This is a genomic window from Allobosea sp. (genome assembly GCF_051860145.1).
Classification (GTDB): domain Bacteria; phylum Pseudomonadota; class Alphaproteobacteria; order Rhizobiales; family Beijerinckiaceae; genus Allobosea.
The window spans coordinates 362,175-415,415 of the sequence record NZ_JBHYEM010000003.1 but is presented as its reverse complement, the minus strand read 5'-3'; the positions used below and the strand labels follow the sequence as shown (position 1 = coordinate 415,415).

60 protein-coding genes, 1 tRNA gene and 1 pseudogene are annotated in these 53,241 nt (G+C 65.6%); 26 read left to right on the top strand and 36 right to left on the bottom strand.

All coding sequences use genetic code 11. From position 1 onward, the window contains the following. The first annotated feature begins 391 nt into the window (after positions 1 to 391). Positions 392 to 1,114, top strand: a complete 723-nt coding sequence (locus ACTIF2_RS07715) for a hypothetical protein (RefSeq protein ID WP_439496457.1) — start codon at positions 392 to 394, stop codon at positions 1,112 to 1,114. 174 nt (positions 1,115 to 1,288) lie between these two features. On the opposite strand, the gene ybaL is transcribed toward ACTIF2_RS07715, so the two are convergent. The 3 genes from ybaL to ACTIF2_RS07700 all read right to left on the bottom strand — a co-directional run bounded on the left by ybaL (position 1,289) and on the right by ACTIF2_RS07700 (position 3,909). Continuing rightward, positions 1,289 to 3,025 carry a YbaL family putative K(+) efflux transporter gene (ybaL, locus tag ACTIF2_RS07710; protein WP_439496456.1) on the bottom strand — a complete coding sequence of 579 codons (1,737 nt, stop codon included), beginning with the start codon at positions 3,023 to 3,025 and terminating at the stop codon, positions 1,289 to 1,291. 178 nt (positions 3,026 to 3,203) lie between these two features. Further along, the gene (locus tag ACTIF2_RS07705) at positions 3,204 to 3,524 is read right to left on the bottom strand and encodes a polyhydroxyalkanoic acid system family protein (protein ID WP_439496455.1); all 321 of its coding nucleotides are present in this window, start codon (positions 3,522 to 3,524) and stop codon (positions 3,204 to 3,206) included. A 169-nt stretch (positions 3,525 to 3,693) separates the two neighbouring features. Further along, positions 3,694 to 3,909 carry a hypothetical protein gene (locus tag ACTIF2_RS07700; protein ID WP_439496454.1) on the bottom strand — a complete coding sequence of 72 codons (216 nt, stop codon included), beginning with the start codon at positions 3,907 to 3,909 and terminating at the stop codon, positions 3,694 to 3,696. 195 nt (positions 3,910 to 4,104) lie between these two features. Between ACTIF2_RS07700 and ACTIF2_RS07695 the strand changes: the two genes are divergently transcribed. Further along, positions 4,105 to 4,719 (top strand): hypothetical protein, encoded by a 615-nt coding sequence (locus tag ACTIF2_RS07695; RefSeq protein WP_439496453.1) that lies wholly within the window; start codon positions 4,105 to 4,107, stop codon positions 4,717 to 4,719. A gap of 59 nt (positions 4,720 to 4,778) precedes the next feature. On the opposite strand, the gene ACTIF2_RS07690 is transcribed toward ACTIF2_RS07695, so the two are convergent. Further along, on the bottom strand, positions 4,779 to 5,078 hold the full coding sequence (locus ACTIF2_RS07690) for a hypothetical protein (protein ID WP_439496452.1): 300 nt from the start codon (positions 5,076 to 5,078) through the stop codon (positions 4,779 to 4,781). Between the two features lie 112 nt (positions 5,079 to 5,190). Then, the gene (locus ACTIF2_RS07685) at positions 5,191 to 5,463 is read right to left on the bottom strand and encodes a hypothetical protein (RefSeq protein WP_439496451.1); all 273 of its coding nucleotides are present in this window, start codon (positions 5,461 to 5,463) and stop codon (positions 5,191 to 5,193) included. A 229-nt stretch (positions 5,464 to 5,692) separates the two neighbouring features. Here ACTIF2_RS07685 and ACTIF2_RS07680 point away from each other — a divergent pair, with 229 nt between their 5' ends. The 3 genes from ACTIF2_RS07680 to ACTIF2_RS07670 all read left to right on the top strand — a co-directional run bounded on the left by ACTIF2_RS07680 (position 5,693) and on the right by ACTIF2_RS07670 (position 7,228). Beyond that, complete coding sequence (locus ACTIF2_RS07680; protein WP_439496450.1) at positions 5,693 to 5,998, top strand: hypothetical protein; 306 nt, start codon at positions 5,693 to 5,695, stop codon at positions 5,996 to 5,998. A 97-nt stretch (positions 5,999 to 6,095) separates the two neighbouring features. Continuing rightward, positions 6,096 to 6,998, top strand: a complete 903-nt coding sequence (locus ACTIF2_RS07675) for a calcium-binding protein (protein WP_439496449.1) — start codon at positions 6,096 to 6,098, stop codon at positions 6,996 to 6,998. A 56-nt stretch (positions 6,999 to 7,054) separates the two neighbouring features. Continuing rightward, positions 7,055 to 7,228 carry a hypothetical protein gene (locus tag ACTIF2_RS07670; RefSeq protein WP_439496448.1) on the top strand — a complete coding sequence of 58 codons (174 nt, stop codon included), beginning with the start codon at positions 7,055 to 7,057 and terminating at the stop codon, positions 7,226 to 7,228. Between the two features lie 74 nt (positions 7,229 to 7,302). Here the strand turns inward: ACTIF2_RS07670 and ACTIF2_RS07665 are convergent, their stop codons facing one another. From ACTIF2_RS07665 to ACTIF2_RS07650, 4 genes are all read right to left on the bottom strand, one after another. Beyond that, positions 7,303 to 7,590, bottom strand: coding sequence for a hypothetical protein (locus ACTIF2_RS07665; protein WP_439496447.1), 288 nt, complete (start codon positions 7,588 to 7,590; stop codon positions 7,303 to 7,305). Between the two features lie 95 nt (positions 7,591 to 7,685). Further along, positions 7,686 to 9,128, bottom strand: coding sequence for a radical SAM/SPASM domain-containing protein (locus ACTIF2_RS07660; RefSeq protein ID WP_439496446.1), 1,443 nt, complete (start codon positions 9,126 to 9,128; stop codon positions 7,686 to 7,688). A gap of 38 nt (positions 9,129 to 9,166) precedes the next feature. Then, a complete protein-coding gene (locus ACTIF2_RS07655; protein ID WP_439496445.1) occupies positions 9,167 to 10,372 on the bottom strand; it encodes an aminotransferase class III-fold pyridoxal phosphate-dependent enzyme in 1,206 nt (401 codons plus the stop codon). A 3-nt stretch (positions 10,373 to 10,375) separates the two neighbouring features. Next, entirely contained in the window at positions 10,376 to 11,164 is a 789-nt protein-coding gene (locus tag ACTIF2_RS07650) for a Stf0 family sulfotransferase (RefSeq protein ID WP_439496444.1), read from the bottom strand. Between the two features lie 261 nt (positions 11,165 to 11,425). On the opposite strand from ACTIF2_RS07650, the gene ACTIF2_RS07645 reads away from it, so the two are divergent. Further along, the gene (locus ACTIF2_RS07645; protein ID WP_439496443.1) at positions 11,426 to 12,556 is read left to right on the top strand and encodes a calcium-binding protein; all 1,131 of its coding nucleotides are present in this window, start codon (positions 11,426 to 11,428) and stop codon (positions 12,554 to 12,556) included. A 45-nt stretch (positions 12,557 to 12,601) separates the two neighbouring features. Here the strand turns inward: ACTIF2_RS07645 and ACTIF2_RS07640 are convergent, their stop codons facing one another. Further along, positions 12,602 to 13,000, bottom strand: coding sequence for a hypothetical protein (locus tag ACTIF2_RS07640; protein ID WP_439496442.1), 399 nt, complete (start codon positions 12,998 to 13,000; stop codon positions 12,602 to 12,604). A 214-nt stretch (positions 13,001 to 13,214) separates the two neighbouring features. Between ACTIF2_RS07640 and ACTIF2_RS07635 the strand changes: the two genes are divergently transcribed. The 6 genes from ACTIF2_RS07635 to ACTIF2_RS07610 all read left to right on the top strand — a co-directional run bounded on the left by ACTIF2_RS07635 (position 13,215) and on the right by ACTIF2_RS07610 (position 17,731). Then, positions 13,215 to 14,306 (top strand): alpha/beta hydrolase, encoded by a 1,092-nt coding sequence (locus ACTIF2_RS07635; protein ID WP_439496441.1) that lies wholly within the window; start codon positions 13,215 to 13,217, stop codon positions 14,304 to 14,306. Positions 14,307 to 14,464: 158 nt separating this feature from the next. Further along, the gene (locus ACTIF2_RS07630) at positions 14,465 to 15,487 is read left to right on the top strand and encodes an alpha/beta hydrolase (protein WP_439496505.1); all 1,023 of its coding nucleotides are present in this window, start codon (positions 14,465 to 14,467) and stop codon (positions 15,485 to 15,487) included. A gap of 177 nt (positions 15,488 to 15,664) precedes the next feature. Then, positions 15,665 to 16,030 (top strand): carboxymuconolactone decarboxylase family protein, encoded by a 366-nt coding sequence (locus ACTIF2_RS07625; RefSeq protein ID WP_439496440.1) that lies wholly within the window; start codon positions 15,665 to 15,667, stop codon positions 16,028 to 16,030. 8 nt (positions 16,031 to 16,038) lie between these two features. Next, entirely contained in the window at positions 16,039 to 16,509 is a 471-nt protein-coding gene (locus tag ACTIF2_RS07620) for a (R)-mandelonitrile lyase (protein ID WP_439496439.1), read from the top strand. Between the two features lie 13 nt (positions 16,510 to 16,522). After that, positions 16,523 to 17,005, top strand: coding sequence for a cytochrome P460 family protein (locus ACTIF2_RS07615; RefSeq protein WP_439496438.1), 483 nt, complete (start codon positions 16,523 to 16,525; stop codon positions 17,003 to 17,005). A gap of 15 nt (positions 17,006 to 17,020) precedes the next feature. Continuing rightward, positions 17,021 to 17,731: a DUF4405 domain-containing protein gene (locus tag ACTIF2_RS07610; RefSeq protein WP_439496437.1), complete on the top strand. Its 711-nt coding sequence runs from the start codon at positions 17,021 to 17,023 to the stop codon at positions 17,729 to 17,731. Here ACTIF2_RS07610 and ACTIF2_RS07605 read toward each other — a convergent pair. The 3 genes from ACTIF2_RS07605 to ACTIF2_RS07595 form a co-directional block, all read right to left on the bottom strand. Then, a complete protein-coding gene (locus ACTIF2_RS07605; protein WP_439496436.1) occupies positions 17,719 to 18,612 on the bottom strand; it encodes a LysR family transcriptional regulator in 894 nt (297 codons plus the stop codon). The two genes, ACTIF2_RS07610 and ACTIF2_RS07605, sit on opposite strands and share 13 nt — an antisense overlap. Positions 18,613 to 18,967: 355 nt before the next feature. After that, on the bottom strand, positions 18,968 to 20,050 hold the full coding sequence (locus ACTIF2_RS07600) for a M10 family metallopeptidase C-terminal domain-containing protein (protein ID WP_439496435.1): 1,083 nt from the start codon (positions 20,048 to 20,050) through the stop codon (positions 18,968 to 18,970). Positions 20,051 to 20,436: 386 nt separating this feature from the next. Continuing rightward, a tRNA-Ser gene (locus ACTIF2_RS07595) sits at positions 20,437 to 20,526 on the bottom strand. A 304-nt stretch (positions 20,527 to 20,830) separates the two neighbouring features. Here ACTIF2_RS07595 and ACTIF2_RS07590 point away from each other — a divergent pair. The 3 genes from ACTIF2_RS07590 (at position 20,831) to ACTIF2_RS07580 (ending at position 22,700) form a co-directional block, all read left to right on the top strand. Then, positions 20,831 to 21,547, top strand: coding sequence for a 50S ribosomal protein L21 (locus ACTIF2_RS07590; RefSeq protein WP_439496434.1), 717 nt, complete (start codon positions 20,831 to 20,833; stop codon positions 21,545 to 21,547). A gap of 99 nt (positions 21,548 to 21,646) precedes the next feature. Then, a complete protein-coding gene (gene rpmA / locus ACTIF2_RS07585; protein WP_439496433.1) occupies positions 21,647 to 21,913 on the top strand; it encodes a 50S ribosomal protein L27 in 267 nt (88 codons plus the stop codon). A 151-nt stretch (positions 21,914 to 22,064) separates the two neighbouring features. Beyond that, positions 22,065 to 22,700 carry a GNAT family N-acetyltransferase gene (locus ACTIF2_RS07580; protein WP_439496432.1) on the top strand — a complete coding sequence of 212 codons (636 nt, stop codon included), beginning with the start codon at positions 22,065 to 22,067 and terminating at the stop codon, positions 22,698 to 22,700. A gap of 167 nt (positions 22,701 to 22,867) precedes the next feature. On the opposite strand, the gene denD (ACTIF2_RS07575) is transcribed toward ACTIF2_RS07580, so the two are convergent. From denD (ACTIF2_RS07575) to ACTIF2_RS07530, 10 genes are all read right to left on the bottom strand, one after another. Continuing rightward, positions 22,868 to 23,851: a D-erythronate dehydrogenase gene (denD, locus tag ACTIF2_RS07575; protein WP_439496431.1), complete on the bottom strand. Its 984-nt coding sequence runs from the start codon at positions 23,849 to 23,851 to the stop codon at positions 22,868 to 22,870. A 28-nt stretch (positions 23,852 to 23,879) separates the two neighbouring features. Next, positions 23,880 to 24,884, bottom strand: a complete 1,005-nt coding sequence (gene denD, locus ACTIF2_RS07570; RefSeq protein ID WP_439496430.1) for a D-erythronate dehydrogenase — start codon at positions 24,882 to 24,884, stop codon at positions 23,880 to 23,882. Positions 24,885 to 24,903: 19 nt separating this feature from the next. Then, a complete protein-coding gene (locus ACTIF2_RS07565; RefSeq protein ID WP_439496429.1) occupies positions 24,904 to 25,650 on the bottom strand; it encodes an SDR family oxidoreductase in 747 nt (248 codons plus the stop codon). A gap of 25 nt (positions 25,651 to 25,675) precedes the next feature. Then, complete coding sequence (locus ACTIF2_RS07560; protein ID WP_439496428.1) at positions 25,676 to 26,122, bottom strand: GNAT family N-acetyltransferase; 447 nt, start codon at positions 26,120 to 26,122, stop codon at positions 25,676 to 25,678. Position 26,123: 1 nt separating this feature from the next. Further along, on the bottom strand, positions 26,124 to 26,801 hold the full coding sequence (locus ACTIF2_RS07555) for a GNAT family N-acetyltransferase (protein ID WP_439496427.1): 678 nt from the start codon (positions 26,799 to 26,801) through the stop codon (positions 26,124 to 26,126). Further along, the gene (locus ACTIF2_RS07550) at positions 26,798 to 27,124 is read right to left on the bottom strand and encodes a hypothetical protein (protein WP_439496426.1); all 327 of its coding nucleotides are present in this window, start codon (positions 27,122 to 27,124) and stop codon (positions 26,798 to 26,800) included. Before ACTIF2_RS07550 ends, ACTIF2_RS07555 begins: the two co-directional genes overlap by 4 nt. Next, the gene (locus ACTIF2_RS07545) at positions 27,121 to 27,960 is read right to left on the bottom strand and encodes an isocitrate lyase/PEP mutase family protein (RefSeq protein ID WP_439496425.1); all 840 of its coding nucleotides are present in this window, start codon (positions 27,958 to 27,960) and stop codon (positions 27,121 to 27,123) included. The genes ACTIF2_RS07550 and ACTIF2_RS07545 overlap by 4 nt, the downstream gene beginning before the upstream one ends. A 185-nt stretch (positions 27,961 to 28,145) precedes the next feature. Next, the gene (locus ACTIF2_RS07540) at positions 28,146 to 28,403 is read right to left on the bottom strand and encodes a hypothetical protein (protein ID WP_439496424.1); all 258 of its coding nucleotides are present in this window, start codon (positions 28,401 to 28,403) and stop codon (positions 28,146 to 28,148) included. Positions 28,404 to 28,437: 34 nt separating this feature from the next. After that, on the bottom strand, positions 28,438 to 28,656 hold the full coding sequence (locus tag ACTIF2_RS07535; protein ID WP_439496423.1) for a hypothetical protein: 219 nt from the start codon (positions 28,654 to 28,656) through the stop codon (positions 28,438 to 28,440). A 28-nt stretch (positions 28,657 to 28,684) separates the two neighbouring features. Next, on the bottom strand, positions 28,685 to 30,520 hold the full coding sequence (locus ACTIF2_RS07530; RefSeq protein ID WP_439496422.1) for an IlvD/Edd family dehydratase: 1,836 nt from the start codon (positions 30,518 to 30,520) through the stop codon (positions 28,685 to 28,687). Positions 30,521 to 30,879: 359 nt separating this feature from the next. Between ACTIF2_RS07530 and ACTIF2_RS07525 the strand changes: the two genes are divergently transcribed. From ACTIF2_RS07525 to ACTIF2_RS07515, 3 genes are read left to right on the top strand one after another with little or no spacing between them, the layout of a single operon-like run. After that, a complete protein-coding gene (locus ACTIF2_RS07525) occupies positions 30,880 to 32,064 on the top strand; it encodes a pyridoxal phosphate-dependent aminotransferase (protein ID WP_439496421.1) in 1,185 nt (394 codons plus the stop codon). Between the two features lie 2 nt (positions 32,065 to 32,066). Further along, positions 32,067 to 32,399 carry an NIPSNAP family protein gene (locus tag ACTIF2_RS07520; protein WP_439496420.1) on the top strand — a complete coding sequence of 111 codons (333 nt, stop codon included), beginning with the start codon at positions 32,067 to 32,069 and terminating at the stop codon, positions 32,397 to 32,399. A 57-nt stretch (positions 32,400 to 32,456) separates the two neighbouring features. Then, positions 32,457 to 32,786: an SMR family transporter gene (locus ACTIF2_RS07515; protein ID WP_439496419.1), complete on the top strand. Its 330-nt coding sequence runs from the start codon at positions 32,457 to 32,459 to the stop codon at positions 32,784 to 32,786. A gap of 30 nt (positions 32,787 to 32,816) precedes the next feature. Here ACTIF2_RS07515 and ACTIF2_RS07510 read toward each other — a convergent pair whose 3' ends face one another. From ACTIF2_RS07510 to ACTIF2_RS07500, 3 genes are all read right to left on the bottom strand, one after another. Beyond that, a complete protein-coding gene (locus tag ACTIF2_RS07510) occupies positions 32,817 to 34,148 on the bottom strand; it encodes an MFS transporter (protein WP_439496418.1) in 1,332 nt (443 codons plus the stop codon). A 119-nt stretch (positions 34,149 to 34,267) separates the two neighbouring features. Continuing rightward, the gene (locus ACTIF2_RS07505; protein WP_439496417.1) at positions 34,268 to 35,161 is read right to left on the bottom strand and encodes a tellurite resistance TerB family protein; all 894 of its coding nucleotides are present in this window, start codon (positions 35,159 to 35,161) and stop codon (positions 34,268 to 34,270) included. A 217-nt stretch (positions 35,162 to 35,378) separates the two neighbouring features. Continuing rightward, positions 35,379 to 35,849 carry an Lrp/AsnC family transcriptional regulator gene (locus ACTIF2_RS07500; RefSeq protein ID WP_439496416.1) on the bottom strand — a complete coding sequence of 157 codons (471 nt, stop codon included), beginning with the start codon at positions 35,847 to 35,849 and terminating at the stop codon, positions 35,379 to 35,381. Positions 35,850 to 35,977: 128 nt separating this feature from the next. On the opposite strand from ACTIF2_RS07500, the gene hppD reads away from it, so the two are divergent. Next, positions 35,978 to 37,111 carry a 4-hydroxyphenylpyruvate dioxygenase gene (gene hppD / locus ACTIF2_RS07495; protein ID WP_439496415.1) on the top strand — a complete coding sequence of 378 codons (1,134 nt, stop codon included), beginning with the start codon at positions 35,978 to 35,980 and terminating at the stop codon, positions 37,109 to 37,111. Between the two features lie 16 nt (positions 37,112 to 37,127). On the opposite strand, the gene ACTIF2_RS07490 is transcribed toward hppD, so the two are convergent. The 4 genes from ACTIF2_RS07490 to ACTIF2_RS07475 all read right to left on the bottom strand — a co-directional run bounded on the left by ACTIF2_RS07490 (position 37,128) and on the right by ACTIF2_RS07475 (position 40,200). Continuing rightward, positions 37,128 to 37,376: a hypothetical protein gene (locus ACTIF2_RS07490; RefSeq protein WP_439496414.1), complete on the bottom strand. Its 249-nt coding sequence runs from the start codon at positions 37,374 to 37,376 to the stop codon at positions 37,128 to 37,130. A 111-nt stretch (positions 37,377 to 37,487) separates the two neighbouring features. Further along, entirely contained in the window at positions 37,488 to 38,282 is a 795-nt protein-coding gene (locus ACTIF2_RS07485; RefSeq protein ID WP_439496413.1) for an AprI/Inh family metalloprotease inhibitor, read from the bottom strand. Positions 38,283 to 38,302: 20 nt separating this feature from the next. After that, positions 38,303 to 39,271 (bottom strand): 2-hydroxyacid dehydrogenase, encoded by a 969-nt coding sequence (locus ACTIF2_RS07480; RefSeq protein WP_439496412.1) that lies wholly within the window; start codon positions 39,269 to 39,271, stop codon positions 38,303 to 38,305. Positions 39,272 to 39,438: 167 nt separating this feature from the next. Next, positions 39,439 to 40,200 carry a FadR/GntR family transcriptional regulator gene (locus tag ACTIF2_RS07475; protein ID WP_439496411.1) on the bottom strand — a complete coding sequence of 254 codons (762 nt, stop codon included), beginning with the start codon at positions 40,198 to 40,200 and terminating at the stop codon, positions 39,439 to 39,441. 256 nt (positions 40,201 to 40,456) lie between these two features. Here ACTIF2_RS07475 and ACTIF2_RS07470 point away from each other — a divergent pair, with 256 nt between their 5' ends. From ACTIF2_RS07470 to ACTIF2_RS07450, 5 genes are all read left to right on the top strand, one after another. Further along, positions 40,457 to 41,509 carry an ABC transporter ATP-binding protein gene (locus ACTIF2_RS07470; protein WP_439496410.1) on the top strand — a complete coding sequence of 351 codons (1,053 nt, stop codon included), beginning with the start codon at positions 40,457 to 40,459 and terminating at the stop codon, positions 41,507 to 41,509. A 112-nt stretch (positions 41,510 to 41,621) separates the two neighbouring features. Next, the gene (locus tag ACTIF2_RS07465) at positions 41,622 to 42,926 is read left to right on the top strand and encodes an ABC transporter substrate-binding protein (RefSeq protein ID WP_439496409.1); all 1,305 of its coding nucleotides are present in this window, start codon (positions 41,622 to 41,624) and stop codon (positions 42,924 to 42,926) included. A 58-nt stretch (positions 42,927 to 42,984) separates the two neighbouring features. After that, a complete protein-coding gene (locus ACTIF2_RS07460; RefSeq protein WP_439496408.1) occupies positions 42,985 to 43,938 on the top strand; it encodes a carbohydrate ABC transporter permease in 954 nt (317 codons plus the stop codon). Further along, entirely contained in the window at positions 43,931 to 44,833 is a 903-nt protein-coding gene (locus ACTIF2_RS07455; protein ID WP_439496407.1) for a carbohydrate ABC transporter permease, read from the top strand. Before ACTIF2_RS07460 ends, ACTIF2_RS07455 begins: the two co-directional genes overlap by 8 nt. Positions 44,834 to 44,882: 49 nt before the next feature. After that, positions 44,883 to 45,776, top strand: coding sequence for an NAD(P)-dependent oxidoreductase (locus ACTIF2_RS07450; protein WP_439496504.1), 894 nt, complete (start codon positions 44,883 to 44,885; stop codon positions 45,774 to 45,776). A gap of 7 nt (positions 45,777 to 45,783) precedes the next feature. On the opposite strand, the gene ACTIF2_RS07445 is transcribed toward ACTIF2_RS07450, so the two are convergent. After that, entirely contained in the window at positions 45,784 to 46,863 is a 1,080-nt protein-coding gene (locus ACTIF2_RS07445) for a LacI family DNA-binding transcriptional regulator (protein WP_439496406.1), read from the bottom strand. 104 nt (positions 46,864 to 46,967) lie between these two features. Here ACTIF2_RS07445 and ACTIF2_RS07440 point away from each other — a divergent pair. Then, positions 46,968 to 47,878, top strand: a pseudogene (locus ACTIF2_RS07440) (NAD(P)-dependent oxidoreductase). Positions 47,879 to 47,977: 99 nt separating this feature from the next. Here ACTIF2_RS07440 and ACTIF2_RS07435 read toward each other — a convergent pair. The 5 genes from ACTIF2_RS07435 to ACTIF2_RS07415 all read right to left on the bottom strand — a co-directional run bounded on the left by ACTIF2_RS07435 (position 47,978) and on the right by ACTIF2_RS07415 (position 52,920). Next, positions 47,978 to 48,892, bottom strand: a complete 915-nt coding sequence (locus tag ACTIF2_RS07435; RefSeq protein WP_439496405.1) for a DMT family transporter — start codon at positions 48,890 to 48,892, stop codon at positions 47,978 to 47,980. Between the two features lie 97 nt (positions 48,893 to 48,989). Beyond that, positions 48,990 to 49,472, bottom strand: a complete 483-nt coding sequence (locus ACTIF2_RS07430; protein WP_439496404.1) for a MarR family winged helix-turn-helix transcriptional regulator — start codon at positions 49,470 to 49,472, stop codon at positions 48,990 to 48,992. Positions 49,473 to 49,565: 93 nt separating this feature from the next. Beyond that, positions 49,566 to 50,147 carry an NAD(P)H-dependent oxidoreductase gene (locus ACTIF2_RS07425; RefSeq protein ID WP_439496403.1) on the bottom strand — a complete coding sequence of 194 codons (582 nt, stop codon included), beginning with the start codon at positions 50,145 to 50,147 and terminating at the stop codon, positions 49,566 to 49,568. Between the two features lie 2 nt (positions 50,148 to 50,149). Then, positions 50,150 to 51,577 carry an FAD-binding oxidoreductase gene (locus tag ACTIF2_RS07420; RefSeq protein WP_439496402.1) on the bottom strand — a complete coding sequence of 476 codons (1,428 nt, stop codon included), beginning with the start codon at positions 51,575 to 51,577 and terminating at the stop codon, positions 50,150 to 50,152. After that, a complete protein-coding gene (locus tag ACTIF2_RS07415; RefSeq protein ID WP_439496401.1) occupies positions 51,574 to 52,920 on the bottom strand; it encodes a cytosine deaminase in 1,347 nt (448 codons plus the stop codon). The genes ACTIF2_RS07420 and ACTIF2_RS07415 overlap by 4 nt, the downstream gene beginning before the upstream one ends. Positions 52,921 to 52,946: 26 nt before the next feature. Between ACTIF2_RS07415 and ACTIF2_RS07410 the strand changes: the two genes are divergently transcribed. Then, positions 52,947 to 53,241 (top strand): tetrahydrofolate dehydrogenase/cyclohydrolase catalytic domain-containing protein (locus ACTIF2_RS07410; protein WP_439496400.1); only part of this gene is annotated, 295 nt, incomplete at its 3' end.

The following is a 53,241-nucleotide window of genomic DNA, read 5'->3' as shown; positions in this document are numbered from 1 at the left end:
CGAAAACACGGATGCTGCCCGTCGCAGCAACCATCTCGCGAGCTGGCCGCAACCCACACGCAACCTTGCCTGGCAGGCATCGTCACCAAGCGTCCGATGCGCCTGAGGAGCGAAACGAACGCGCCCGCTACACAGTCAATTTGGCAAGAACACGGTGTCAATGAGGCCAAACCTCAACGAGGTCAAAAGCGCCTCACCCCGTCAATACAACCACTGGTAGGTAAAAAGATCCTAAAACTAGCGAATTTCGCGCAATTGAAAATATGCGAGCTTTTCCGTCTCTGACTCGACTCTCCAGCTTCTGAAGTGCTTCTAATAGATTTCCAGTGGTTAACGTGCTGGATTTTCATCGTAATCGAGTCTTCCTCTTAAGCCCCTAGGAGAGTTGACCATGTTTAAGTCCTTCAAGAAAATTGCCGCTATTATCGCCTTATCCGGCGCCGTCTTGGCGGTGACGCTGCCGATGTCGGCCGAAGCTCGCTGCGCCGGCAAAGAATGCAAGCGACCCATTGCCAGCACCAAGGTCAATACGACCTATAACTACCGAACCGTGCAACAGCAGCGCAACGTCACGCGTTATCGCGATGTCAATCGCACCCGCCGCGTCAACCAGGTCACGAGGGTTGTGAATGTCACCCGCGTGCAACCGGTGACACGTGTCAACCTCGTCACGCGCGTTCATAACCGGACCGCGGTCGTGAACGAGAACCGACACGCATCCCGGACGGAACGGCTCGGCGCCCGCCATGTCAGCACCGGCAAGACGGTCCATATCTCGCACGCCGCGGCCCGCCCGACGACGAGGACGGTCTATCGCTACAATACCGTGCAGCGCGTCAACAACGTGACCCGCTACAACGATGTCAACCGCACCCGCTATGTGCGGAACATCAACCGCCATGTCACCGTCACGCGCGTGCAGCCGGTGATCCGGACCAATGTGATCACACGCGTGCATGATCGCACGGTGATCGTGCCCCAGACCCGTTACGTCTCCCAGACGCAGGTTCTGCCGGCGCGTGTCGTGCGAACCGGCAAGACGATCCAGATCAATCACAAGCCCGCTCATGCGACCTATCGCGGGCATAAGTCCACGCATACCGCATCCAACTAGGCGGTAGCCGCCGATCTCGCTGGCAGAGATCAAACCTTGACCGCGACCCCTCGCGGTCAAGGATTTGCCGCACCGTCAGTCAGCCCGAGGCGACCACGCGAAGCTCTGTCCTCGACTCGCTGACTTGTCCGCTATCGGTCGCAATACCCTCGAGAGATGAGGGGGCGGACAACGTCACGCCGCGGAGGCGGCCGGCGGCGGCTCCGTCGGTTCCGCACCGGACCGGGTGCAGAGCGCCAGCATCGCACGGGCGATCTCGGCCTCGCCCATGATCGTCAGCGTCGCGCCGCATTTGGTCAGGTGCTCGACCTCGGCGTCCGAATGCGCCCGGGCGACGATCGGTAGCGACGGGCTGTCGCGCCTCGCCTGCTCGCAGACCTGTCCCGCCTCGAAGCTGCCCGGAATCGCGACGAAGAGCCGCTTCGCGCGCCAGAGGCCGGCGGCTGCGAGCACCTCGGGATCGGCGGCGTTGCCGATGATGACCTCGGCGCCGTCGCGCCTGGCCGCCTCGATGGCGTCCGACTGATCCTCGATCACCAGGAGCTTTTCGCCGTGCCGGATCAGCCCGGCCCCGAGCAGCGAGCCGACCCGGCCATAGCCGACGACGACCATGTGCTCGACCAGCGCGGTCGGCACGATGTCGCGCTCCGGCTCCGGTTCCGGTGCGGGCGCCGCGGCGCTCGGCTTGGGCTTCGCCACCGGCACGGCATCCATGCTCAGGCGGTCGACGATCGCGAAGAGGACGGGGTTGAGCAGGATCGACAGGATCGCGCCGGCAAGCACCAGATCGCGGCCCTGCTCGGGCAGGATCGCCAGCGAGACGCCGAGCCCGGCGAGGATGAAGGAGAACTCGCCGATCTGCGCCAGGCTCGCCGAGATGGTCAGCGCCACCGCGTTCGAGCGTCCGAAGGCCCGTACGATCAGCCAGGCGGCGAGCGACTTGCCGATCAGGATGATCGCCAGCGTGGCGATCAGCGGCCCCGGCGCGCGCAGCAGGATGCCCGGATCGAACAGCATGCCGACCGAGACGAAGAAGAGCACCGCAAAGGCGTCGCGCAGCGGCAGCGATTCCTCGGCGGCGCGCTGGCTCAGCGGCGACTCGTTCAGGATCATGCCGGCGAAGAAGGCGCCGAGCGCGAAGGAGACGCCGAACAGGCTGGCCGCGATATAGGCGACGCCGAGCGCGACTGCGAGCACGGCCAGGCGGAACAGCTCGCGCGAGCCGGTATGGGCCACCCAGTGCAGCACCCAGGGGATGATCCGGCGCCCGACGATGAGCATGAAGGCGACGAAGGCGACGACCTTGGCGAGCGTCAGGCCGAGCACGCCCCAGAGGCCGAAATCGAACTGCGTCGCGAGCGGGCCCGGTGCGCCTGGCCGCGCGCCGTTCAGCGCATCGGCGATGGCAGGCAGCAGCACCAGCGCCAGCACCATGGCGAGGTCCTCGACGATCAGCCAGCCGACCGCGATCTTGCCCTTCTCGGTCTGGACCAGGCGCCGTTCCTGCAGGGCGCGCAGCAGCACGACCGTACTCGCGACCGACAGCGCCAGGCCGAAGACCAGTCCCGCGATCCAGGTCCAGCCCAGCAGCAGGCCGAGCCCGAGCCCGAGCAGGGTCGCGACGCCGATCTGGACGATGGCGCCGGGCACGGCGATGGCTTTGACCGACAGCAGGTCCTTCAGCGAGAAATGCAGGCCGACGCCGAACATCAGCAGGATGACGCCGATCTCGGCCAGCTCGTTGGCGAGGCCCTGATCGGCGACGAAGCCCGGCGTGAAGGGGCCGACGGCGACGCCGGCGAGGAGATAGCCGACCAGCGGGGAGATACGGAGTTTCTGGGCAAGCGCCCCGAAGATGAAAGCAAGGCCGAGGCCCGCGACGAGAATGGCGATCAGCGGGCCGTGATGCATCGGTCTCCCGGAATGGTGAAGGGGTGAAAAGGGGGCGCTCGAATCATGGCGGGCGAGCCGGTGAATTTCAACCGCCGAGCGTGGCTCGCGGAGTTGTCCGGGGGCAAAATCGGTGCCGATCGAACCAGACCAATTGTCGCACTGCGCTCAGCCCCGCCGGGAGAGGGACTATCCGGCCTCAGGCACGCGGCTTCTCGAGCAGGATCTGGCCCTGCTTCTCGACCCCGAGCTTGAGCTTCTCGGCGAAGACCGCGAGCACCCAGGGCAGCATCACCTCGATGCGCACGAGCGTGTCCTCGACATCGAGCCGGCCGCGAACGGTATAGCCCAGCGCCGCGACCGCGAATTGCAGCGTGTTCCCGCTCCAGCTTTCCTCGACCAGCTGCATCTTCACCAGGCCGAGCTTGTCGCGAATGCGGTCGATGCCGCCCTGCAGGCGCGCCAGCGCGGCCTCGCGCCCGAGATCATGGGAAACGGTGATGCTGACGGGCTTGGCCATGATGCTCCTCAGGTCCGCGCGGAGCTTCTCATGTGATGCGCCGGAGAGCGATTTCCAGTGCGCGCGGCCATGGCATGTCGCCTGAAAGCGGACGCCGGGCGATGCGGCCTGCATCGCCCGGCGTCGTCCGGTGTCCCGGAGCAATTCATGCGCTCTCGCTGGAGCGCCTTTAGTAGGCGCTGCGCTCGTTCAAGGCCTGCTGACCATGCGGAGTGACGCGCCATTGCCCTTCCTTCGGCTCGACCAGCCCGCGCTGGGTCAGGACGCGCAGCATGGCGTCGTCGAAGATGAAGTGCTTGGTCTCTTCGTCGAGACTTTCGAGCGCGATCCATTCCGGGTCGGTCATGACGGGCCCCAGCGGCGCCCGGAACTGTTCGATGTCCATGAGCGTCTCCTGTCGGTCCAGAGTGGATGACAGGCAAGTCGCATCGAATCTTGACCTCGTCATGGCTGCATTCCGGCTGCAACAAGCCTTAGCCGGCAGGCGCGGGAGAATCGCAGATTTCCGCAGCTGTCTCGGAACTCTGCCGGAGGTGCCTCGTTCACTGGATACATCCCCGATCCGCAGATGGAGGCCCCAATGGCGATCAGCAACAAGTTCCCGCCCGACATGCCGAAAGGCTGGGACGAAACCGAAGACGAGATCGAGCGCGCCGGCGAAGGCCTCAAGGCGAAGGCGAGCGGCGTCGCGGATACCGTCAAGGACGGCTATTACCGCGCCAAGGACGCCGTCGGCGATATGGATGCGGGGGAGGCGGCGCGCAGCGCGGGCCGCTATGCGCAGGAGGGCGGAGAGGCCGCGATGCGCGCCGTCGAGCGCCATCCGCTGGTGGTCTTCGGCCTCGGTGCGCTCAGCGTCGGTCTGATCGCATGGGCAAGCATGCGGCCGTCGACGCCGGCCTGGCAGCCGGATTATCCGCGCTTGCGCCGGCTGTTCTCGGATTATGGCGGCGATGATGCGGTCAAGGCCGGCGAAAGCGCCTGGAAGAACGGGGAGAGCTGGTTGAGGTCGTCAGGCAGCGTGGCGCAGGACTATGCCCGCGATGGCGGCCGTCTGCTGGCGAAGCGGACCGAGAGGGAGCCGCTGGCGGCGTTGCTCGGGGTCGGCATCGCGATCTATGTGCTCGGATCGCTGCTCAGCTCGAACAGCGAACCTGCGCCCACGCCGGCCCGGCGCCGCAACGCAAAGCGATAGATTTGAAAAAGGAAATCAGGATATCCCGGGAGGCTGAACGCCTCCCGGGATAGATTCTGCTACCACCAGTAGCCCGGGCCGTAATAGCCACGGCGATAATACGGGCCACGCGCGGCCGAGCCGATGATCGCGCCGCCAATGACGCCGGCAGCGACGCCGCCCGCGACGGCGCTGGCCGTCTCGTTCGAGCTGCGGCGGTTCTCGACATAATTCGCCGAACGGCACTGCTGGTAAGCACGCGTGCCGGGACGGAAGCCTTGGGATTCGCAGGTCACCTCGGCGTCGGCCATGGATTCCTGCGCGGTCTGGCAACCGGCGAGCCCCGCCGCCAGCAGCCCCACGACAATCAGTGAACGCATTGGAGAAAGTCCTTTTCAGCCACCCTAGAGCCGTCAGTTCGCATAGAAACTATCGTTTCGGCAAGGGTCAAGACGCTCCGCCTCGTTAAGATTACTAAGTGTGTCGCGCCGGTTACGCTCGCTCGCGGCGCGGACGCTGCGCCGGCTTCTCGACACTGGTCTTGCCGGACCGCGTCAGCGATGTAATGGCGAGCGCCGGCCTGCCGGATTTTTCGGCGATCGCGGTATCCTGCTCGATGATCGCGTCCCGCGCCGGCTCGTCGCCGTCGAGCCCGCCGAGCAGGGCGGTCGGCACGCGCCGGTTCGAGGAGCGCGAGCCGTCGCTGTAGACGACGTCGAACATGACGAATTCGGCATCCAGCGGCTTGGATTTCTTGCGGGCCATGGTCGATCCTCGTGCTGGGTCGCGGATTGCGGGCCGCGACATGCCGGCCTGACGGCCCCGCAAGCGACCTTTGATGAAGCGGCCCGAGATAGAGCACGCGCGGCCGTTGTTCAATGCGATCCTCGGTGATCCTCGCCCGCCCGCCGCAAGGCCCTTGAATTTGCGGCGTCGCGGCCGATCATGCGAAGCAGAGAAATGGTCGCGACCAGACCCCGCGGAAGGACATCCGATGCTGCTACGTTTCCTCCTGCTCGTCCCGGCCCTGGCGCTCAGCGCCTGCATGGTCCCCAATTCGCGTTCCAACGCGGTGGTGGTGACCGAGACCGCCGCCGTGGTCGAGAGCTGCAAGCGCCTCACCCAGATCAATGGCGACGGCTCGATCAGCCAGAGCGTGCTGATGGACCGGGCTCGCGACAGCGCGCTCGCCCGGCTCAAGGTCCGCGGCGCCGAGGCCGGCGGCACGCATGTCCTGTCCGACGTGGCCAATCACGGCTGGAAGGGGCCGAGCACCGCCGGCACCGTCTACAAGTGCTGAGAGGGCTTGGAAGGCGTATTTGAGTTGACCTAACGTTCCGAACTTCCTCGAATGCCGCTGCCGAGGATCAGCGCGGCAATTCGCGGGGAGGGCGGTCATGTCTCAGGTGCTGACGGATGGAGATGATTACGTTACCGCAACGCAGTTCACGGTATACGGCCTTGATGGAAGCGATAGAATTCTTACGTACCTGGTAGAGGCCAACATTTATGGCGGTAACGGTCACGATTTCATTGGCAATAAGAGCACCGGAACTCTATATGGATTCGGTGGTCATGGGAATGATACCATCCACGGCGGCGCGAATCTTGACTATCTCTATGGCGAGACCGGAAGCGATCTGCTGGTCGGGGGCGATTTTCTCTATACCGTTGCTGCAGGCGGCTCGATCGTGCCGCTTATAGGCGGGCTGAGCGGTGACGACTATCTCGACGGCGGTCAGGACCGCGATGCCCTCTACGGCTTCGACGGCGACGACATCCTGCTGGGCGGCGACGGCGACGACAACAGAGCGGCGGAAATCGCGGTCAAGGATCACAATGCCGCCTACTCCCTCTACGTGATTACGGGCGGCCTCTATGGCGGCACCGGCGACGACTATCTCGATGGCGGGCGCGGCAACGATTACCTGGATGGCGGCGCCGATAACGACACGCTGATCGGCGGGGCCGGCAACGACGCGCTCGTCGGCGGCGCCGGTAACGACCTGATCCGGGCGGATGCCGGCGCCGACATCGCCTATGGCGGGACTGGCGACGACAAGATCTATTCGGGGATCGCAGACGCGATCAGCGCGCTCGGCGAGGCCGGCAACGATCAGATCGCGACCGGCAACGGCAATGACTATATCGATGGCGGCGCCGACAACGACATCGTGTTTGCGGGTGGTGGCAACAACACCATCCTCGGCGGCAACGGCTCCGACGCGCTCGGCGGCTATCTCGGCAACGACACCTTCTATGGCGACTACAATGTCGGTGGGCTCATTATTTCAACCTGAGCTTCGATGTCAGGGCGGGAGACGCCGACTACATCGCCGACTTCAAGGCCGGCGGCGTGCAGGACTATATCATCCTGCCGACAGCCTATAGCGGCTCGGTCTACCTGACGCAGTATGGCACCGACGTGATCGGCTATATCGCTCAGGGATCGGGCTATTATTCGTTCCAGGTGCACGGCTATACCGCGCTCACCGTGGCGCAGGTCCAGGCGGCGCTGTTCTTCGCCTGAGGTCGAAGCACGTTGGACATGCCCGCCGTACCGAACGGAGCGGCGGGCTCGCCGTGCCGGCGCCGATCAGTGGTCTATCCGAGGCGGCGGACCACGGGCTTGCCGCCCGGTCGATGCCGGTGCGACCCGCCATAAGGCAGGGAATAGGACTCTCCATAGGGATAGAGAGCCGGAACGGGGAATTCAGGCACCGGATCAAAGATCCAGCACTGTTTCCGGAGCCATTCGGCCTCGGACCGCGCCTCGGCGCAGGCGGCGATATGAGAGCGCTCCCAGAAGGCGCTGGTCGGCGACGAGGCGGCGACGAGCGTGCCGGCGGCGATGGCGGCCGTGACGAGAGCCGTCGTGACCCGCCTGGTCATCGGATATCCATGCCGTTGGATCCCTTCTGGTTCCCGCGCCACCCGGTCCCGATAACACCCGCCAGACCTTACCGGACCGTGAACGGCCGGGCCGGTCAGGCGCTCTCGGCAGCCTGCTTATCCGACTGGCACTGGCCCTGTCCGCCCATCTGCGAGGGGCAGGTGATGCATTCCGGCAGCAGGGGGCCATGCTGCAGCGTCTCGCGCAGATGGATCATCGCCGGGCTGTTCCAGAGATCCATGAACTCAGGCGCGCCGTGCAGCCCGACATCGTCATGGCCCATGATCTGGTGCATGAAGCTGCATGGATAGATGCGCTGGCTCGGATCGAGGATCTTGAGCGCATACCAGGGATAGCTGCAGGCGAAAGGCGCCATCCGGCCGTAAGGATTGGCGACCGGCTGGCGCCAATTGTCGTGCGTGCTGCCGGCGGGCAAGGGATCGCCCTTCGTGAGCGCAATCGGCGGGTCGTTGCGCACCGAGGCGACCAGCGTCTCGCGATCCGTGTTGGCGGGCAGCTCGGCCGAGTGCAGGGGAACGCTCCACTGGTCGGGATCGCCATAGACCTCGACGCTGGTCGCAGCGATCGCCTCGCGGGCGCGTTCCTGCCAATAGGCGACGTCGGGATGGCTCCAGGCCGGCAGCGACTTGAAGTCCTCCGGATTGGGGAACATCACGGCATAATAGTCGCCGGGGATCAGCGTGCGGAGATAGACGCCATGCGCGCCGAGTTCCTCGGCCAGGCGCAGGAGGTCGGGGATCTCGGCGAGGTTCTCGCGCACCACGACGCAGCTGATATCGACGATGCGCCCCTTCGAGCGGGCCCAGCGGATCGATTCGACGATCCTCGGGAAGGCGTCCTCGCCGAGCTTCATCAGGGAGTGATGGGTCGCCGCGGTGGCGGCGTTCAGGCTGATGACGAAGTTGATATTGACCTCCGACAGCTCCTCCTCGAAGCGATGCAGCCGGTGGCCATGGGTGATCAGGGTGACATAGGCGCGCGGGTCCAGGATCTCGCGCAGGCGGCGCAGCATCCGGCCGAAGCGCGGATGGATGGTCGGCTCGCCGCCGGTGATCAGCAGCAGCCGCGAATAGGACAGCAGAAGCTCCAGATGCGGGATCGCCTCCAGGTCGTTCTCGAGCGCGGGGTGGCGGCTGCGCCGGACCGGAACCGAGCAGAAGGTGCATTTGGCGTTGCAGGTGCTGGTGATGCCCAGCGTCATGTTCCAGGGATAGGCGGATAGCCGGGTCCGGCCGTTCACGTTCTCCCAGATGCTGAGCATGTAATTGTGCAGCCAGCGGTCATCGCCGTAGCGCGTCGTGATCTCGGCGAGCGACAGCGGCGTCACCAGCTTTTCGAGCTGTTCCGGCGTCTTCGACATGATCGAGGCCGGCGAGAGCTCGGCGTCGAGCGCGGCCTGCTCCGGATCGAAGACGAGTTCGGGAACCGGGCTGGGGATGAGCTCCGAGGCGGGCAGGGCGCCGCTGAACCGGGCACTGAGGCTCCGGATCGGTCGCATCAGGGTCGATAGACGCATCCTACGATCCTCTCGCCGTGACGGCTTTCGCTGGCCCGCTATTGCCCCGTCGCCTGGACGAATGCGGGGGCATTCTGGCGGATGGTGAGTTCGACCTTGTCGAGCGCATGTTCCAAGGCGCGGATGACGGCCTGGATGTCTGCCCTCGTATGGGAGTAGCTGAGGCTGAAGGTGCCGTAGGTGCAGACCCGGTTCCGGGCGAGTTCCTGGATCGTCAGGTAGTGGCAGAGATCGCCAGCCACGCCGGGCGCACCCTCGAATTCGAGCTGCGGCCGGCAATCATGTCCAACCAGGGCGGACTTGATCCCGCGTGCCGCGCAAAGCGCGGCGTAGGCCCGTTTCAGCTCCTGGCCCTTGCGGGCGAGATCGGCGCAGACGTTGCGATCGACGATCTCGCCGATGGTCTCGACGGCCGCCACGATCGAGACGGCCTCGAGGCCGAAGGTCAGGCTGTAATTGATCGAATGGACATGCCGCATCCATTTCTCGCGGCCGACGAGCACCGAGAGCGGCGAGCCGTTGGCGATGCCCTTGCCGTAGCAGGCGAGATCGGGCGTCACGTCCCAGACCTGCTGCATGCCGCCGACGGCGACCCGAAATCCGGAGACGACCTCGTCGAAGATCAGCAGGGCGCCGTCCTTCTCGACGAGATCGCGGATCTCCAGCATCGCCTCGCGATCGGGGATCGGCCAGAGCATCGGGTCGATGATCAGGGCCGCGAACTCGCCAGGATGGGCAGCGAGCGCCTGGCGGACGCTTTGCGGATCGAGCGTGGCGAGGCTGACGATCTGGGCATGGTGGGTGTCGGGCACGCCGGGCGAGCGGATCGAGGCCATGTACCAGTCCTGCACGCCATGATAGCCGCGATGCAGGATCTTGACGCGCCCCGTCGCGAAGCGGGCGAGACGGATCGCCGCCGCAGTCGCGTCCGAGCCGTTCTTCACCAGATGGATCGCCTCGGCGCAGGGCACATGCTGGAGCAGCAGCCCGTGCAGGCGGCTGAACTCGGGGCCGGCCATGCCGAGATTGGCGTATTTCGCGATCTGGGCCGACACCGCCCTGGCGATGCGCTCATAGCCGTAGCCCAGGATATTGGTGCCCCAGGCGGAGACCATGTCGATATAGTCGACGCCGTTCATGTCGACGAGATGCCCGCCATAGCCATGCGAGACATTGGGCGGCAGGATCAGGGCGAGCACCTGCTCGCTGGTCAAACCGTCAGTGGCGGGGTCCGCGTCGCTCATGGTTCACATCCGGGCCCGGAGCGGCGCTGCGGCCGGCCGCGACGCGGTCTCGAAATGACGCGCCAGGATCGGGTGCCTGTCATAGTGGGCCCTGACCTCGCTGTAATTGACGATGAGGTCCTCGAGGGAGCCCTGCGTTCCCTTCCTGAACGGAGGCGGTTCGGCCAGCGGCTCGAGCCCAAGCCCGGCCTGGACCGAGCGCAATGTCCGGGGCCAGGCCGAGACCAGGTCGTCGTAATCCACCTCGATCAGCCGATGCTTCCCGAACAGATCGAGGACGGCCGGTTCGGGCGCACAGAAATGATCGTAGAACCAGCCGATATAGCCGGGCTCATAGGTCAGCCTGGGCGTCGCGGGCACGTCGCCGCCGGCCGCGACATGCCAGAGGCCCGTCTCCATGGCGATGCGGAAGGAGACGGCCGCCTCGACGATGTTCCGGCGCAGGACGATGACGCGCAGGTCGGGCAAGGAGCGGACATGGTCCCAGACGCCCGAGTTCCGGGCGAGCTGATCATACATGATCTTGGTGCCGTCGAAGTCAGCAAAGAAGCGCTCCGACAGCAGGCGTAAGTTGAACCGCTCGCCGTCCAGGTAACCTTGCGGGTTGAGGTAGCTGTCTTGCGGCCCATAGAGCGAGGCGAAGGTTTCCTTACGCCAGTCGACCCATGGAGCGTCGCCTTCCAGCACGGGATTGAATATTTCCATGCCCTGCCGGACGGCAGGATGGGCGCCCAGAGCAGTAATGAGAAGGGTCGACCCCGTCCGCGGGTAGCAAAGAACGATGAATTTCATCAGCAGCCCGCTCCGTCATTCACGAAGCCTACGACCGCCCTGGAAGAGTGACAAGCCGGTCTCGGCATGATGTCGCGGCAAAGCTTCGCTGCACCGATTCGATGAGCAGCACAGCACGATACGTCATGCGGCAAGACCCGCATCCTTCAAATGGAGGACGGAGCGGCGGCGCGGCCATGGCAGGCTCGGAGCGGGAGCCGCTCAAGGCGTGAAATTGATGCGCCGGGGGGCGCCGCGACATGGAACGGAGGAGGAGAACGCATGTCACAGATCGGGACGGACGGCGATGATCGCATCGACGCTGCGCAAAGCGTGGTCTACGGCCTCGAAGGCAACGACCGAATCTTCACCGTGATCGGCTCGCCTCAGATTTATGGCGGAGGCGGTAACGACTTCATCGCCAATAACAGCAACACGACGATGTATGGCTATGGCGGCAGCGGCAACGACACGATTCACGGCGACGCCACTGCAGATCGCCTGACGGGCGACGACGGCAACGACCTGCTCGTCGGCGGCATGTTCGACTACAACTATGCCGATGTGAATGACGGCATCATTCAGTTCGACATCGTGACCGGCAGCGACGTCCTCTATGGCGGCGACGGTGTCGACGGACTCTATGGTCTCGATGCCGACGACGTCCTGTTCGGCGGCGACGGGGATGACACGAACGGTCTCACCGTGATCGCGCCGCGCGATCTCGCGGGTGGGAGCTGGCTGATCAAGGCTGGCCTCTATGGCGGCCTCGGTGCCGACTATCTCGATGGCGGGCGCGGCCAGGACTATCTCGATGGCGGTGAGGGGGCCGATACGCTGATCGGCGGGGAAGGCAACGACAAGCTCTATGGCGGCGGCGGCAACGATACGATCTGGGCCGATCAGGGCACCGACGTGGCCTATGGCGGCAGCGGCAACGACACGATCTATTCCGGCCTGGGCAACACGATCAGCGCGCTCGGCGAAGCCGGCAACGACACGATCGCGACCGGAAACGGCAACGACTATATCGATGGCGGCGCCGATAATGACACGATCTTCTCGGGCGGCGGCAACGACACCGTCCTCGGCGGCAATGGCTCGGACGCGCTCGGCGGCTATCTCGGCAACGATACGTTCTATGGCGACTACAATGTCGGCGGGCTCGATTATTTCAACCTGAGCTTCGACGTTAGGGCTGGAGATGCCGACTACATCGCCGACTTCAAGGCCGGCGGCGTGCAGGACTACATCATCTTGCCGAGCGCCTATAGCGGCTCGGTCTATCTCACCCAGTATGGCACCGACGTGATCGGTTACATCGCCCAGGGCTCGAGCTACTATTCATTCCAGGTCCACAGCGCCAATCCGCTGACCATTGCCGAGGTCCAGGCGGGGCTGTTCTTCGCCTGAGGCAAGGCCCCGGTGGTTCGTCCGCCGGCCGGTTGCGCGGAGAAGCTAGCGCGTCTTTCGCTGGCAGCGGTGGAACGCCAGACCGTCGCTGGAGCCCCAGGGGAAGCCTTTCAGCGCCAGGACGATCGTGTCGCGCCCGGTGCGGCGGAAGTCGGCCGTCCCGCGGGTGATCTGGCTTCCGCCCTTCTGGCATTGCGCGCTGAAGCTGATGCCGTCTTGCCTCGGCGCCGGGCGCGCGACGGTGCAGCCGATCTCGTAGAAGGCGAAATCCGCCGCGCCCATCGACAGGACATCGACCTCGCCGTTGATCTGCTCGCAACGCTGCCTGTCGGTGGACCATTCGCCCTGGAGCTCGCTCGGGACCTGGGCACAAACCGGGCCCGTCGCGATGATCAGGGCAAACCAGATGAGAAGCCGCCGAAAGGTTGCGTTCCCAAAGGCCATGGCATCCTCGCAATGAAATGACGCTGCTGCCTGACAGAGCCGTACCAGGCGACGTTTTTATGGCCAGGGAGCCCGGAGGCGACGCCCTGCGCCGCCGATATTCGCCGCTGCATTCATTAGCAGCACTTATCTGTCCTAGTGGATCAAGATGCCTAATCGAGGCTTGGGAAGGTGATTAGGTTCCCGGTGAGCTGATGCAGCAACCGAGGGACAAATGCCTGCCGTCGATAAGAAATTCCTCATCCCGCCATTCCTCATTGCGGCAAGCGTCCTGGGTCTGGCGCCTGCGCGTGCGCAATCGGCCGTGAAGCCTGAACCGCTGGTCATTCAGGACCAGGGCAGCTTCGCCGTCGGCGGCACGGTCACGACCGCGCCGGGCACGTTCGATCCGCTGAAGCCGCTGCAGCCTGCCGGCCAGACCTTCCATGGCGACCATCTTTACGCGTTCTACCAGGTGCCGGCGAACACCCGCAGCCTGCCCATCGTGATGTGGCATGGAGCCGGGCAGTTCTCGAAGACCTGGGAGACGACGCCGGATGGGCGCGAAGGCTTCCAGACCATTTTCCTGCGTCGGCGCTTTGCGACCTACCTCATTGATCAGCCGCGCCGGGGCAATGCCGGGCGCAGCACGGTCGAGACGACGATCAAGCCAGTGCCGGACGAGCAGTTCTGGTTCGGCCAGTTCCGCGTCGGCATCTGGCCGAACTATTTCGACGGCGTCCAGTTCGATCGAAAGCCGGAGACGCTGAACCAGTATTTCCGCGCCATGACCCCGAATACCGGGGCGTTCGACGCCAATCTCATCTCCGACGGCGTCTCCGCGTTGTTCGCCAAGATCGGCCCCGGCATCCTGATGACGCATTCGCAAAGCGGTGGCCCGGGCTGGCTGACGGCGATCAAGAGCCAGAACGTCAAGGCGATCGTCGCGTTCGAGCCCGGAAGCGGTTTCGTCTTCCCCGAAGGCGAACTGCCCAAGCCGGTTCCGACCTCCTTCGACACGCTCGAAGGCGTGCCGGTTCCGATGGCGGAGTTCATGGCCCTGACCAAGGTGCCGATCATCGTCTTCTACGGTGACAACATCCCGGCCAAAGCGACCGATGTGCCGACGCAGGATGCATGGCGTGGTCGGCTGGAGATGGCTCGGATCTGGCGTGACGCCGTCAACAAGCATGGCGGTCAGGTGACCGTGGTCCACCTTCCGGAGGTGGGCATCAAGGGCAATACGCATTTCCCGTTCTCGGACCTGAACAATGTCGAGATCGCGGATCAGGTCTCGAAGTTCCTTGCCGAGAAGAAGCTGGATTGACCGTCGCGCGTGACCTCTCGCGAGGTCCTGCGAACCCGTCATTCGCAAAAGCGAGAAAGACGATCGAAATGATCAACGCAGTCATCAACAAAAGCAGGCGCGAGTTCCTCGGAAGCTCGGGGCTTGTTCTATCAGGCGCAGTGTTAGGAGTTTCAGCAATGACCAATGCCGCCGCTGTCGCAGCGGACTTCAAGCAGAATCCGTTCACCCTGGTCTATGACGGTGCGATCACGAAGAACGAGCCGGGCAAGGTCAATATCCACCCGGTCAAATACAGGCTCAACGGGCTGGACATCGTCGCCAACGTCTACACCCCGGCGAACTACGATCCGAGCCAAAAATATCCCGCCATCGTCGTGGCGCACCCGAATGGCGGGGTGAAGGAACAGGTCGCGGGCCTCTATGCCCAGCGCCTGGCGGAACAGGGCTACATCGCGATCACCGCGGATGCCGCCTATCAGGGCGGCAGCGGCGGCCAGCCGCGCAGCGTGGACAAGCCCCAGTTCCGCATCGAGGACATCCATGGCGCGGCGGACTTCATCACCCGCCATCCGGGCGTCGATGTCGCGCGCCTCGGCCTGCTCGGCATCTGCGGCGGCGGCGGATATTCGTTGGCCGCGGCGAAAACCGACAAGCGTTTCAAGTCGGTCGCGACCTTGAGCATGTTCAACTCGGGACGGGTTCGTCGCAACGGCTTCGCGGATTCGCAACTGAAGACGATCCAGGAGCGCCTGCAGCAGGTTTCGCAGGCCCGCGGTCAGGAGATGGCCGGCGGAGGCATCCTCTATGCAGGCGATGCGAACCTGACCGACGAGCAGATCGCCAAGCTGCCGTTCGAAATGTACCGGCAGGGTTACGAGTACTACTGGAAGACGCACGCTCATCCCAACTCGACCTTCAAGTACACGATGAGCAGCTTGCTGGATCTGATGCGCTGGGATGCCACGGATCAGATCGAGCTGATCGACCAGCCCCTGCTGATGATCGCGGGCAGCAAGGCCGACAGCCTGTACATGACCGAGGACGCATTCCCCAAGGCCACCGGCACGACGGACAAGGAACTGTTCAAGATCGAGGGCGCGACACATATCGAAACCTACTGGGTTCCCGAATATGTCGACGCCGCGATGGGCAAGCTGGCGCCGTTCTTCGCCAGAACACTTGTCTCCGGTCGTTCGTAACTACGGGCTGTTGGCTTATCGCCGGGGTTCCACTGAAATCTTTGGCAACATGACGTCCCGGCTCCGTTCCGGGGCGTCATGTCCTCCCCCAACTTCGAGGAGTCACGCGCGTTGAAGACGCTCACCAGAAATCTGTTCGTCGCAGCCGGCCTGCTTCTGTCCGGAGGAGTTTCCACCATGGCAATCGCGCAAAGCCAGCCTCCCGCCGCCTCCGGTGCGGCTCCCTCCAAGCCGCCGTCACGCGCGCAGCAGCTGATGGGTGACATCGCGCCGAAGATGGCGGAGCTCACGGACAACGTCCTGTTCGGCGACATCTGGGAGCGTCCGGGCCTCTCCAAGCGCGACCGCAGCCTCGTCACCGTCAGCGCGCTGGTCGCGATGAACCGTCCCGATCAGCTCCGCTCCCACCTCGCCCTGGCGCGGCAGAATGGCGTGACCGAGACGGAGCTGGTCGAGGCGATCACGCAGCTCGCCTTCTACGCGGGCTGGCCGAACGCCATCACGGCGGTCGGGGTCGCCCGTGAAGTCTTCAAGTCGAAATGAAAGCCGGGATGATCGCTCCAGTCCTCACCTTGCTCGCCATGTTGCTGCCGATAGCCTCCGCCCTGGCCCAGACCAGCCAGGAGGTCGTCGTCCAGCGCGCCGGCTCCCAGAAGACGAGCATGGGCGGCGCCCAGAATTTCACCGGAACGGTCCGTGTCGACGGCCGCTTCCAGGGCAGCGCGCCGGCGCGGGTCAGCGGCGGCACGGTGACCTTCGAACCCGGTGCGCGCACCGCCTGGCACACCCACCCGCTCGGCCAGACGCTGATCGTCACGGCCGGTGTCGGGCTGGTGCAGCATTGGGACGGTGCGGTCCAGGAAATCCGCCCCGGCGATACTGTCTGGATCCCGCCTGGCGTGAAGCACTGGCACGGCGCAGCGCCGACCACTGGCATGACGCATGTCGCCATCTCGGAGGCACAGGACGGCAAGACCGTGGATTGGCTGGAGCACGTCTCGGACGAGCAGTACCGGCGCTAGAAACGAGACGAAGATGAAAATCCCTGCATTCCAGATCGCCCTGGCGAGCCTGTCCATGGCGGCTGTTCTCACCGTCGGCTGGCAGGTCCACGCCGAAGCAACGCGGGTCACATTCCCGCAGCTCGACAAGCTCGTGCACTACACCACCGTGCGGCGCGGCAACGTCATGGAGCACATCATGACGACGCCCGAGGCGATCAAGGCGATCCGGGATCGCCAGCCCGTGCCCGCCGGCACGCATTTCGTGCTCGTCGACCACCGGGACGGCAAGCTCTTCCGCTATTTCGTGATGGAGAAGGGCGCAGGCTGGGGGGCGGACTATGATGAGCGCCGCCGCACCGGCGACTGGCAGTTCCAGTGGTTCTGGCCCGACAAGACGATCAATACCGCAGAGAACACCGCTCGCTGCCAGTCCTGCCACAGCAGCCAGTCGGGAGCAGAGTATCTTTTCACCGGCTCCCGGATTCCCCGCTTCAACGGCACGCCGATCGAGTAGACGGGGAAACGCGAGGTGAGCCGTCTTTTTCTGTCCCGTTTGTGGCTCGATAGCCTGACCGCGGTCCTGTTGCTGCTCGGCTTCGCCTATTGGTGGCTGGGCAACGCGGTCCATGAGCTGGCGGGGACGGCGATGTTCCTGCTGCTCATCGCGCATAATCTCTTCAATCGGCGCTGGTGGGGTGGGATTGCGCGGACACGGCGCGAGCCTCGCAGCCTGTTCAATGTCGGCATAACCTTCGCGTTGCTGACCACCATGCTGGCGCTGCTCGTCACCAGCGTGCTGATCTCGAACGCGTTGTCGAGCGTCCTTCCGCCCTGGGGCGGCTTCACGGTGCGGCAGATCCATACGCTCGCGGCCTATTGGGCCCTGGTGATCGTCGCGATCCATCTCGGCCTGCGCTGGCCGCTGCTGATGGGAGTGGCGCGCAACCTGTTCGGGATCAGGGAACCAAACGCGCTGCGCACGCTCCTGCTGCGGGCGATGGCAGTGGCCATCGCGATCCATGGCGTCTGGAGTTTCCTGCAGCTCGGTCTGGGCACGAAGCTTTCGATGCAGATGACGCTGGACTGGTGGAACTTCGAGGAATCGGTCGTGGGTTTTTTCGTCCATTGCGCGGCCGTCGCCGGGCTCGTCATGGTCGTCACCTATTACGGCCTGAAGCTGCTTCAGCTCGGTCAATCCGCCAGGGGCCATGCCTTCTGGCAGCGGCATCAACCGCGATAGCGCAGGACGTCGACGAGGACCGACAAGGCCGGCGAGAAATGCCGCCGGCTCGGATAGTAGAGGTGATAGCCGGGGAATGGCGGGCACCAGTCCTCGAGCACCCGCATGAGGCGGCCCGCACGGATATGCGGGATCGCCTGATCCTCAGGTATGTAGGTCAGCCCGAGCCCGTCGAGCGCCGAATTCAGCCGCAGTGCGAGGCTATTGAACACGAGCTGTCCCTCGCCACGGACCTTGACCTCACGGCCGTCCTTTTCCAGCCCCCAGGGAAACAGCCCACCATAGGTCGGGAGACGAGACGCGATGCAGTTGTGAGAGGTCAGGTCCTGCGGGGTCTCTGGAACGCCATAGCGCTTGAAATAAGCCGGCGACCCGATCACGGCCATGCGCATCTCAGGGCCGATCCGGACGGCGATCATGTCCTTTGCAAGCTGTTCGCCCAAGCGCACCCCCGCGTCGTAACCCGCCGCCACGATATCGACGAGACCATAGTCGACGATGATCTCGACCTTGATGTCGGGATGATCCGGCAGGAAGCGCCTCAGGGCCGGCTGCAGGGCCGAGATCGCCGCATGTTCGCCGGCCGTGATGCGGATCGTTCCGGCTGGCTTGCCTCGCAATTCGCCGAGCGCTGCGATTTCCGCCTCGATTTCCTCGAACCGTGGCCCGACCGTCTCCAGCAGCCTGAGGCCGGCTTCCGTCGGCGCCACGCTGCGCGTGGTACGGGTCAGCAGCCGGAGCTTGAGCCGCTCCTCGAGCCCCTTGATGGTCTGGCTCAACGCCGATTGCGAGACACCCAGCTTGGCGCCGGCCTTGGTGAAGCTGCGCTCCCGCGCCACCATGGCGAAGGCGGCGAGATCGTTGAAGTTCGGCTGCGCCATTGATTAGGGTGCCTTATGAGCTCTGCCTGATTATAGCTCCTGATCCTTGCGATCTGCAGGCGCTCGGCGCGCCTTGTCGGCTTTCCTCTCCGGATCGTGAGGTGAGCCCTGCAAACGCGGATATTCGGCAAGCAACCAGGTCGTACCGCTCGATGCGCAACGACAATGATCGGTTCGGCAAGATAGGCGGCGTCTGGATCGATCGCGCGTCTGAATGAGAAAAGCCCGGTTCCCTTTCGGGGTACCGGGCTTGAATGACCGTCGTCGCCTGTAGGCGAACGGTCGCTACTCGTGGCTCCTAGCCTGGAGCAGATCTACCTGAGCCGGGCCTCGGGCAGCTGGATCATCTATGCCATCAGAGGATGAAGTCCCATTCCCTCAGCAAAGTCTTTGCGAGGTTCAGGCTCACCGTCGAGTTATCGGCAAGGGTGATGGTGCCGCCTTCGTCCGTCGCATCCAACAGATCCTGAAACGTCGCGAACTCATAGCCGCTGAGATCAACCCGGTCCTTGCCGGGTTCGAAGTCCGTGATGGTGCTTGTCGTCTGCCGATTGCCCGGTTCGGGGGGGTTGATAAGACCGGGCATGAAAACGAACGTGTCCCTGCCCCTGCCGCCTGTGAGTTCATTCTCGACGGCGAGCAAGGGAAAACCAAAACTCCCCAATGAGCGGCCGGCGACGAGGGTATCGTTACCATCACCGCCAAAGAGAGCATTCGAAGCAGTGGCAGTGTGTTCAACCGAGCCACCGATCACCGTATCGTCGCCAGCACCGCCATACAGGTTGTTGATGACGGTGCCCCTGACGGTCCCGCTTGCGCCTGTCAGGACATCGTCCCCCTGATCGCCGAAAAAGTGGGTCTCGATGATGCCCTCCCGCGTAGATCCGCCTGTGAGAACGTCGTCGCCTCGGCCACCAGAAAAATAGCTGAAGACAAACCTATTGTTGGCGGAGCTGCCGATGCCGACATCGTTGCCGGCCCCGCCGTCGAAATACTCGGTTATCTCTCCGCGCGTTGCGGAGCCGCCCAAATACTCGTCATCACCATTGCCGCCGGAAAAGTGGTTCTCAAGCGATCCGCTGATGGCGTTACCACTTGTGAAGCGGTCGTCACCGTTGTCGCCAAAAGCATGGGTGACGACGACCCCTCCAAAAGATAAACCTCCGCTGACTCCAAAAGATGCATCTCCGCCTCTGATGTCGTCATTGCCGTTGCCACCGGACAAGTAGTTTTCGACGCGTCCGCCGTTGGCTAACCCGCCGTGAATGGTGTCGTGGCCGTTGCCTCCGAAAAGAGCATTGATGACAAAGCCTTCAGGTGACAGGGAGTTACCGCCCCGGATGTCATCGTGCCCGTTGCCGCCGTCAAAAAAGTTCACGACGAGCTCTCCGGTTGAGTCATCACCGGTCCACGTCTCATTCTTATTGATCTTAGGCATGTGCTACCCCCCCCGCCGCCAGACAGGTCATGTCTGGGCTCTTTGGTGAAGTCTTGCCTGTGCTGTGACGCTGGCCTGCATGGTGGCTCTACCGGCGTCCGCCCCAGACTCCGACCTTGCGCTATAGCGGTTGAGTGTCTTTCACTTGATCGTTGTCAATAAATTCAGATGCCTATGAGAATGCGAGTAAGGCGTGCAGCTTCTGCTCGCCCGTGGTCCAACTCCCTCCTGAGCCTCCTGCGGTCTCGGCGGTCATCACGACAGCATCTCTGGTCTCGCAGCAGCTAACGCCGCCCCGGACTTTTTCAGATGGAGGGGTAAATGGTGGGGTAGCGACCCAGATCAGTACAAAAAGCGTCATAAATACAACGCCTTAGACTGAGGGGTGGCGGACAGGGAGGGATTTGAACCCCCGATACCCTTGCAGGTATGCCGCATTTCGAGTGCGGTGCATTCAACCACTCTGCCACCTGTCCGCGGTCGCCTTCGGTCGAAGCGGGCTGGTTACTACACGCCGCATCCGGCGGATACAAGTCTCCCGCGCGTCACAAATCCGACCGGGATCGGCCGGTTTGGCTTGACCTTCGCGGCCTGCGCGACTATCCAGCCTCGTCCGGCGTGGGGAAAACCCGCGCCCGATCTCTTTTGGCGTGCCGGTTCCGCTGCACTGCGGCCCACGTCTTCGAGAGTGAACCCGACCACGCAACCGACTGCCAAAAAGCCGTCCCGCGTGCGCCTTTCGAGGCACATGACAGGGCGGGGCTGAACATGGAGAGAATGATGTTCGCAGTCATCAAGACCGGCGGAAAGCAGTTCCGCGTCGCCGCCAACGACCGTATCACCATCGCCAAGCTCGAGGGCAACCCGGGCGACACCGTCGCTTTCGGTTCCGTGCTGATGCTGACTGACGGCGACAAGACCACGCTCGACGCCAAGGCGCTGGGCGAGATCACCGTCGCCGGCGAGATCGTCGAGCAGGCTCGCGGCGAGAAGGTCATCGCCTTCAAGAAGCGCCGCCGCCAGAACTCGAAGCGCAAGCGCGGCTTCCGCGCCGAGCTGACCATCGTGCGCATCACCGACATCCTCACCGGCGGCAAGAAGCCGGAGATGAAGAAGGGCGAAGCCGCCCCGGTCGCGCTCAAGGCCGCCTCGACCGAGGTGAAGGGCAAGGCTGCCGCCAAGCCCGCGGCCAAGAAGGCCGAGCCGAAAGCCGCCAAGGCGGAAGCCAAGGCCGAGGCTCTCGACGCGTCCAACCTCTCGCTGATCTCGGGCGTCGGCCCGACCATCGAGAAGAAGCTGCGCGCCGCCGGCATCACCTCCTGGAACGACATCGCCGCCTGGAGCGAGGCCGACGTCGCCAAGTGGGACGAAGAGCTCAAGCTGCGCGGCCGCGCGACCCGTGAGGAATGGGTCGAGCAGGCCAAGGAGCTCCTGGCCGGCAAGCCCCCGCGGGCGAAGGCCGATCAGGCAGAACTGGCTTCCGGCGAGGATTACTGACAGCTCCTGTCAGGCAGTCTTCGGCTTTCGCTCCGAATCGGGTGGCTTTCGCCGCCGATTCGGGTTAGAGAGACAACAGTAGTTTCGAGGTAGGGCGTTATGGCTCACAAAAAGGCAGGCGGCTCGTCCCGCAATGGTCGCGACTCCGAAAGCAAGCGCCTCGGCGTGAAGCGTTTCGGCGACCAGGCGGTCGTGGCCGGCAACATCATCATTCGTCAGCGCGGCACCAAATGGCATGCCGGCGTCAACGTTGGCATGGGCAAAGACCATACGCTCTTTGCCACGACCAACGGGCGAGTCCGATTCACGACGAAACTCGGCCGAGCTTTCGTGAACGTAGTCCCGGCCCAACAGGCCGCAGAGTAAAAGGCGGATAGGGAATTTCCTCGATCCGCCGGTTCCATCGAACCGATCGGATCAAGGGCAAGGCCCGAACAGGGTTTCCCGAGGTCAAGCGAAAGGGGAGATGGGACCAAAGTCCCAGCTCCCTTTTTCGTTTGCGCCGACGGAGAGACCGATGTTCCCCGAATTGACCCGCGACGATGTCTTCCGGCTCGAGACCCGCCGTCTCTGGCTGCGCTGGCCGCGCATGGCGGATTCCTCCGCCATCCTGCGGCTCGCCGGGGAGAAAGCCGTGGCGGAAATGACGGCCTCGATTCCGCATCCCTATCCGACGGATGCGGTCGAGCCCTTCATTTTCGCCATGCGCAAGGGCAATGCGCTCGGCGAGCATCTAGCGCTGGCGATCACGCCGCGCGCCCGGCCCAACGAGCTCATCGGCATGATCGGCGCCCATCCGCAGGCGACCGGCGTTCCCTTCATCGGCTACTGGCTCGGCACCCCGCATTGGGGCAAGGGCCAGGCGACCGAGGCGGTGCAGGCGCTGATCGACACGCTCTTCACCCTGCTCGACATCCCGGCGGTCGACGCGGATACCCGCGTCATCAACCCGGCCTCGCGCCGGGTGCTGGAGAAGTCCGGCTTCCGGCAGGAGGGCTCGTTCCTCAAGTCGCTGCCGGCGCGCGGCGGGCTGTTCCCCTGCGAGCAGTACCGGCTCGACCGCTCGACCTGGGCGGCGCTGAAGAGCTGGGGCTCGACCGGCTGGACCCATGCGCCGGAGATCGAGACCCCCGACGAGTTCTGCGTCGCGTGAGCCGTCCACTTGAAACGGGAACAGCCCCGGCTCGCGCCGGGGCTGTTTTGCTTTTGAGGGTGCGTGCAGCCAACGCGTCATTGCGAGGAGGCGCAGCCGACGAAGCAATCCAGGGGTATCGCGTACTTCCCTGGATTGCTTCGCTACGCTCGCAATGACGGTAGCGCCTATTTGACGAAATTGCCGCCGAGCTCGTCGTCGATATGGACGCGGATGATCTCCTCGAAGCTCGATTCCGCCTTGAAGCCGAGCGCGGTCGAGCGCTGCGGATTGAAGTTGCGTGGCCAGCCGGCGACGATGCCGTCGATCACCGGGTCCGGAACCCGCTTGATCCGCTTCACCACGTTCTCGCCGGCGACCTTGCGCAGCGCCTCGATCTGCTCGGCGACCGTCGCCGAATAGCCCGGCATGGTCAGGTTGCGGCGCGGGCCGATGGCATTGGTGTCCATCGTCGCAGCATGAATGAGGAAGCCGACGGCCGAGCGCGGCGAGGCGTGCCAGTGCCGGACCTGGTCGGAGACCGGCAGCACCGCCTCCTCGCCGTTCAGCGGTTCGCGGATGATGTTCGAGAAGAAGCCCGAGGCCGCCTTGTTCGGCTTGCCGGGGCGCACGCAAATGGTGGGCAGGCGGATGCCGACGCCCTCGAAGAAGCCGCGGCGCGTGTAGTCCGCCAGCAGCAATTCGCCGATTGCCTTCTGGGTGCCGTAGCTGGTCAGCGGCGTGGTGAAGAACTCGTCCTCGATCTTGTCATGGAAGGGCGCCCCGAAGACGGCGATCGAGGAGGTGAAGACGAGGCGCGGCCTGTAGCCGCCGCCGACCTTGCGGATCGCGTCGAAGAGATGGCGCGTGCCGTCGAGATTGATGCGGTAGCCCTTGTCGAAATCGGCCTCGGCCTCGCCGGAGACGATCGCGGCGAGATGCACGATCAGGTCGGGCTTGCCGGCGATCAGCGCCTCGGCCTCGCCTTCGATCGACAGGTCCGAGACGACAGCGTCGAAGGTGAAGGGCGTCGCTGCCGGCGCGCTGGCGGCGACGACGTCCTGCACTGTCACCTTGTCGACGGCCTTGCCTCCGAGCTGGCCGTCATGGGCCAGCCTTTCGATGAATTTGCGGCCGACCATGCCGGCGCCGCCGATAACGAGAATATGCATTGGGGTTTCCCCTCTGGTTGGTTGCTTGTCAGTTCGGAAGGCGGCCGCCGAGATCGTCCTCGATATGGACGCGGATGATCTCGTCGAAATCCTGTTCGGCCTTGAAGCCGAGCGCGAGCGCGCGCTTCGCCTCGAAACCGGTTGGCCAGCCGGAGACGATATCGGTGACCGCCTTGTCGGGCGCGCGGCGGATCAGCTTGACCGCCTTGTCGCCGGCGACGCGCCGCAGCGCCGCGATCTGCTCGCCGACCGAGCAGAACACGCCCGGCATGGTCAGGTTGATGCGCGGGCCGAGCGCTTCGCGCGTCAGCCCGGCGGCATGGATCAGGAAGCCGACGGCCGAGCGCGGGCTGGCATGGGTGAAGACGAGATCGTCGCCGACCGGCAGCATCGCCTCCAGTCCCTGCAGCGGCTCGCGGATGATGCCGGAGAAGAAGCCGCCGGCCGAGGCGTTCGGCTTGCCGGGGCGCACGACGATCGAGGGGAAGCGGATTCCGACGCCGTCGACGAGCCCGCGCCGCGAATAGTCGGCGAGCAGCAATTCGCCGATCGCCTTCTGCGCGCCGTAGGAGGTCAGCGGCGTCGCATGGAACTCGTCCGGGATCACGGCGGGATAGGGCGCGCCAAAGATGCCGCTCGAGGAGGAGAAGACGAGGCGCGGCACATAGGCGCCGTGACTTGAATTATTCTTGGCGCTCTCCTGCCGGATCGCCTCGAGCAGGTTGCGCGTGCCGTCGAGATTGATCCGGTAGCCCTTGTCGAAATCGCGCTCCGCCTCGCCGGAAATGATCGCGGCGAGATGGAAGATCAGGTCGGGACGCGTGCCGGCCAGCTCGGCCGCGGTTGCCGCATCGGCGAAATCCTCGGTGCGGGTCGCGACCGGCCCGGCGAAGCCCGAGGGCTTTGCCGGCGCGACGATGTCGGTCAGGGTCAGCCGGCTGATCGGCCTGCCGGCGCAGGAGCCGTCGCGCGCCAGGCGTTCGACGAGCTTGCGGCCGACCATGCCGGCCGCGCCTGTGACGAGAACATGCATGAGGCCTGCGCCCTCCTTGTCAGAGTGCGAAACCGCCATCGGCGAGATGGATCTGCCCGGTGGTGTAGCTCGCCTCGTCCGAGGCAAGATAGACCGCGAGCCAGGCGATCTCCTCGGCGGTGCCGAGGCGGCCCATGGGCTGGCGGTCGATGAAGGCCTGGCGGGCGGCCGCCTCGCTGGTCTTGGTCACCTTGGCGAGATCGGTGATGCGCTGGTCGAGCGAGGGCGACTGGATCGTGCCCGGGCAGATCGCGTTGGCACGGACGCCCTTCTTGATGTAGTCGGCCGCGACCGCCTTGGTCAGGCCGATCACCGCCGCCTTGCTCGCGCCATAGACATAGCGGTTCGGGATGCCGCGCACCGAGCCGGCGCCGGACGCGATATTGACGATCGAGCCCGAGCCCTTGGCCAGCATGGCCGGCAGGAAGGCCTTGATCGTGCGGTGCATCGATTTGACGTTGAGGTCGAAGGAGAAGTCCCAGGCCTTGTCGTCGGTGTCGAGCACGGTGCCGTGATGGACGAAGCCGGCGGCGTTGACGAGGATGTCGACCGGGCCGACCTTCTCGGCGAAGGCTTCGACCGCCTTGGTCGAGAGCACGTCGAGCTTGCGCTTCTTCGCCTTCGGAATGCTCTCCAGCAGCGCCACGTCCTTGTCCGTCGCCCAGACCGTCGCGCCCTCGGCGACGAAGGCTTCCGCGATCGCGCGGCCAATGCCCTGTCCGGCGGCGGTGACGACCGCGACCTTGCCCTTCAAACGTCCTGCCATGTCGCTTCTTCCCTTATTTATCCGATTACTGGAGGCTCTTGCGCATATGGACCAGTCGGCGGTCCGGCAGATCCTCATAGTGGGTGATTCGGTAGCCGAGCCGCTCGTACCAGCCGATGCGGTCGCTGAGCTTGGCATGCGTGTAGAGATGGACGGCGTCGTGGCCGAGCGCCCGGGCTCGCTCCTCGGTGAAGTCCATCAGCATCGAGCCGACCTTCTTGCCGGTGGCCGCCGGGGCGACGGCGATGCTCCAGAGCGTGAACTTCGCCGGCTCCTCCTCGAGCACCAGGACGCCGTCGAGCGCCCCGTCGCTTTCGGCAAGCCAGACCTCATGCTCGGCCAGCACCTGGCGATAGTCGGCGATGCGCGGCAGCGAGGGCACGCCGATGATGCTCTCGTTCGGCAGATAGGCGGCGTCGGTCAGCGCGACGATCGCGGGGATGTCGTCCGACGAAGCGCGGCGCAGAGGCACGTCAGGCGGCTCCCGCATTCTTCATGACATCGGCGAGCGAGGTCCTTTGCTGGCCTTGCGCATCGAAATTCTCAGGCGAGAGCCAACGCCGGAAGGCCTGGGCTCTGCCCGGCCATTCGCCGTCGAGGATCGAGAACCAGGCGGTGTCGCGGTTCTGCCCCTTCACCACCATGTGCTGCCGGAACAGCCCCTCATACTGGAAGCCGAAGCGCAGGGCGGCGCGCTTGGAGGGCTCGTTGCGGTCGTTGCATTTCCATTCGTAGCGGCGATAGCCGAGCGAGAAGCCGTAATCGCCGACCAGATAGATCGCTTCGGTCGCCATCGGCGTGCGCTGCATGCTGGGCGAATAGGTGATCCAGCCGACCTCGAAGACGCCGTGGGCCGGCCTGATCTCCATGATCCAGAGATGGCCCTTGGCCTTGCCGTCGGCCTTGTCGATGACGGCGAGCGGCACGATGGCCTTGTTCTCCGCCATGCCGGCGAGCAGGGCGCGGTAGGTCTCCTTGTCCTTCGGGGGCAAGGCCGGAAGCCAGTCCCAGACCCGCTCCTGGCCGGCATTGGCGGCCCAGATATCGTCGAGATGGCGCGCGACGTCGAGCGGCTCAAGCCGGCAATAGCGGCCCTCGAGGACCTTGGTCGGAGGAAAGGGCGGGGCCTTCCAGTCGGGCGAGAGCGTCATGATTCCACCTTCCCATGCCATCCGGACAAATCGAGCGAGACCTGCCAGCCGGAGCCGAGTTCCGCTGAGGCGGCATGGGCGAGCGCGCCGCCTTCCGCCTCCCAGGCCAGCCGCTCGACCTCACTGGCGAAGCGGGAGGCCGCCTCGTTCGCCTCGTCATAGATCGCGTCGAACGCATCCATCCAGGCCTCCAGCCGGTCGGCGAAGGCCTCGGAGAGACCGACATCCTCGGCATCGACGGCCCGGCGCCTGCCCTTGGCGTCGAGCGTCCACAGGCCGCTTCGCCCGAGCCATTCGGGCGCGATGACGAGCGTTCCGCTCACGAGCGCGCCTTGAGATCGTCCTCGAAGAACAGGTTGAGTGGCGCCGAGGGGCCATTGCCGGCAAAGCCGGCGAAGCTGCCGTCCTGCGCGATCAGCCGCGTTGCCTCGATGAAGGCGGCCCAGGCGGCGCGCGCCAGCGCGGCGCCGATCGAGATGCGGCGGACGCCGAGCGCGGCGATGTCCGACACGCTCAGGCCGAAATCGGCATAGACCAGCGCATTGACCGGCTTGCCGCCGGCGGCTGCGACGATGGCCGAGATCTGCTCGCGGGTCTTCGGGCCGGGCGCATAGAGCACGTCGGCGCCGGCCTGCGCATAGGCGGCGATGCGCCTGACGGATTCGTTCAACGGATCGGCATGGCCGGTGAGGAAGCATTCGGCCCGCGCCGTCAGCAGCACGCCGGAGCCGGTCTCGTCGATGGCGCGCCGGGCCGCCTTGATCCGCTCCACGGCGAGCTCGAAGGCGTAGAGCGGCTCGTCCGCGCGGCCAGTCGCATCCTCGATCGAAAGCCCGGCGACGCCGGTCGCGACGCAGGCCTTCACATTGGCCGCGACATCGGCCGGCTCGTCGGCATAGCCGTTCTCGAAATCGGCATTGACCGGCAGGTCGGGAACCGCCTTCACCAGCTCCGCGAGATGGGCGAGCATCATGTCGCGCGGCACGTCCTGGTCGGCGCGTCCCTGCGTGAAGGCGAAGCCGGCGCTGGTCGAGGCGAGCGCCTTGAAGCCCTGGCCGCGCAGCCAGCGCGCCGAGCCGACATCCCAGGGATTGGGCATTACGAAGCAGCCGGACTCATGGAGCGCGCGGAATGCGGCGATCTGGGTGCTGCTGGTCATTTTAAATCGTTTCAGATGAGCTCAGCGCGAGCGATGGCCCATACTGTCCGGGCCACGGTCGTTTGTCAGCCCTTGATCTCATGCGCCAGGGCTCGGCACCGATGCGCAGCCGGCATGGAGGCCGGCTCATCCGCGCCGCCCAGCAGGGCGAATGCAGTTCTCGCGTCATCCAGAGCCCGCCCGTTTCAGCCGAGAATGCTGCCGATAACGAGGATCACCAGCCCGATCAGCACGATCGCACCGGCATAGATCGCGTAGAAGAATGTCGCCAGGCCGATGAGCGGCAGTGCGACCGCGCCGATGATCGCGCCCGTGACGATCATGCCCGAGCCACGCCGCCAATGCGCAACGGCGCCGCCGAGCAAGGCGCCGAGACCCGCCAGCAGGCCGGCCAGGATCAGCGGCTGCCGGTCGAGCCCGGTCAGATCAGACAGCCACTCCATCATGCGCTCCGTCCGGGGCTCGAATAACGCTCCCTCATAGAAAGAGCACGAAAGCCGCGAGCACGAGAAGTCCGATGAAGGGCGAGCCGAAATAGGCCGCGAGCAGCAAATGGATCAGCAGCGCCGCAGCGGCGCCGAGGCCGGCTGCGAGCCAGGCGGCCATGGATCGATCGCGGGCGAGATGCCGGCCGGCAAGCCCGCCCAGCAGTGCAACCAGCACTGCCAGAGCGGAGCCGAAGACGTCGAAGGTCATAGCGGGAAGGCCGCTTCAGGCTTTCCCGTCAGTGGTTGTCGCGCGGCACGCCGAACTTCTTGTGGATCTTCTGGTACTTGACCGCCGGCTTCAGGACCATGCCCTCGGAGAGCTCGCCAACGATCTTGCGCTGGATCTCCTGCCAGGGCGTCTGGCTCTTCGGGTACTTGTAGCCGCCGGCCGCCTTGAGCGCGGCGCGGCGCTCCTCGAGCTCCTTGTCGGAGATCAGGATGTTGGCCGTGCGCTTCTTGAGGTCGATGCGGACCTTGTCGCCGGTCTTGAGCAGCGCGAGCCCGCCGCCGGTCGCCGCTTCCGGCGAGGCGTTGAGGATCGAGGGCGAGCCAGAGGTGCCGGACTGGCGCCCGTCGCCGATGCAGGCGAGCGCGGTGACGCCCTTCTTGATCAGGTAATCCGGCGGCCGCATGTTCACGACCTCGGCGGCGCCCGGATAGCCGATCGGGCCGACGCCGCGAATGAACAGGACCGAGTGCTCGTCGATGTTGAGCGCCGGATCGTCGATGCGGTGGTGATAGTCCTCCGGCCCGTCGAAGACGATGGCCTTGCCCTCGAAGGCCATCGGGTCCTTCGGGTTCTCGAGATAGCGCTGGCGGAATTCGGGCGTGATCACGCTGGTCTTCATGATCGCGGAATCGAACAGGTTGCCGCGCAGGTTGAGGAAGCCCGACTGCTTCTTCATCGGCTCGTCATAGGTCTTGATGACGCGACGGTCCTCGGAGAAGAAGCCTTCGCAATTCTCGATCAGGGTCTTGCCGTTGGCGGTCAGCGCCGGCTTGAGCTTGCCCTTGGCGACGAGCTCCGCGATCACGGCGGGCAGGCCGCCGGCGCGGTAGTAATCCTCGCCGAGATATTCGCCGGCCGGCTGCAGGTTGACCAGGAGCGGAATGTCGTAGCCGATCGCCGTCCAGTCCTCGTTGTCGAGCGGCACGCCGATATGCTTGGCGATGGCGTTGACATGGACGGGCGCATTGGTCGAGCCGCCGATCGCCGAGTTGACGACGATGGTGTTCTCGAGGGCCTCGCGCGTCAGGATCTTCGAGGGGATCAGGTTCTCCCAGACCATCTCGACGATGCGCCGGCCGGTCAGGTAGGCCATCTCGTAGCGGTCGCGGTAGGGGGCCGGGATCGCCGCCGCGCCGGGCAAGGTCATGCCCATCGCCTCGGCCAGCGAGTTCATGGTCGAGGCGGTGCCCATGGTGTTGCAATGGCCGGCCGAGGGCGCGGATGAGGCGACAAGGTCGACGAAGCCGCGATAGTCGATCTCGCCGGCCGCCATCATCTGGCGCGCCTTCCAGACGATCGTGCCCGAGCCGGTGCGCTCGCCGCGGAAGGAGCCGTTGAGCATCGGCCCGCCCGGCAGGGCGATGGCCGGGATGTCGACGGTCGCCGCCGCCATGATCTGCGCCGGCGTGGTCTTGTCGCAGCCGGTGGTCAGCACGACGCCGTCGAGCGGGTAGCCGTAGAGGATCTCGACGAGCGAGAGATATTGCAGGTTGCGGTCGAGCGCCGCGGTCGGGCGCTTGCAGGTTTCCTGGATCGGATGGATCGGGAACTCGAAGGGCACGCCGCCCATCTCGCGGATGCCGTCGCGGACGCGGTGGGCGAGCTCGAGGTGATGGCGGTTGCAGGGCGCGATGTCGGAGCCGGTCTGGGCGATGCCGATGATCGGGCGGCCCGATTGCAGCTCCTCGCGCGACAGGCCGAAATTCATGGTTCGCTCGATATAGAGCGCGGTCATGTCGGCATTGGCGGGGTTGTCGAACCAGGCCTTGGAGCGCAGCTGCTCCGGCTTGATCCGGCGCACCGGCTTCTTTCCAGGCGTCTTCCCCGCAGGCGTCTTGGCCATTCCCGTTGTTCCCTCTTGCCCTCTCGTGCCGGCCCGCAGCCTTCGCGCCGCTTCGCCGCAAGTCGTTTAAATCGATTTGACCGCTCAATCTCGCCAATCGCCGCCGGTGCGACAAGTGCCAAGATCGGCTACCTGCATTCTGTATACAGTACGCGAATCGTCTCGCCAATCCGGCAATCAGGTTTCGCGGCACGGTCCAGAAAAGGTCGCGGCGCGGCAGTTTGCAAGTGTTCCAAATGCGCGGCGGGTCGGCGGCCGGCGCAGGAAGCGGGCTTGCATCCGCCCGGCATTTCCGGCCAAGACAGCGTCAAGGCCCGCGACAGGGCCGTCTCGTCAAGATCCTGCGGAGGAAGCCCGCCATGGCGCTGCACGTCGTCCCCTCTTTCGCCCGCATCGGCGAGGAAAACGCCTTCGCCGTGCTGGCGCGCGCGACCGAATTGCAGCGCCAGGGCAAGGACATCATCAATCTCGGCATCGGCCAGCCGGATTTCCCGACGCCCGGCCATATCGTCGAGGCGGCGGTGAAGGCGCTGCGCGACGGCCATCACGGCTATACCCCGGCCAACGGCATCCTGCCCTTGCGCGAGGCGGTCGCGGCCGACCTGCACAAGCGCTTCGCGGTCGAGGTCTCGCCGGAAGAGGTGATGATCGTGCCGGGCGGCAAGGTCACCATGTTCATGGCGATCCTGATGTTCGGCGAGCCGGGCGCCGAGATCCTCTATCCCGATCCCGGCTTTCCGATCTACCGCTCGATGATCGAATATACCGGCGCGACGCCGATCCCGGTGCCAATCCGCGAGGAGAACGGCTTTGCCTTCTCGGCCGAAGAGACGCTCTCGCTGATCACGCCGAGGACACGGCTGCTGATCGTCAACTCCCCGGCCAACCCGACCGGCGGCGTCACCCCCAAGAGCGAGGTCGACAAGCTCGTCGCCGGCCTGGCGCGGTTCCCGGATGTGGCGGTGATGTCGGACGAGATCTACGACCAGATGCTCTATGACGGCGAGAAGCATGTCTGCCTCCTGAGCTATCCCGAGATCCGCGACCGGCTGATCCTGCTCAATGGCTGGTCGAAGACCTATGCGATGACCGGCTGGCGCATGGGCTTCTCGATCTGGCCGAAGCCGCTCTACGACAATGCCCGCAAGCTCGCGGTCAACTCGCATTCCTGCGTCAACGCCCCGGCGCAATGGGCTGGTCTTGCGGCGCTGACCGGCCCGCAGGACGCGGTCGCGATGATGCTGGCGGAGTTCGACCGGCGCCGGAAGGCGGTGGTGGCCGGGCTCAATGCGCTGCCGGGCGTCTCCTGCATCGTGCCGAAGGGTGCTTTCTACGCCTTCCCGAATGTCTCGCAGACCGGCTGGAAAGCGAAGAAGCTCGCCTCGGCTCTGCTCGAGGAGGCCGGCGTCGCCACGATCGGCGGGCCGGATTTCGGCGTGCATGGCGAGGGCTATATCCGCCTGTCCTATGCCAATTCGCTGGAGAATATCGAGCGGGCGCTGGAGCGGATGGGCGCCTTCCTGAAAAGCGCGAAGGCGGCCTGACGATGATCACCTGCCATCTGCGCTATGTCGTGGACCCGTATCAGCTGCCGGCCTTCGAGCATTATGGCAAGCTCTGGATCAGGCTGGTCGAGAAGTTCGGCGGCAAGCATCACGGCTATTTCATGCCGTCGGAAGGCACTTCGAACGTCGCTCTGGCGATGTTCAGCTTTCCGTCGCTCGCGACCTATGAGGACTACCGCAATGCCTCGTTCAAGGACGAGGAATGCCTGGCGGCGGTGGCGCTGAACGAGAAGCACCGCTTCATCATCAGCTATGAGCGCTCGTTCTTCCGTCCGGTCTTCGAGGACGATCACGGCGTGCGCCGTGCGCCCTAAAGTCCGGCAATACGGGCCGGAGCGGATGATGGGCCTCTTCGCGGAGTCCGGGACCGCATGAGCTATCTCTATCTCGCGCTCGCCATCGTCAGCGAGGTGATCGGCACCTCGGCGCTGAAGGCGTCGAACGAGTTCACCCGGCTCGTGCCCTCGCTGATCACCGTCATCGCCTTCGCGAGCGCGTTCTACTTCCTGTCGCTGACCTTGCGCACGATCCCGGTCGGCATCGCCTATGCGATCTGGTCCGGCGTCGGCATCGTGCTGATCAGCCTGATCGCGCTCGTGCTGTTCGGCCAGAAGCTCGACGCCCCGGCGCTGATCGGCATGGCCATGATCGTCGCGGGGGTGATCGTCATCAACCTGTTCTCGAAGTCCGCGGCCCACTGAGCTGCCGAACCGCTCGGACCTTGGCGGCGCTCAATCCGTGGTCGAAGCCGAAGGCCGGTGCCTGACGCGCCCCGGCACCAACCGCACCTTTCGTGGCGCCGCCAGCCAGATCGCCGCCGCCGAGACCAGGCAGCAGGCGATCGCCAGCAGGAAGGCCGGGCGATAGCTGCCGGTCGCATCGTGAATCGCGCCCGCCAACCAGGGCCCGGCCGCGCCGCCACCGAGCAGCGCCACCGTGGTCGTCCCGAAGATCGCTCCGAAATGCGGCCCTTCGAAAATCTCGACCACGATCGCACCCATCACCGAGGCCAGCGCGTAACCCAGAAAACCCTGCGCGATCACCATCACATAGAGCAGCACGGGCGACGGTGTGTGCTCCAGCGCGATCAGCGCGGCATAGCAGATGGCGAAGCCGAGGCAGCCCACCATCCAGATCCATTCCCGGCCGATGCGGTCCGACAGGGCGCCGAGACCGATCTGACCGGGGATGGCGACGGCGCTGACCAGTCCCAGCGCCCAGGCGGCCGCCAGCGGGGTGAAGCCGACCTCGATCAGGTACTTGGTCTGGTGGACCTGCACCGCATACCAGGCGATCAGCGCGCAGAAATAACCGAGCATGATCCACCAGAAGCGCGCGGTGCGCAGCGCGCGTGCCAGCGTCCATTCGATCGCGACCCAGGCAGGGTCGACCACGGCCGCCGCACGCTGCGCCGCACCGGTGCCGGCCGAGCCGGTCTCGCCATCGGGCAGCAGGCCCAGATCCTGCGGCTTGCGGCGGACCAGGAGATTGAGCGGGCCGAGCAGAAAAAGCACGAGCAGGCCCATGATCCAGCAGGCGGCGCGCCAGCCATCCCGGCTGATGATCGATTGCAGCCAGGGCAGGAGCAGCAGCGCACCGACGCCTACGCCGGAAAAGGCGATGCTGATCGCAAAGGCCCGGCGGCGCACGAACCAGTTCGGCAGGAACAGCGACTGCGCCGAGAAGCTCATCAGATTGGCGCCGCAGCCGACCAGGACGCCGAGCGTCAGGTAGAGATGCCAGGCGGCACTGATTGCGGGCGCGATCAGCATGCCTGCCGCCAGCATCGCCACGCCGGTCTCGATCACGACGCGCGGGCCGTGCCTATCCATGACGCGGCCGACGAATGTGCTGGTCGCGGCGGAGAGCAGGAAGCCGAACGAGAAGGCGCCCGATGCGAGCCCGCGATCCCAGCCGAACTCGTCGATCAGCGGCGGCAGCAGCAGCGAGAACGCCGTGCGCGCGCTGACGGCGATCGCCATCGTGACGAAGGCGATGCCGATGATGAGCCAGCCATAGTAGAAGGGCAGGCGCGCCGACCAGTGAGGGGATGGTGATTGCATCCCCTATCCGTCGACTGGCCGCGTCGAGCGGTCAATCCACGCTCGACGCACCCCGGATCTGCGTCGAAGCCTAGAGAACGCGCCGATCAGATTGCGCAGCAATCCGATCGGATCCGGCTCTAGGCCTTGGCGGCGCTCGCGGCCGCGTCGATATTGGCGACGAGCTCGGCATCGAGGCCGACCGAGCCGGCGAGCCCGGCCAGGAAGTCCTTCTCCGCCGGGGTGTCCGGATTGATGGCGAGCCGCGCGGCCGTATAGATCTGCGCGGCGAGCTCGGGTGTCTCAGCCGCCGCGGCCAGCACCTCGACGGAAGCCGGCTTGGCGAGCTCGTTGGCGAGCCACTCATTCGCTTCCGGATCGAAGCCGCCCTCGCGCAGCCCGCCCAGGATGGCGTTGCGCTCCTGGTCGTCGATATGGCCGTCGGCGGCCGCGGCCGCGATCATGGCGCGCACGAAGATCAGGGCCGTCGCCTCGTTGGCGGCTTCCGGCTCGAAACCGGTTCCGGCCGGAGCCGGCAGCACCTCCTGCTGCTGCAGGTCGAGCAGCGGCTTGCCGGCCTGGTGGTTCTGATAGGCCTTGTAGGCGAGGCCGCCGATCAGCGCGAGACCGCCGAGCTTCGCCGCCGAGCCGGCGACCGAACGGCCGGCCGAGGTGCCGAAGACGAGCGCGCCGAGGCCGCCGAGCACGGCGGTCGCCATGGCGGGGTTGCTGTTGAACATGCCCTTGGCCTGTTCGAGGATCTGCTGCGGGCTGCGGCCGCCCGAGACCTGGCTGAAGGCGTCGCCCGCGCGCTGCTGCACGCCGGTCTGCCGGGCGGCGTCGCCGACGCCCTGGGTCGCCTGGCCGAAGATCTGGCCGGCAAGCCCGCCGATGCCGCCGCTCTTCTGCACCTGCTGGCTGAGGTCGCCCAGCATGCTCCCGAGTCCTCCCGGCTGGCCCGGCCGGACGGAGCCCTGGCCGGCCTGGTTGCCGGCGCTGATCAGCGCGTCGAGGAGGGATTTGGCATTGAACATCGAAGGCTCCTTCAGGTCGGATGCGGTAGCGAGCGTGACCATGCAGGTAGTGACCGGACCACGCGAGCGCTAGAGCAGGCGCCGATCAGGTTGCAAAGCAACTAATAGGCTCTCGCGTTCTCAAGTCATAGTTGAGAGGCGGCTTCACCGATCAACGTGATTCGACCTGATCGGGTCCGATTCTGAAGCCGCCATGTAAAGCGCGAATGACGCTCGCTCAGTTCATCGGCAATGGCAACAGGCCGGGCTCCTTCAGGGTATCGAGCGCGATCTCCGAGCGGACGCGCGCCACGCTCTCATGCGGCATCAGGATCTCGTTGACGAAGCGGGACAGCTCCTTGAGGTCGCCGACTGCGACCTTGAGCAGATAGTCGGCCTCGCCGGTCAGCGCATGCGCCTCGAGAATGGCGGGAGTCAGGCGGACCAGATCGCGGAAGCGCCGTGCATTGTCGCGCGAATGGGTGTCGAGCGCGACATGGATGAAGACCGTGACCCCGAGCCCGATGGCGGCCGGCTCGATCAGGGCGCGGTAGCCGCGGATCGTGCCCTCCTCCTCCAGCCGCTGGCGTCGCCGCGAGACCTGGCTCGCCGAGAGCCCGACCTTCTCGGCGAGCGCGCCATTGGTCAACGAGGCGTCCTGCTGGAGCGCGTCGAGCAGGCGCCAGTCGAAGGAGTCGAGCCCGCTCATCTTATGCGTCATCCAGCGAGATCATACATGTTTCATGCATATTCAGCCTATTGCATCCGCATTTTGCAAGCTCTTTGTCGCGATCATGCGCGAGCATGGGGGCCTGTGACATTCGGAGGAACATGCTCATGGGTCCGTTTCCGCACGATTCCGCCCCGCCCACGATTTCCGACGCCAATCCGATGGGAACCGACGGCTTCGAGTTCGTCGAATATGCCCATCCCGAGCCGGAGAAGCTCGGTCCGCTCTTCGAGCAAATGGGTTTCACCGCCGTCGCGAAACATCGCTCGAAGCGGGTGACGCTCTATCGCCAGGGCGACGTCAATTTCGTCGTCAATGCCGAGCCCGATTCCTTCGCTCAAGCGTTTGCCGCCGAGCACGGGCCCTGCGCCTGCGCGATGGCCTTCCGTGTCGTCGATGCGAAACATGCCTTCGAGCGCGCCGTGTCGTTGGGCGCCGAGCCCTATGAGAGCAAGGTCGGGCCGGGCGAGCTGCAGATCCCGGCGGTGAAGGGCATCGGGGGCTCGCTGCTCTATTTCGTCGAGCGCTATGGCGAGAAGGGCTCGATCTGGGATGTCGATTTCGAATGGATCGGCGAGAAGGATCCGCATCCCGAACAGGCCGGGATGTATTATCTCGATCATCTGACCCACAACGTCATGCGCGGCCGCATGGATCACTGGGCCGGCTGGTACGGCAAGCTTTTCAATTTCCGGGAGATCCGCTTCTTCAATATCGAGGGCAAGCTCACCGGCCTGATCTCGCGGGCCCTGACCTCGCCCTGCGGCAAGATTCGCATCCCGATCAACGAGTCGCTCGACGACAAGAGCCAGATCGAGGAATACCTGCGCCAGTACAAGGGCGAGGGCATCCAGCATGTCGCGCTAGGCGCCCATGACATCTATGCCAGCGTGGAAAAGCTCCGGAAGAACGGCCTGCCCTTCATGCCGTCGCCGCCCGAGACCTATTACGAGAAGGTCGATGCGCGTGTGCCGAACCATGGCGAGCCGGTCGAGCGGCTGAAAGCCAACGGCATCCTGATCGACGGCGAGGGCGCGGTCGCGCTCGGCGACAAGAAGGGCCGGATGAGCAAGGTGCTGCTGCAGATCTTCTCCGGCACCGTGCTCGGGCCGATCTTCTTCGAGTTCATCCAGCGCAAGGGCGATGACGGCTTCGGCGAGGGCAATTTCCGCGCGCTGTTCGAGTCGATCGAGGAAGACCAGATCCGGCGCGGCGTGCTCAAGGTCGAAGCGGCGGAGTGACGCCGCGGCCCGCCGGTCAGCGTCCGTAGGGCGAATCGAGGATCACACGGACCTTGCGCTCGGGCGCTGGCGCAGTGTCGTCCGTGATCTCCGTTTCATCGGCGCTCGCCTGCTGTTCTGATGCGGCAGGCGGCTTGGCCGTGGCATCATCGCTTGTCCCTGCCGAAATGCGGACCGGCCGGCTGGGTGGGTCCTGCGTGCTGGCGAGCGCAGGCGCAGCGAGTGCGAGCGTCATGAAAGCGCTGAGGAAAAGGCTGCGTGTCATTCGGAAGCTCCTCGTTTCGGAGCCCAGATCAGCACGGTGGGCCGAATCCTTCCTGAACGGCGCGGCCAGTCCGGCTGTGGTGTATGGCCGCAACCCGGCGCGGGAGCCGCGTCAGGGTGCCCGTTTGCGCAGCAGCAACGGCGCGCCGACGGCGGGATCCTTGCGCCACTGGCCGCTCTCGAAGACCAGCTCGACGCTGTGGCCCTTGCGGGCGATCAGCGAAAGCCGGCCGGCCGCATAACGCCAGCCGACGGGGTCGAAGATCATGAGGCCGGTATCGTCGCAGCGGCCGTCGAAGCTGGCCGGAGCGCGGCCGGTGCTGTTGAGCGGGCCGGCGGCCAGCGTGATGGCGCAGGCCTCGCGGTTCTGCTGGCGCATCATCGCATAGCGTCCCGGCACGGTTTCAGCCGCTGGCGCGCTGGCCGGATCGACCGTCGTCAGGCGCGCGGCCGCGGTCGCGGCGCGTTCCGCGCTGCTGGGCTGGGCCCGGGGGGCGCTGCGCGGATAGCCCTTCGGATCGAGCAGATATTGCTTCCCGTCGGTGCCCTTGCCATCGAAGCCGGCGGCAGCCCTGGTGAAGGCGACGACCGGCTTTCCGGCCGAATCCTCGAAGCGCGGCGCACCATCGCCGGCGGCGCTCCAGCCGGCGACCTGGCCCAGGATCGGCAATGCGCGCCGGCAGGTCGCCGGGAACCGCAGCTGCCGTCCCCGCGCCGCAGGCTCGGCGCCCAGGGTGATGGTGCATTTGCGCGGCGCGCCGACGAGCTCGATGTCCCAGGCGCCGAGCAGGGGCCGGAGCGCCTCGGGCGCCGCCTCCGCTCCGCGCGGCAGCGGCGGCGTCTGGGCCCGCACGGCGCCAGCGGCGAGCAGGCCCGCCGCCAGCAGCAAGAGATGACCTGGCCGCATCCGAACCGACCTTTGCTGTCTCAGGCTTTCGTCCATGGCGTCTCGACAACCGGCGTCAGGGGTCCCTTGCCATCGAACCATGATTTCAGGTTGTCGACCAGAAGCTGGCCCATCTGTTCGCGCGTATGCACCGATGCGGAGCCGACATGGGGCAGCAGGACGACATGATCCATCGCGATCAGCTCGGCCGGCACCTTCGGCTCGTCCTCGAAGACGTCGAGCCCGGCCGAGAGGATGGCCTTGCTCTTCAGCGCCTCGACCAGCGCCTGCTCGTCGACCACCGTGCCGCGGCCGACATTGACGAGGATGCCGTTCGGCCCGAGCGCCTTCAGCACCTCGGCATTGATCATGTGATGCGTCGCCGCGCCGCCGGGCGCGACCGAGACGAGCGTATCGACATCGGCCGCCATCTCGACCAGCGAGGGATAGTAGCGATAGGGCACATCGGCCTGGCGCGAGCGGCCGTGATAGCTGATCGGCAGGCCGAAGGCCTCGAGCCGATGCGCCACCGCCTTGCCGATGCGGCCGAGCCCGACGATGCCGACCTTGCGCTTGCGCAGCGAGGTGGTCAGCGGATAGGCCTTTTCCAGCCACTTTCCGGCACGCAGATAGCGATCGACCTGCGGCAGCTGGCGCACGGTGGCGAGAAGCAGGCCGAGCGTCAGATCGGCGACCTCGTCGGTCAGGACGTCGGGCGTGTTGGTGACGACGAGGCCGCGCTTGCCGGCCTCCCTGGCATCGACATTGTCGTAGCCGACGCCGAAATTCGAGATGATCTCGAGCTTCGGCAGCGCGTCGAACAGTGCCCCGTCGATCTTGACATGCGAGCCCCCGCCGGCGACGCCGCGCACCTTGCCGCCGAGCTCGCGCAGCATCGCGGCGCGATCCTCCGACTTCCAGAGCTCATGCACGGTGAAGCGGGCCCTGAGCTGGTCGGCGGCATAGGCCATCAACGGGCCGGTCATGATGATGTCGGTGGCGTCTGGCATGTCGCGAGGTTCCGTCAGATCGAGAGGCGAGGGCAGGGTGGCTTGATTTCAAGTTTTTAAAACGATTGAATGACTTCGCCGCTGATGGTGGGAGCGGCGCTGCGCTCATTTCTACACAGGCGAGGACGCGAGAAAAGCGCATCCTCGTCATATGTAGTATGACTTATTCAAGCTATTTTCGTCGCGCTCAGCGCTGTGGAGCTGGTCAGGAAGGTCAGCGTGGTGTTGAGGCTGTCGCTCACCAGCCCGGCCATCCGGGCCGCCGCCAGGTCCCCGTCACGGCGGATGATCGCGTCGAGGACGCGCTCGTGATCGACCAGCGAGGCGATGAAGAACTCCCGGTCATCGACCGATTTGAGCAGGAGAGACCACTGGATCGTCGCGGTCACGACGCTCGCCAGGCATTGCAGCGTGGAGTTCTGGGCGGCCACGAAGATCGCCTCGTGGAAGGCGAGGTCGGCGCGGATGGTGGCGTCGTCATAGGGCGGGTTGTCGATCATGCCGCGATAGCCGGCCTCGATCCGCACCAGGTCGGCGGGCGTGCGCCGCTGCGCGGCCAGGCGCGCCGCGTTCGGCTCGACGAAGCGGCGCAACTCGAACAGCTCACGAATGAATTTCTCGTTGGGATCGGCCTCGAAATGCCAGGACAGCACGTCCGGATCGAGCAGGTTCCAGTTCTCGCGCGGCGCCACCCGCGTGCCGCTTTTCGGGCGCGCCTCGATCAGCCCCTTGCCGGTCAGGAACTTCACCGCCTCGCGATAGGCGGTGCGCGAGACCGAGATCTCCGAGCGCAGGTCGTCCTCGTTCGGCAGCAGGTCTCCGGCCTTGACCGTGCCCGAGATGATCGCGACCGCGAGCTTCTGGGCGACCTGGCCGAACAGGCGGTCGGGGTTCAGGGTCGTCGGTCGCGAAAAGTCGCGGACCCTCATGACCGGCGTCCTCATCGTTCTCGGCTGCCCGCCAGAGCCCGGAAAACGGGCATTCCCGGGCGATTCCGGCGCTTGACACGCTCGTCCGTATCGTATGACTTTATCGTAGATGGAATGCGGCGCAACAGGGCACGCCCGGTTGCGATGGGTTTCCGTCGATCGGTCACGAGAAACCGATAGCAGCGGCGATACGGAAGTCTCCGCGCGAGACGGCACCGCATCCCAGAGGAAACGTTAAGACCGGGAGAAGCCCCTCATGGCGTCAGTCCAGATCGCGGATGTGCGCAAGGCCTATGGCTCGACGCAGGTCATCCACGGCGTCGACATCGATATCGACGACGGCGAGTTCGTCATCCTGGTCGGGCCTTCCGGCTGCGGCAAGTCGACCCTGCTGCGCATGATCGCCGGGCTGGAGAACATCACCGGCGGCGAGATCCGCATCGGCCCGCGCGTCGTCAACGACGTGCCGCCGAAAGAGCGCGACATCGCCATGGTGTTCCAGAACTACGCGCTCTATCCGCATATGACGGTGGCCGACAACATGGCCTTCTCGATGAAGCTGCGGAAGGCGCCGAAAGCCGAGATCGACGAGCGCGTCGGCAAGGCCGCCGGCATCCTCGGCCTCGACAAGCTGCTCGACCGCTATCCGCGCCAGCTCTCGGGCGGCCAGCGCCAGCGCGTCGCCATGGGCCGCGCCATCGTTCGCGACCCGCAGGTCTTCCTGTTCGACGAGCCGCTCTCCAATCTCGACGCCAAGCTGCGCGTGCAGATGCGCACCGAGATCAAGGAGCTGCACCAGCGCCTGAAGACGACGACGGTCTACGTCACCCACGACCAGATCGAGGCCATGACCATGGCCGACAAGATCGTCGTGATGCATGACGGCATCGTCGAGCAGATGGGCGCCCCGCTCGATCTCTACGACAATCCTTCGAACCTCTTCGTCGCGGCCTTCATCGGCTCGCCCTCGATGAACCTGCTGAAAGGCACGATCCGCGCCAACGGCTTCGAGACCGAAGGCGGCGTGATCTGGCCGATCGGCAAGCATCCGGCCGATTCGAATGACCGGGCTGCCGTGTTCGGCATCCGCCCCGAGCATATCCAGCTCGACCCCGCCGGACTGCCCGCCGAGGTCGTGGTCATCGAGCCGATGGGCTCCGAGACCCAGGTCATCGTGCGCTGCGGCGGCCAGAGCCTGACCTGCGTCTTCCGCGAGCGGATCACCGCCAAGCCCGGCGAGGACATCCATATCCGGCCGGACACGCAGGTCACGCATCTCTTCGACGCCGCGACCGGCAAGCGCATCTGAATTCCGCTGGTCCGCCGCCGGGGGCTCCCCCGGCCGCGCCGCGAATCTGCCGCCTACAAACCCTGACGAGGCTCCCATGCAGGGCCTCGCGGTCCAACGGAGGAGATGACTCATGACGGTTTCCAGACGCGACGTATTGATCGGCGGCGCCGGCCTCGCCGCCGGCGCCACATTGCCCCTGCCTTCAATTGCCCAGGCCAATATCGAAAAGGGCGCGACCCTGCGCGTCCTGCGCCCGACCAAGTTCGTCGATCCCGACCAGACGATCTTCAACGAGAACACCGAAGCCTTCACCAAGGCGACCGGCGTCCAGGTTCGCGTCGACTATGCGAGCTGGGAGGACCTGCGTCCGCAGACGGCGGTGACCGCCAATACCGGCGCCGGGCCCGACGTCGTCGTCGGCTGGGCCGACGACCCGCATATCTTCGCCGACAAGCTGGTCGACCTGACGCCGATCGCCGAGGATCTCGGCAAGAAATATGGCGGCTGGTACCCGGTCGCCGAGAAATACGGCAAGAAGGACAAGACCAACACCTGGATCTCGATCCCGATGGGCGGCTCCGGCGGCCCGGCGGTCTATCGCGAATCCTGGGTCAAGGAAGCCGGGTTCAACACCTTCCCGAAGGACCATGCCGGCTTCTTGGACCTCTGCCGCAAGCTGAAGGCGACCGGGCATCCGGCCGGCTTCGCGCTCGGCAACGCGGTCGGCGACGGCAACGCCTTCTGCAACTGGCTGGTCTGGTCGCATGGCGGCTACATGGTCGACGAGAACAACAAGGTCGCGATCAACAGCAAGGAGACGATCGAGGCGCTGAAATACGGCAAGGCGCTCTACGAGACCTTCATCCCGGGCACCCTGTCCTGGCTCGACATCAGCAACAACAAGGCCTTGACCGCCGGCGAAGTCGGCCTGACCCAGAACGGCGTCTCGCTCTACTTCTCGATCAAGAACTCGAAGGACGAGAAGGTCGCGGCGGTCGGCAAGGACCTCAATCACGCCGAGATGCCGATCGGAGCCGGGGTCGGGCGGCCGACCGAGACGGCGCTCGTGATCAACGCCATGGTGTTCAAGCACACCAAGTTCCCGAACGCGGCCAAGGAATATCTCCGCTTCATGATGGAGAGCGAGCAGTACGACAAGTGGCTGACGGGCTGCTTCGGCTACTGGACGCAGCCGCTCAAGGGCTATGCCAAGAGCAAGGTCTGGGAATCCGATCCGAAGATCCTGGTCTATCGCGACACCTGGGAGCGGGCTCTCTGGAGCGGCTACAAGGGCGCAATCACCGAAGCCGCCGGTACGGTCAACGCCGAATATGTCATGGTGCAGATGGTCGCCTCCGTCTGTGCCGGCCAGGCGACGCCGGAAGAGGCCGCCGCCGAGGCCGAGCGCCGCGCCAAGCGCTATTACCGCACCTGATCGTCACGACCGCGCCGCCGGTTTTCCGGCGGCGCGGCTGCTTCACGGGAAGAGCGCCATGACGATCGCCGCCGAAGCCCGGACCGTTCATCACCTGCCGCAAAACTGGCTGGTCCGGCTGCTCGACCACAAACCCTTTCTCATCTTCATCTGCCTGCTGCCGGCGGCCGGCCTGTTGCTGGTCTTCCTGAGCTATCCGCTCGGACTGGGCATCTGGCTCGCCTTCACCGACACGCGCATCGGCCGCAGCGGCCATTTCATCGGCTTCGAGAACTTCGTATCGCTCTGGCAGGACCGGGTCTTCATCACCTCGGTCTGGAACACGCTGCTCTATACCGGCGTCGCGACGGTCGGGAAATTCGCGCTCGGCCTCTGGCTGGCGCTGCTGCTCAACAACCACCTGCCCTTCAAATCGCTGCTGCGGGCGCTGATCCTGGTGCCCTGGATCGTGCCGACGGTGCTCTCGGCGATCGCCTTCTGGTGGATCTACGATCCGCAGTTCTCGATCATCTCCTATGTGCTGGTCGACGTGCTCGGCTGGCGCGACACCTATATCGACTTCCTCGGCGAGCCCTGGGCGGCACGCTGGTCGCTGATCGCGGCCAATACCTGGCGTGGCATCCCCTTCGTCGCGATCTCGCTGCTCGCTGGTCTGCAGACGATCTCGCCGGCGCTCTACGAGGCGGCGATGCTCGACGGCGCCAATGCCTGGCAGCGTTTCCGGCACGTGACGCTGCCGATGCTGATGCCGATCCTGGCGGTGGTGCTGACCTTCTCGGTGCTGTTCACCTTCACCGACTTCCAGCTCGTCTACGCCATCACCCGCGGCGGGCCGATCAACTCGACCCATCTGATGGCGACGCTCGCCTTCCAGCGCGGCATTCCCGGCGGCCAGCTCGGCGAGGGTGCTGCGATCGCGGTGGCGATGATCCCCTTCCTCGTGCTGGCCACGCTGTTCAGCTACTTCGCGCTCGCCCGCCGCAAATGGCAGCAGGGAGAAGACAATGACTGATCAGGCTGCCGCGGCGCGTCCGCACCTCGTCGAGAAGGAGCAGACCGGCGTCATCGACTGGTCGTCGGGCCCGCGCCGCTTCATCATGGTCTACCTGCCGCTCTCGATCTTCGTGATCGTGCTGCTCTTCCCGTTCTACTGGATGGCGATCACGGCGATCAAACCGAACGGCGAACTGCTCGACTACAAGAACAACAATCCGTTCTGGGTGAAATCGCCGACGCTGGAGAATATCAACAAGCTGCTCTTCCAGACCGACTACCCGCAATGGCTGCTGACGACGATGACGGTCGCGACGGTCGCGACCGCGCTCTCGCTGTTCGCCAGCGTGCTCGCCGCCTATGCGATCCAGCGCCTGAAGTTCAAGGGCTCCGGCTATGTGGGCCTGGCGATCTATCTCGCCTATCTCGTGCCGCCCTCGATCCTGTTCATCCCGCTGGCGACGCTGATCTTCCAGTTCGGCCTGTTCGACTCGCAATTCGCCCTGATCCTGACTTACCCGACCTTCCTGATCCCGTTCTGCACCTGGCTCCTGATCGGCTATTTCAAGTCGATCCCCTATGAGCTCGAGGAATGCGCCATGATCGACGGCGCGACGCGGCTGCAGACCTTGTGGAAGATCACCTTGCCGCTGGCTCTGCCCGGGCTGATCTCGGCCGGCATCTTCGCCTTCACCCTGTCCTGGAACGAGTTCATTTATGCGCTCGCCTTCATCCAGTCGGCCGAGAAGAAGACCGTGCCGGTGGCGGTGCTGACCCAACTCGTCGAGGGCGACGTCTATCACTGGGGCTCGCTGATGGCCGGGGCGCTGCTCGGCTCGATCCCGGTGGCGCTGCTCTATTCCTTCTTCGTCGATTATTACGTCGCGTCGCTGACGGGCGCCGTGAAGGAATAATCCGGCGGGCGCGCCCGCGCGCCTGCATGCAGAAAGCTCAATCGTGACCATGATCAAATCCGTCGCCTTCGTCGGTCTCGGCGCCATGGGCGCGCCGATGGCCGAGAATCTCGTCAAGCGCCAGTTCCGGGTCACCGGCTTCGACATGCGGCCCGAGGCGCGCGATGCGCTCGCCGCCGCCGGTGGCCATGGCGCCGACAGCGCCCGCGCCGCTGCCGAAGGGGCGCAGGCGCTGGTACTGATGGTGGTCAACGCCGCGCAGGCGCGTTCGGTGCTGTTCGAGGCGGGGGCGCTCGAGGCGCTCGCGCCGGGCGCGGTCGTCATCCTGATGGCGACCTGCCCGCCCGGCGAGGCCGAGGCGATCGCCGCCGCAGTGGCGAAGACCGGCCGGCACCTCGTCGACGCACCGGTCTCAGGCGGGATCAAGGGCGCGCGCGGGGCGAGCCTGACCATCATGGTCGGCGCCTCGCAGGAGAGCTTCGCGCTCGCCAGACCCGTGCTCGACGCGATGGGCGACAAGGTCTTCCATGTCGGCGAGACGCCCGGCCAGGGCGCGACGGTGAAGACGGTCAACCAGCTGCTCTGCGGCGTGCATATCGCGGTCGCGGCGGAAGCGCTGTCGCTGGCCGAGAAGGCCGGGATCGACGGCAAGGTCCTGTTCGAGATCATGGGCGGTTCGGCGGCCTCGAGCTGGATGCTCCAGGATCGCGGCCCGCGCATGCTCACAGGCGATCCGCCGGTCGCCAGCGCGGTCGATATCTTCGTCAAGGATCTCGGCATCGTTCTCGATGCCGGGCGGGCGGCGAAGACGGCCTTGCCGCTCGCCGCCGCGGCGCATCAGATGTTCCTGGCGAGCTCCGGCCTCGGCCATGGGGCGCGCGACGATTCCCAGGTGGTGCGGGCCTATCGCGCGCTCAACGCCAAGCCCGCGAATGACACCTGAGCGCAGCTCAGGTGCGCGGCGGAGCGGTGGTGCCCCGAATGATCAGCTCCGGCGTCAGCACGACGCGTCGCGTCGGCGCCGACGGCTCGGCGATGCGTCGGATCAGCAGCTCGGCCGATTTGCGGCCCATCTCGTCCTGGAAGTTCTTCAGCGTGGTCAGCGCCGGATACCATTGCGCCGCCTCCTGAACGTCGTCGCAGCCGACCAGCGAGAAATCGACGCCGGCCTCGCGCCCGCGATGACGCAGGCCGAGCATTGCGCCGAAGGCGGTGAGGTCGTTGAAGCAGACCGCGGCCGTCGGCGGGTTCTCGGCGTCGAGTACCTTCTGGATGCCCAGGAGCCCGTTCTCGCGGGTGCCATAGGCGGAGTAGACGATCGTGGGATCGAGGGGCAGCCCGTGCTTCGCGAGCGTCTCGCGATAGCCGGCATAGCGGTTGCGCCCTGTCGAGATCAGCTGGCTCTCGCCGAGAAAGGCGATCCGGCGATGGCCGAGGCCGATCAGGTGCTCGAGCGCGAGGATCGTGCCGTGCCGGTCGTCGGAGCCGACGAAATCGAGGTCGAGCCCCGGAATCTCGCGCGAGAGCTGGACGAGCGGGACGCCGGCCGCGATCAGGTGGCCGAAGGTTTCGGCCGTGCTGCCGCCGGCGGCGCAGATCACCATGCCGTCCGGGCGATATTCCTTCAGCGTGTTGAGCACGCGGTCCTGCCGCTCGAGGTTCTCGGCATAGGTGCCGAGCAGGATCGAGCGGCCGTGCGCGGTCGCGGTCTCCTCGATCGCGGCGAGGAGCTCGGCGAAATACGGGTTGGTGATGTCGTGGAAGCCGACGCCGAGGATATTGGTGCGGTCGGTCCGGAGCGAGGCGGCGCTGCGGTTGTAGCTGTAGCCCATGTCGCGGGCGATCTGCTGCACGCGCAGCCGCGTCGCGTCGGCGACCAGCGGCGAGCCGCGCAAAGCCAGCGAGACGGTCGCCGTCGAGACCGAGAGATGGTCGGCGATGATCTGCAGCGTCACCCGGCCGCGGCCTGCCGCCGCGATTCCCGGTTTCGCGGCCGGGTCGGCCTCGGCGGTCTGGCCGTTTCTGGTCATGGCACGCCTCTCCGGAAGCGGAATGCAGGGTTTCCAGCGAAATCGGCGGCCTGTTTCGGCCACCGCACCCCGTGTCCTTCTCACATAAGGCGGAGATATTGAAGATGAGCACCGGCAAAGAGTCCATCGGCTTCATCGGCGTCGGACTGATGGGGCAGGGCATGCGCGCAATCTGGTCTACAAGGGCTTCCCCCTGACCGTGATGGGCCATCGCAACCGCAAGCCGGTCGAGGAGCTGGTCGCGACCGGCGCCAAAGAAGCGAAGACGCCGAAGGAGCTGGCCGGGCAGGCGACGGTCATCTTCCTGTGCGTGACCGGCTCACCGCAGGTCGAGGCTGTCCTCAACGGGCCGGACGGGATCGTCGCCGGGGCGAAGCCCGGCACGGTGATCGTCGATTGCTCGACCTCCGATCCAGGTTCGACCGTCAGGCTCGCGGCCGAGCTCGAGGCCAAGGGCCTGCATCTTTGCGACGCGCCGCTCGGCGGCACCCCGGCGCAGGCGGCGCAGGGCCAGCTCTCGACCATGATCGGCGCCAGCGACGCGGTCTTCGCGCGGATCAAGCCGGCCTGCGAGGCCTGGGCGCAGAAGGTCGTGCATCTCGGCCCGGTCGGCGACGGCCACAAGATGAAGCTGCTCAACAACTTCCTGTCGATGGGCTATGGCGCGATCTATGCCGAGGCGCTGACCCTGGCGCAGAAGATCGGCATCACGCCGCAGACCTTCAACAGCGTGATCTCGGGCAGCCGGATGGATTGCGGCTTCTACCAGACCTTCATGACATACGTGCTGGAACGCGACCGCGACGCCCATAAGTTCACGCTGGTCAATGCGCTGAAGGACGTGCGCTATCTCGAAGGCGTGGCCAATGCGGCCGGGATTCCGAACCCGGTCGGCAATGCGGTGAAGAACGTCTATGCCTCGGCCGTCGCCGCCGGCAAGGGCGATGACTACGTGCCTATGATCTCAGACTGGATCGCCGGGCAGAGCGGCGTCTCGCTGGCGGGCAAGGGCTGAGCGTTACCGTCATTGCGAGGAGCGTAGCGACGAAGCAATCCAGGGTGGCCGTGCGAGGCCTCCTGGATTGCTTCGCTCCGCTCGCAATGACGGGAAGGCTCAATCCAACCGGGCCGAGCCTTCGGGCACGTGCCGGACGCGCTCGCGATAGAGCAGATAGAGGCCTGACGCGATCACGATGGCGGCGCCGACGAAGGTCCAGCGATCGGGCAGCTGGTCGAAGACGATGAAGCCGAGCGCGATCATCCAGACGATCTGCGAATAGATGAAGGGCGCGAGAATGGTCGCCGGGGCCAGCCGATGCGCCAGGATCAGCAGCCAGTGCCCGAAGGCGCCGAAGACGCCGGTCGCCAGCATCGCCAGCCAGGGCAAAGGCCCCTGCGGCCAGCTCCAGAACAGCGGAATCAGCGGCAGCAGCGCCACCGTGCCGGCGACGCCCGAATAGACCATCGTGGTCTCCGGCGGGTCATAGGCCGCGAGCACACGGGTCGAGAGCGAATAGAAGGCGTAGCAGCCGCAGCCGATGACGACGAGGATCGCGGCCGGGTGCATGCCGCCCAGGCCCGGCCGCGTGATCACCAGCACGCCGAGGAAGCCGACGGCGATGGCGGCGAGCCGGCGCGGCCCGGGCCATTCGCCGAGCAGCGGCCCGGCGACGAGCGCCACCACGAGCGGCGTCGCGAACATGATCGAGACCGTCTCGGCGAGCTGGAGATATTTGAGCGCGAAGAAGTTCAGCGCGGTCGAGCCGAGCAGCAGCAGCGAGCGCACGGCCTGGAGCCAGGGCTTGCGGCTGCGCAGGACGCCGGGGCGGCTCCAGGGATTGAACAGCAGCGAGACCAGCAACATGCTGCCGGCATAGCGGGCGAAGACGATCTGGAGCGGGTCCATCGAGCCGGTCAGCCATTTCGCGCTGGTGTCGAGCAGCGAGAAGCAGAGCACGGCGCCGCACATCAGGCCGATGGCGATCAGCCGTGAGCGGCCGGTCTCCGGTTGGTGGGAATAGGCGGGCAAGGAAACGTCCCGTCATGCATTGAGAGAATGGCGGGAGCAGACTTAACCGATTTAATGGGCAGCACCAGCGCGTGAAAGCATGTGCTCCATGCGCGGATCAGGCGTCGCTATCGGCCTCGTCGCCATCGGCATCGGGGTCGTCCAGCTCGACCCCGGCCTTGGACAGGCCCTTGGACGCCTTGCGCAGGAGCTTGCGCAATTGCTTGCGCTCCTTGGAGTCGAGCTTCTCGAGCAACTCGTCCTCGACCTGGTTCCAGACGGCGTCGAGCGCCGAGGCGGTCTTCTGGCCGTTCTCGGTGAGCGCGACCTGGACCAGACGCCCGTCGCGGCCGCCGCCCTCGCGCGTCACCAGACCCTGCAAGGAGAGCCGGCCAATCGTCTTGGACACGGTCGGCGGCTTGACCCTGAGCAGGGTGGCGAGCTCGCCCATCGTCATCGGCGCGGGCTGCAGGGATTTCAGCGCCTGTTCCTGGCCGGGAAACAGCCCGAGCGCATTGAGCCTCTCGCCCATGCGCGCGCGATGCAGCCGTGCTGTGACCAGGAGGGCCCGACCGACGCTTTTCTCGAGGGACTTGGTCATGAGCCGGTCCTTGGAAACTGCTCGGAAAACTTTTCGCCGGCTGTGAAATCGCTTGCGATCATGACAGCGTGATGACGCAGGCGCAGCATGAAATCAGAGAGAGAGCATCTTTTTCGCAACGCGGGCCAGGAAAGCGTCGCGACTGGCCGCGGTTGCGCGGTTCATGTCGTAATGAGCCAGATAAAGCGGCCGCGCCGCCGGATGACACACGGCCCGCACCGCTCGGCAAACGACCTTGCGCGGTGGGTCGCCCATCAGGAGGGCGCGCCAGCGCGAGCCGCCATAGGTCGTCACCGCCGCGAGCCTGCGGATGTTCCAGAGATTGGGCCTGACCGTGCCATCGGTGAGCTTGAACGAGACGCCGGGCAGGAAGACGCGGTCGAAGAAGCCCTTGAGGATCGCGGGATAGCCAAAATTCCAGACCGGGAAGCACAGGACCAGCGCCTCGGCGGCCTGGAGACGCTCGACATAGCCGGCAACGGGAAGCGTGTTGCTGGCAAGGTCATGGTAGCCGACACGCTCCGTGCGGCTGAGCGCCGGCTCGAAGCCCTCGGCATAGAGGTCGCAATCGTCGACCTCGTGCCCGGCCGCCTCCAGCGCCTTCACGGTCGCGAGGTGCAACGCCGCTCCGAAGCTCTCGGGATCGGGATGGGCGTAGAGCACGAGCACCCGCATGATCAGCCGCTCACGCCGGCATCGGCCAGGCTGCGAAAGAGGAAGGTCTTGCCGGAGCGGTAATCATAGGACGGGTCTTCCCAGGCGATCATCTTGCCGGGATTGAGCAGGCCCTGCGGATCGGCCTCGCGCTTGAAGGCGAGCTGCAGGTCGTCGGTCTGCTTCATCCCGCCTTCCTCCAGCGTGTAGCGGTGCGGGTTGAAGACCGGCGCGCCCATCTCCTCATGGATCGCCATGATCTCCTCCAGCCGTTCCTCGCTGGTGAAGCGCACCAGCGGCAGGCCGAAGCAGGTGATCTTGCCGTCGAAGCGGACGAATTCGAGGTGGCAAAGCACCTCGTCACCGAAGCGCGCATGGATCGTCTGGACCAGCTCGACCTGGTTGGGGAAGGGATAGAGCACCTGGAGATAGGTGATCGCGGGATCGACCCTGAGCGCGCGCAGCGTCGTGTGATTCCAGCCGAGTTCGTAGCCGGGCGGCAGGCCCTTCGCCTCGTCGGGCGACAGCTTGTCGGAACGCATCAGCAGCTCCGCGCCGCGGAAGCGCCTGGCATAGGCGAGCAGCGCCTCGACGGCGAAATCGGCCGCCATGACGATGACGACATGGCTGTCGCGCGGCAGGAATTTCCTGTGCCGCAGGAAATAATCGTGAGGCGCCGGCGCCGCGACCACGGCGAGGTTCTTCAGCGCCAGCCCGTCCTGCTCGCCGAGCGCGTTGGCGAATTCGGTCGCGGCGCGCAGGTCGTCGAAGCCGAGGATCAGGTCGACCCAGTCATAGGCCGGGCCGAGCGGCATCTCGACCTCGGTGATGATGCCGTTGGTGCCATAGGCATGGGCGACCTTGTGGAGGTCGTCGCCGGTCAGCTCGAGAATGCGCGGCGCGGCCTCCATCGTCGCGACCTTGAGCCGGATGATGTTGCCCCAGTCGCGCAGGCCGCCCCATTTGATCGAGCCCACGCCGCCCGAGCCGCCGGCGATGAAGCCGCCGATCGAGGCGGTCTGGTAGGTCGAGGGATGCAGGCGCAGCTCCTGGCGCGAATGCGCCCGGGTCTCCTCGTCGATCCGTGCCATCACCGCGCCGGGCTCGGCGACATAGCGGCCGGGCTCGATGCTCTTCACCGTGTTGAAGCCCGCAAGATCGAGCAGCACGCCGCCCGAGAGCGGCATGGCCTGGCCGTAATTGCCGGTGCCGGTGCCTCGCGGCGTCACCGGGATGCCGAGCGCGTGAGCGGCGGCCAACGTCTCCAGCACCTGCGCCTCGTTCACCGGCGCAACGATGATGTCGGCGGTGACATGATCGAGCTGGCGCTTCAGCGTCGGCGAATACCAGAAGAAGTCGCGGCTCTTCTGCTTGACCAGCGCCGGATTGTCCTCGGTGCGGATGCCGTTCAGACGGGCCTTGAGGGCGGCGATGTCGTAGCGGGGGCTCATGCGGTCCTGTTCATCAGATGGTCGAGCTCGCGATAATCCGGCAGGCTGCGGTCGATCGCCTTGCCGTCGACCAGCACCGTGCGGTCAGCCTGCGGGCGGGCGAAGAACTCGGTCCAGTCGCGGGCGCGGGTGAGGATGAGGTCGGCGGGGCCGCCGGGCGAGAGCAGGCCCGTTTCGGCATGGCCCATGATCTTAGCCGGCGTGCGCGCCACCGCGTTCGCCCAGTCATTGCCCGAATGGTCGAGCTGGAGGATGCGGGTGCCCTCGCGCAGCACCTCGACCAGGTCGAGATCGCCATAGGCGTAGAACGGGTCGCGGGTGTTGTCCGACGCGATCATCACCTCGACGCCGGCCGCCTTCAGCTCGTGCAGCGCGGTGACGCCGCGCCAGCGCGGCGTGCGCTCGGCCTGGCGATCCTGCAGATACATGTTGCACATCGGCAGCGAGACGACCGCGATGCCGGCCTCCTTCACCTTGGCGATGATCCGCGCCTCGTCCTGCGGCGCCTGCACGGCGAGCGAGCAGCAATGACCGGCAAGGATCCTGCCGGCAAAGCGATGTCGCAGGGCCGCCTCGGCGATATGCTCGAGCGAGCGGGCCGCCGGATCATTGGTCTCGTCGACATGGAAATCGAGGTCGAAGCCGTTCTCGATCGCCGTGCGGAAGACGATGTCGAGCGCCTTGTCGAGCTCGGGGATCATGTAGCTGACGCAGCCGAAGATCCCGTCGCCATGCGTTCTCACAGCCCGCGTCACCGCCTGCATGTGAGCGGCGTCGAGCGCGAACTGGATGCCGAAGAGCGGCGTCGCCTGCAAGACGATGCACCCGGCCCATTCCGCGCGCAGCTCGGCCAGGACCGGCCAGGAGATCTCGATCTGCTTGCCGAGGGAATCGATATGCGTCCGCATCGCGGCGGTGCCGTGGGCGTAGGCGCAGCGCAGGCCGAATTCCATGCGGGCGCGCACATCCTCAGCCGTCCAGTTCGCCTCGCGATCGGCCATGACGTTGTCGAGCGCGCCCATGAAGGTGCCGTCGGGATTGCGCCGGCGCGGCCAGATATGGCCCTTGTCGAGATGGACATGGATGTCGACGAGGCGCGGCAGGAGGATGCCGCCGTCGAGGTGATAAAACGAGTCGATCTCGCCGTTGTGATCCTGGGTTGGCGGCCACCAGCCTGGTTCAATGGCGGAGATCGCGCCGTCTTCAATCAGGAGGTCAACTCTCGCGAGGCCATCATCGATCTTATAATCTGGTGAAAGGCATGTGATGAGAGAGGCCGGACACCGCGCTCCCGTTATCCAATACCGTGCAGAGTTGGGGATGGCGGCAAATCCTGTCGTCACGTCCTCGGCTCTCCCGCTCGCTGCCCATGGTCGATTACAGGCCGGCAGGAGCGAGGACAAGCAAGCGCGGCGCAAATCGCCAAGACGGCGTCGCATCCATACTTGCCGCCCGCATGGCGATCGCGCATGAGGGCGTCTCGCGGCAAGGAGGCGGCACCATGACGGCACAGGCGCGCATCATCGACGGCAAGGCGGCGGCGGCGGCATTGCGGGCCGAGATCGGGCAGGAGATCGCGGCGATCAAGGCGGCGCGCGGGCTCGTGCCCGGCCTGCATGTCGTGCTGGTCGGGGACGATCCCGCGAGCCGCGTCTATGTGAATT

Coding starts and splice junctions, on each gene's coding strand:
- ACTIF2_RS07640 (WP_439496442.1), bottom strand. CDS start 13,000: ATGGCCTTTGGGAACGCAACCTTTCGGCGGCTTCTCATCTGGTTTGCC.
- ACTIF2_RS07635 (WP_439496441.1), top strand. CDS start 13,215: ATGCCTGCCGTCGATAAGAAATTCCTCATCCCGCCATTCCTCATTGCG.
- ACTIF2_RS07475 (WP_439496411.1), bottom strand. CDS start 40,200: ATGAGGGTCCGCGACTTTTCGCGACCGACGACCCTGAACCCCGACCGC.
- ACTIF2_RS07465 (WP_439496409.1), top strand. CDS start 41,622: ATGACGGTTTCCAGACGCGACGTATTGATCGGCGGCGCCGGCCTCGCC.
- ACTIF2_RS07615 (WP_439496438.1), top strand. CDS start 16,523: ATGAAAATCCCTGCATTCCAGATCGCCCTGGCGAGCCTGTCCATGGCG.
- ACTIF2_RS07685 (WP_439496451.1), bottom strand. CDS start 5,463: ATGGCCCGCAAGAAATCCAAGCCGCTGGATGCCGAATTCGTCATGTTC.
- hppD (WP_439496415.1), top strand. CDS start 35,978: ATGGGTCCGTTTCCGCACGATTCCGCCCCGCCCACGATTTCCGACGCC.
- ACTIF2_RS07625 (WP_439496440.1), top strand. CDS start 15,665: ATGGCAATCGCGCAAAGCCAGCCTCCCGCCGCCTCCGGTGCGGCTCCC.
- ACTIF2_RS07705 (WP_439496455.1), bottom strand. CDS start 3,524: ATGGCCAAGCCCGTCAGCATCACCGTTTCCCATGATCTCGGGCGCGAG.
- ACTIF2_RS07680 (WP_439496450.1), top strand. CDS start 5,693: ATGCTGCTACGTTTCCTCCTGCTCGTCCCGGCCCTGGCGCTCAGCGCC.
- ACTIF2_RS07445 (WP_439496406.1), bottom strand. CDS start 46,863: ATGACCAGAAACGGCCAGACCGCCGAGGCCGACCCGGCCGCGAAACCG.
- ACTIF2_RS07580 (WP_439496432.1), top strand. CDS start 22,065: ATGTTCCCCGAATTGACCCGCGACGATGTCTTCCGGCTCGAGACCCGC.
- ACTIF2_RS07480 (WP_439496412.1), bottom strand. CDS start 39,271: ATGCCAGACGCCACCGACATCATCATGACCGGCCCGTTGATGGCCTAT.
- ACTIF2_RS07525 (WP_439496421.1), top strand. CDS start 30,880: ATGGCGCTGCACGTCGTCCCCTCTTTCGCCCGCATCGGCGAGGAAAAC.
- ACTIF2_RS07455 (WP_439496407.1), top strand. CDS start 43,931: ATGACTGATCAGGCTGCCGCGGCGCGTCCGCACCTCGTCGAGAAGGAG.
- ACTIF2_RS07660 (WP_439496446.1), bottom strand. CDS start 9,128: ATGCGTCTATCGACCCTGATGCGACCGATCCGGAGCCTCAGTGCCCGG.
- ACTIF2_RS07665 (WP_439496447.1), bottom strand. CDS start 7,590: ATGACCAGGCGGGTCACGACGGCTCTCGTCACGGCCGCCATCGCCGCC.
- ACTIF2_RS07545 (WP_439496425.1), bottom strand. CDS start 27,960: ATGACCAGCAGCACCCAGATCGCCGCATTCCGCGCGCTCCATGAGTCC.
- ACTIF2_RS07430 (WP_439496404.1), bottom strand. CDS start 49,472: ATGACCAAGTCCCTCGAGAAAAGCGTCGGTCGGGCCCTCCTGGTCACA.
- ACTIF2_RS07600 (WP_439496435.1), bottom strand. CDS start 20,050: ATGCCTAAGATCAATAAGAATGAGACGTGGACCGGTGATGACTCAACC.
- ACTIF2_RS07565 (WP_439496429.1), bottom strand. CDS start 25,650: ATGGCAGGACGTTTGAAGGGCAAGGTCGCGGTCGTCACCGCCGCCGGA.
- ACTIF2_RS07620 (WP_439496439.1), top strand. CDS start 16,039: ATGATCGCTCCAGTCCTCACCTTGCTCGCCATGTTGCTGCCGATAGCC.
- ACTIF2_RS07540 (WP_439496424.1), bottom strand. CDS start 28,403: ATGGAGTGGCTGTCTGATCTGACCGGGCTCGACCGGCAGCCGCTGATC.
- ACTIF2_RS07535 (WP_439496423.1), bottom strand. CDS start 28,656: ATGACCTTCGACGTCTTCGGCTCCGCTCTGGCAGTGCTGGTTGCACTG.
- denD (WP_439496430.1), bottom strand. CDS start 24,884: ATGCATGTTCTCGTCACAGGCGCGGCCGGCATGGTCGGCCGCAAGCTC.
- ACTIF2_RS07450 (WP_439496504.1), top strand. CDS start 44,883: ATGATCAAATCCGTCGCCTTCGTCGGTCTCGGCGCCATGGGCGCGCCG.
- ACTIF2_RS07460 (WP_439496408.1), top strand. CDS start 42,985: ATGACGATCGCCGCCGAAGCCCGGACCGTTCATCACCTGCCGCAAAAC.
- ACTIF2_RS07505 (WP_439496417.1), bottom strand. CDS start 35,161: ATGTTCAATGCCAAATCCCTCCTCGACGCGCTGATCAGCGCCGGCAAC.
- ACTIF2_RS07650 (WP_439496444.1), bottom strand. CDS start 11,164: ATGAAATTCATCGTTCTTTGCTACCCGCGGACGGGGTCGACCCTTCTC.
- ACTIF2_RS07520 (WP_439496420.1), top strand. CDS start 32,067: ATGATCACCTGCCATCTGCGCTATGTCGTGGACCCGTATCAGCTGCCG.
- ACTIF2_RS07555 (WP_439496427.1), bottom strand. CDS start 26,801: ATGACGCTCTCGCCCGACTGGAAGGCCCCGCCCTTTCCTCCGACCAAG.
- rpmA (WP_439496433.1), top strand. CDS start 21,647: ATGGCTCACAAAAAGGCAGGCGGCTCGTCCCGCAATGGTCGCGACTCC.
- ACTIF2_RS07630 (WP_439496505.1), top strand. CDS start 14,465: ATGACCAATGCCGCCGCTGTCGCAGCGGACTTCAAGCAGAATCCGTTC.
- ACTIF2_RS07420 (WP_439496402.1), bottom strand. CDS start 51,577: ATGAGCCCCCGCTACGACATCGCCGCCCTCAAGGCCCGTCTGAACGGC.
- ACTIF2_RS07655 (WP_439496445.1), bottom strand. CDS start 10,372: ATGAGCGACGCGGACCCCGCCACTGACGGTTTGACCAGCGAGCAGGTG.
- denD (WP_439496431.1), bottom strand. CDS start 23,851: ATGCATATTCTCGTTATCGGCGGCGCCGGCATGGTCGGCCGCAAATTC.
- ACTIF2_RS07485 (WP_439496413.1), bottom strand. CDS start 38,282: ATGCGGCCAGGTCATCTCTTGCTGCTGGCGGCGGGCCTGCTCGCCGCT.
- ACTIF2_RS07515 (WP_439496419.1), top strand. CDS start 32,457: ATGAGCTATCTCTATCTCGCGCTCGCCATCGTCAGCGAGGTGATCGGC.
- ACTIF2_RS07690 (WP_439496452.1), bottom strand. CDS start 5,078: ATGCGTTCACTGATTGTCGTGGGGCTGCTGGCGGCGGGGCTCGCCGGT.
- ACTIF2_RS07695 (WP_439496453.1), top strand. CDS start 4,105: ATGGCGATCAGCAACAAGTTCCCGCCCGACATGCCGAAAGGCTGGGAC.
- ACTIF2_RS07675 (WP_439496449.1), top strand. CDS start 6,096: ATGTCTCAGGTGCTGACGGATGGAGATGATTACGTTACCGCAACGCAG.
- ACTIF2_RS07490 (WP_439496414.1), bottom strand. CDS start 37,376: ATGACACGCAGCCTTTTCCTCAGCGCTTTCATGACGCTCGCACTCGCT.
- ACTIF2_RS07700 (WP_439496454.1), bottom strand. CDS start 3,909: ATGGACATCGAACAGTTCCGGGCGCCGCTGGGGCCCGTCATGACCGAC.
- ACTIF2_RS07590 (WP_439496434.1), top strand. CDS start 20,831: ATGTTCGCAGTCATCAAGACCGGCGGAAAGCAGTTCCGCGTCGCCGCC.
- ACTIF2_RS07470 (WP_439496410.1), top strand. CDS start 40,457: ATGGCGTCAGTCCAGATCGCGGATGTGCGCAAGGCCTATGGCTCGACG.
- ACTIF2_RS07425 (WP_439496403.1), bottom strand. CDS start 50,147: ATGCGGGTGCTCGTGCTCTACGCCCATCCCGATCCCGAGAGCTTCGGA.
- ACTIF2_RS07645 (WP_439496443.1), top strand. CDS start 11,426: ATGTCACAGATCGGGACGGACGGCGATGATCGCATCGACGCTGCGCAA.
- ACTIF2_RS07530 (WP_439496422.1), bottom strand. CDS start 30,520: ATGGCCAAGACGCCTGCGGGGAAGACGCCTGGAAAGAAGCCGGTGCGC.
- ybaL (WP_439496456.1), bottom strand. CDS start 3,025: ATGCATCACGGCCCGCTGATCGCCATTCTCGTCGCGGGCCTCGGCCTT.
- ACTIF2_RS07715 (WP_439496457.1), top strand. CDS start 392: ATGTTTAAGTCCTTCAAGAAAATTGCCGCTATTATCGCCTTATCCGGC.
- ACTIF2_RS07605 (WP_439496436.1), bottom strand. CDS start 18,612: ATGGCGCAGCCGAACTTCAACGATCTCGCCGCCTTCGCCATGGTGGCG.
- ACTIF2_RS07500 (WP_439496416.1), bottom strand. CDS start 35,849: ATGAGCGGGCTCGACTCCTTCGACTGGCGCCTGCTCGACGCGCTCCAG.
- ACTIF2_RS07510 (WP_439496418.1), bottom strand. CDS start 34,148: ATGCAATCACCATCCCCTCACTGGTCGGCGCGCCTGCCCTTCTACTAT.